The 57366-nt window shown below is 64.7% G+C and carries 52 protein-coding genes (2 of these 52 only partly in view); 40 read left to right on the top strand and 12 right to left on the bottom strand.

Going from position 1 to position 57366, the window contains the following annotated elements; genetic code table 11:
- The 8 genes from ppk2 to ACOCG7_RS02685 all read left to right on the top strand — a co-directional run.
- Positions 1–730 carry the 3' portion of a polyphosphate kinase 2 gene (gene ppk2, locus ACOCG7_RS02650; RefSeq protein WP_073430479.1) on the top strand. It extends 197 nt beyond the left edge of the window, so only the last 730 of its 927 coding nucleotides appear in the window; its start codon lies beyond the left edge, outside the window; the stop codon is at positions 728–730.
- 169 nt (positions 731–899) lie between these two features.
- On the top strand, positions 900–1646 hold the full coding sequence (locus ACOCG7_RS02655; RefSeq protein WP_083082782.1) for a GntR family transcriptional regulator: 747 nt from the start codon (positions 900–902) through the stop codon (positions 1644–1646).
- 127 nt (positions 1647–1773) lie between these two features.
- Positions 1774–3384 (top strand): gamma-glutamyltransferase family protein, encoded by a 1611-nt coding sequence (locus ACOCG7_RS02660; RefSeq protein ID WP_083082780.1) that lies wholly within the window; start codon positions 1774–1776, stop codon positions 3382–3384.
- A gap of 109 nt (positions 3385–3493) precedes the next feature.
- Complete coding sequence (gene oxlT, locus ACOCG7_RS02665) at positions 3494–4789, top strand: oxalate/formate MFS antiporter (RefSeq protein ID WP_083082779.1); 1296 nt, start codon at positions 3494–3496, stop codon at positions 4787–4789.
- Between the two features lie 54 nt (positions 4790–4843).
- Positions 4844–5620, top strand: coding sequence for an ABC transporter ATP-binding protein (locus ACOCG7_RS02670; RefSeq protein ID WP_073430475.1), 777 nt, complete (start codon positions 4844–4846; stop codon positions 5618–5620).
- Positions 5617–6474: an ABC transporter permease gene (locus ACOCG7_RS02675; protein ID WP_073430474.1), complete on the top strand. Its 858-nt coding sequence runs from the start codon at positions 5617–5619 to the stop codon at positions 6472–6474. Before ACOCG7_RS02670 ends, ACOCG7_RS02675 begins: the two co-directional genes overlap by 4 nt.
- 44 nt (positions 6475–6518) lie before the next feature.
- The gene (locus ACOCG7_RS02680; RefSeq protein ID WP_073430473.1) at positions 6519–7499 is read left to right on the top strand and encodes an ABC transporter substrate-binding protein; all 981 of its coding nucleotides are present in this window, start codon (positions 6519–6521) and stop codon (positions 7497–7499) included.
- A 19-nt stretch (positions 7500–7518) separates the two neighbouring features.
- The gene (locus ACOCG7_RS02685) at positions 7519–8856 is read left to right on the top strand and encodes an amidase (protein WP_073430472.1); all 1338 of its coding nucleotides are present in this window, start codon (positions 7519–7521) and stop codon (positions 8854–8856) included.
- Positions 8857–8934: 78 nt separating this feature from the next.
- Here the strand turns inward: ACOCG7_RS02685 and ACOCG7_RS02690 are convergent, their stop codons facing one another.
- On the bottom strand, positions 8935–10521 hold the full coding sequence (locus ACOCG7_RS02690; RefSeq protein ID WP_421376715.1) for an inorganic phosphate transporter: 1587 nt from the start codon (positions 10519–10521) through the stop codon (positions 8935–8937).
- Between the two features lie 106 nt (positions 10522–10627).
- Entirely contained in the window at positions 10628–11227 is a 600-nt protein-coding gene (locus ACOCG7_RS02695; RefSeq protein ID WP_083082772.1) for a short chain dehydrogenase, read from the bottom strand.
- Positions 11228–11434: 207 nt separating this feature from the next.
- On the opposite strand from ACOCG7_RS02695, the gene ACOCG7_RS02700 reads away from it, so the two are divergent.
- A complete protein-coding gene (locus ACOCG7_RS02700) occupies positions 11435–12295 on the top strand; it encodes a CHAD domain-containing protein (RefSeq protein WP_347142849.1) in 861 nt (286 codons plus the stop codon).
- A 111-nt stretch (positions 12296–12406) separates the two neighbouring features.
- Here the strand turns inward: ACOCG7_RS02700 and ACOCG7_RS02705 are convergent, their stop codons facing one another.
- Entirely contained in the window at positions 12407–13450 is a 1044-nt protein-coding gene (locus ACOCG7_RS02705; RefSeq protein WP_347142848.1) for a VTT domain-containing protein, read from the bottom strand.
- A 283-nt stretch (positions 13451–13733) separates the two neighbouring features.
- On the opposite strand from ACOCG7_RS02705, the gene ACOCG7_RS02710 reads away from it, so the two are divergent.
- Complete coding sequence (locus ACOCG7_RS02710; protein WP_421376718.1) at positions 13734–14639, top strand: DMT family transporter; 906 nt, start codon at positions 13734–13736, stop codon at positions 14637–14639.
- Positions 14640–14652: 13 nt separating this feature from the next.
- Here ACOCG7_RS02710 and folE read toward each other — a convergent pair whose 3' ends face one another.
- Both folE and ACOCG7_RS02720 read right to left on the bottom strand, forming a co-directional pair.
- Entirely contained in the window at positions 14653–15291 is a 639-nt protein-coding gene (folE, locus tag ACOCG7_RS02715; RefSeq protein WP_114164675.1) for a GTP cyclohydrolase I FolE, read from the bottom strand.
- Positions 15292–15435: 144 nt separating this feature from the next.
- Positions 15436–16365, bottom strand: coding sequence for a LysR family transcriptional regulator (locus tag ACOCG7_RS02720; protein WP_073430466.1), 930 nt, complete (start codon positions 16363–16365; stop codon positions 15436–15438).
- Between the two features lie 343 nt (positions 16366–16708).
- Here ACOCG7_RS02720 and ACOCG7_RS02725 point away from each other — a divergent pair, with 343 nt between their 5' ends.
- From ACOCG7_RS02725 to ACOCG7_RS02750, 6 genes are all read left to right on the top strand, one after another.
- Positions 16709–17404: a 3-oxoacid CoA-transferase subunit A gene (locus ACOCG7_RS02725; RefSeq protein ID WP_073430465.1), complete on the top strand. Its 696-nt coding sequence runs from the start codon at positions 16709–16711 to the stop codon at positions 17402–17404.
- A 13-nt stretch (positions 17405–17417) separates the two neighbouring features.
- Positions 17418–18077 carry a 3-oxoacid CoA-transferase subunit B gene (locus ACOCG7_RS02730; protein ID WP_114163916.1) on the top strand — a complete coding sequence of 220 codons (660 nt, stop codon included), beginning with the start codon at positions 17418–17420 and terminating at the stop codon, positions 18075–18077.
- A 160-nt stretch (positions 18078–18237) separates the two neighbouring features.
- A complete protein-coding gene (locus ACOCG7_RS02735) occupies positions 18238–19617 on the top strand; it encodes a 3-carboxy-cis,cis-muconate cycloisomerase (protein ID WP_073430463.1) in 1380 nt (459 codons plus the stop codon).
- Between the two features lie 5 nt (positions 19618–19622).
- Positions 19623–20414, top strand: coding sequence for a 3-oxoadipate enol-lactonase (gene pcaD, locus ACOCG7_RS02740; RefSeq protein WP_421376722.1), 792 nt, complete (start codon positions 19623–19625; stop codon positions 20412–20414).
- The gene (gene pcaC, locus ACOCG7_RS02745) at positions 20411–20803 is read left to right on the top strand and encodes a 4-carboxymuconolactone decarboxylase (protein WP_421376724.1); all 393 of its coding nucleotides are present in this window, start codon (positions 20411–20413) and stop codon (positions 20801–20803) included. Before pcaD ends, pcaC begins: the two co-directional genes overlap by 4 nt.
- Positions 20804–21055: 252 nt before the next feature.
- A complete protein-coding gene (locus tag ACOCG7_RS02750) occupies positions 21056–21439 on the top strand; it encodes a DUF3658 domain-containing protein (RefSeq protein WP_083082765.1) in 384 nt (127 codons plus the stop codon).
- A 64-nt stretch (positions 21440–21503) separates the two neighbouring features.
- Here the strand turns inward: ACOCG7_RS02750 and ACOCG7_RS02755 are convergent, their stop codons facing one another.
- The gene (locus ACOCG7_RS02755; RefSeq protein ID WP_083082764.1) at positions 21504–22211 is read right to left on the bottom strand and encodes a TetR family transcriptional regulator; all 708 of its coding nucleotides are present in this window, start codon (positions 22209–22211) and stop codon (positions 21504–21506) included.
- A gap of 371 nt (positions 22212–22582) precedes the next feature.
- On the opposite strand from ACOCG7_RS02755, the gene ACOCG7_RS02760 reads away from it, so the two are divergent.
- The 11 genes from ACOCG7_RS02760 to ACOCG7_RS02810 all read left to right on the top strand — a co-directional run bounded on the left by ACOCG7_RS02760 (position 22583) and on the right by ACOCG7_RS02810 (position 36704).
- The gene (locus ACOCG7_RS02760) at positions 22583–24193 is read left to right on the top strand and encodes a 6-hydroxynicotinate reductase (RefSeq protein WP_421376727.1); all 1611 of its coding nucleotides are present in this window, start codon (positions 22583–22585) and stop codon (positions 24191–24193) included.
- A gap of 48 nt (positions 24194–24241) precedes the next feature.
- Positions 24242–25180: a UPF0280 family protein gene (locus tag ACOCG7_RS02765; RefSeq protein ID WP_083082760.1), complete on the top strand. Its 939-nt coding sequence runs from the start codon at positions 24242–24244 to the stop codon at positions 25178–25180.
- A complete protein-coding gene (locus ACOCG7_RS02770) occupies positions 25156–25746 on the top strand; it encodes an amino acid synthesis family protein (RefSeq protein ID WP_083082758.1) in 591 nt (196 codons plus the stop codon). The genes ACOCG7_RS02765 and ACOCG7_RS02770 overlap by 25 nt, the downstream gene beginning before the upstream one ends.
- A 92-nt stretch (positions 25747–25838) precedes the next feature.
- Positions 25839–26423 carry an amino acid synthesis family protein gene (locus ACOCG7_RS02775; protein WP_083082756.1) on the top strand — a complete coding sequence of 195 codons (585 nt, stop codon included), beginning with the start codon at positions 25839–25841 and terminating at the stop codon, positions 26421–26423.
- 145 nt (positions 26424–26568) lie between these two features.
- A complete protein-coding gene (locus tag ACOCG7_RS02780; RefSeq protein ID WP_421376730.1) occupies positions 26569–28509 on the top strand; it encodes an ABC transporter permease in 1941 nt (646 codons plus the stop codon).
- Positions 28506–29315, top strand: coding sequence for an ABC transporter ATP-binding protein (locus tag ACOCG7_RS02785; RefSeq protein ID WP_073430453.1), 810 nt, complete (start codon positions 28506–28508; stop codon positions 29313–29315). Before ACOCG7_RS02780 ends, ACOCG7_RS02785 begins: the two co-directional genes overlap by 4 nt.
- A complete protein-coding gene (locus ACOCG7_RS02790) occupies positions 29312–30025 on the top strand; it encodes an ABC transporter ATP-binding protein (RefSeq protein ID WP_083082750.1) in 714 nt (237 codons plus the stop codon). Before ACOCG7_RS02785 ends, ACOCG7_RS02790 begins: the two co-directional genes overlap by 4 nt.
- A gap of 37 nt (positions 30026–30062) precedes the next feature.
- On the top strand, positions 30063–31262 hold the full coding sequence (locus ACOCG7_RS02795; protein WP_421376733.1) for an amidohydrolase family protein: 1200 nt from the start codon (positions 30063–30065) through the stop codon (positions 31260–31262).
- A 16-nt stretch (positions 31263–31278) separates the two neighbouring features.
- Positions 31279–31806, top strand: a complete 528-nt coding sequence (locus tag ACOCG7_RS02800) for a (2Fe-2S)-binding protein (RefSeq protein WP_421376735.1) — start codon at positions 31279–31281, stop codon at positions 31804–31806.
- A complete protein-coding gene (locus tag ACOCG7_RS02805; protein WP_421376737.1) occupies positions 31803–35423 on the top strand; it encodes a molybdopterin cofactor-binding domain-containing protein in 3621 nt (1206 codons plus the stop codon). Before ACOCG7_RS02800 ends, ACOCG7_RS02805 begins: the two co-directional genes overlap by 4 nt.
- Positions 35424–35495: 72 nt before the next feature.
- Positions 35496–36704 carry an ABC transporter substrate-binding protein gene (locus ACOCG7_RS02810; protein ID WP_083082743.1) on the top strand — a complete coding sequence of 403 codons (1209 nt, stop codon included), beginning with the start codon at positions 35496–35498 and terminating at the stop codon, positions 36702–36704.
- 111 nt (positions 36705–36815) lie between these two features.
- Here the strand turns inward: ACOCG7_RS02810 and ACOCG7_RS02815 are convergent, their stop codons facing one another.
- Positions 36816–37067: a hypothetical protein gene (locus ACOCG7_RS02815; protein ID WP_073430447.1), complete on the bottom strand. Its 252-nt coding sequence runs from the start codon at positions 37065–37067 to the stop codon at positions 36816–36818.
- Between the two features lie 187 nt (positions 37068–37254).
- On the opposite strand from ACOCG7_RS02815, the gene ACOCG7_RS02820 reads away from it, so the two are divergent.
- Complete coding sequence (locus ACOCG7_RS02820; protein ID WP_114163906.1) at positions 37255–37779, top strand: DUF6496 domain-containing protein; 525 nt, start codon at positions 37255–37257, stop codon at positions 37777–37779.
- A 92-nt stretch (positions 37780–37871) separates the two neighbouring features.
- Here ACOCG7_RS02820 and ACOCG7_RS02825 read toward each other — a convergent pair whose 3' ends face one another.
- Complete coding sequence (locus ACOCG7_RS02825) at positions 37872–39200, bottom strand: aspartate aminotransferase family protein (protein ID WP_114163905.1); 1329 nt, start codon at positions 39198–39200, stop codon at positions 37872–37874.
- 206 nt (positions 39201–39406) lie between these two features.
- On the opposite strand from ACOCG7_RS02825, the gene ACOCG7_RS02830 reads away from it, so the two are divergent.
- Entirely contained in the window at positions 39407–40822 is a 1416-nt protein-coding gene (locus ACOCG7_RS02830) for a PLP-dependent aminotransferase family protein (RefSeq protein ID WP_073430444.1), read from the top strand.
- 14 nt (positions 40823–40836) lie between these two features.
- On the opposite strand, the gene ACOCG7_RS02835 is transcribed toward ACOCG7_RS02830, so the two are convergent.
- Together ACOCG7_RS02835 and fusA are read right to left on the bottom strand one after the other, a co-directional pair.
- On the bottom strand, positions 40837–41460 hold the full coding sequence (locus ACOCG7_RS02835) for a LysE family translocator (RefSeq protein ID WP_073430443.1): 624 nt from the start codon (positions 41458–41460) through the stop codon (positions 40837–40839).
- A gap of 113 nt (positions 41461–41573) precedes the next feature.
- The gene (gene fusA, locus ACOCG7_RS02840; protein ID WP_421376741.1) at positions 41574–43625 is read right to left on the bottom strand and encodes an elongation factor G; all 2052 of its coding nucleotides are present in this window, start codon (positions 43623–43625) and stop codon (positions 41574–41576) included.
- A gap of 185 nt (positions 43626–43810) precedes the next feature.
- On the opposite strand from fusA, the gene ACOCG7_RS02845 reads away from it, so the two are divergent.
- Positions 43811–44296 (top strand): aminoacyl-tRNA deacylase, encoded by a 486-nt coding sequence (locus ACOCG7_RS02845; protein WP_073430441.1) that lies wholly within the window; start codon positions 43811–43813, stop codon positions 44294–44296.
- A gap of 56 nt (positions 44297–44352) precedes the next feature.
- Here ACOCG7_RS02845 and ACOCG7_RS02850 read toward each other — a convergent pair whose 3' ends face one another.
- Positions 44353–44727, bottom strand: a complete 375-nt coding sequence (locus ACOCG7_RS02850; RefSeq protein ID WP_310125242.1) for a DUF2784 domain-containing protein — start codon at positions 44725–44727, stop codon at positions 44353–44355.
- Positions 44728–45086: 359 nt separating this feature from the next.
- Between ACOCG7_RS02850 and ACOCG7_RS02855 the strand changes: the two genes are divergently transcribed.
- The 6 genes from ACOCG7_RS02855 to ACOCG7_RS02880 all read left to right on the top strand — a co-directional run bounded on the left by ACOCG7_RS02855 (position 45087) and on the right by ACOCG7_RS02880 (position 52324).
- Complete coding sequence (locus ACOCG7_RS02855; protein WP_083082733.1) at positions 45087–45848, top strand: enoyl-CoA hydratase/isomerase family protein; 762 nt, start codon at positions 45087–45089, stop codon at positions 45846–45848.
- 45 nt (positions 45849–45893) lie between these two features.
- Positions 45894–46955 (top strand): ABC transporter substrate-binding protein, encoded by a 1062-nt coding sequence (locus ACOCG7_RS02860; protein WP_073430438.1) that lies wholly within the window; start codon positions 45894–45896, stop codon positions 46953–46955.
- 10 nt (positions 46956–46965) lie between these two features.
- Positions 46966–48036, top strand: a complete 1071-nt coding sequence (locus tag ACOCG7_RS02865; protein WP_073430437.1) for an ABC transporter ATP-binding protein — start codon at positions 46966–46968, stop codon at positions 48034–48036.
- 19 nt (positions 48037–48055) lie between these two features.
- The gene (locus ACOCG7_RS02870) at positions 48056–49837 is read left to right on the top strand and encodes an ABC transporter permease subunit (protein WP_154872184.1); all 1782 of its coding nucleotides are present in this window, start codon (positions 48056–48058) and stop codon (positions 49835–49837) included.
- Positions 49838–49862: 25 nt separating this feature from the next.
- The gene (locus tag ACOCG7_RS02875; protein WP_421376745.1) at positions 49863–51404 is read left to right on the top strand and encodes an AMP-binding protein; all 1542 of its coding nucleotides are present in this window, start codon (positions 49863–49865) and stop codon (positions 51402–51404) included.
- 131 nt (positions 51405–51535) lie between these two features.
- A complete protein-coding gene (locus tag ACOCG7_RS02880; RefSeq protein WP_227470627.1) occupies positions 51536–52324 on the top strand; it encodes an IclR family transcriptional regulator in 789 nt (262 codons plus the stop codon).
- 26 nt (positions 52325–52350) lie between these two features.
- Here the strand turns inward: ACOCG7_RS02880 and ACOCG7_RS02885 are convergent, their stop codons facing one another.
- On the bottom strand, positions 52351–53475 hold the full coding sequence (locus tag ACOCG7_RS02885) for a sn-glycerol-3-phosphate ABC transporter ATP-binding protein UgpC (protein ID WP_310312431.1): 1125 nt from the start codon (positions 53473–53475) through the stop codon (positions 52351–52353).
- A gap of 258 nt (positions 53476–53733) precedes the next feature.
- On the opposite strand from ACOCG7_RS02885, the gene ACOCG7_RS02890 reads away from it, so the two are divergent.
- The 4 genes from ACOCG7_RS02890 to ACOCG7_RS02905 form a co-directional block, all read left to right on the top strand.
- Entirely contained in the window at positions 53734–55086 is a 1353-nt protein-coding gene (locus ACOCG7_RS02890) for an ABC transporter substrate-binding protein (protein WP_421376748.1), read from the top strand.
- A gap of 70 nt (positions 55087–55156) precedes the next feature.
- Positions 55157–56095 carry a carbohydrate ABC transporter permease gene (locus tag ACOCG7_RS02895; RefSeq protein WP_073430431.1) on the top strand — a complete coding sequence of 313 codons (939 nt, stop codon included), beginning with the start codon at positions 55157–55159 and terminating at the stop codon, positions 56093–56095.
- The gene (locus ACOCG7_RS02900; RefSeq protein WP_421376750.1) at positions 56092–56982 is read left to right on the top strand and encodes a carbohydrate ABC transporter permease; all 891 of its coding nucleotides are present in this window, start codon (positions 56092–56094) and stop codon (positions 56980–56982) included. Before ACOCG7_RS02895 ends, ACOCG7_RS02900 begins: the two co-directional genes overlap by 4 nt.
- A gap of 70 nt (positions 56983–57052) precedes the next feature.
- Positions 57053–57366, top strand: partial view of a sugar-binding transcriptional regulator gene (locus tag ACOCG7_RS02905; protein ID WP_310312440.1) — the start only. It continues 667 nt past the right edge of the window; 314 of the gene's 981 nt are visible here — the first part of the coding sequence; its start codon is at positions 57053–57055; its stop codon lies beyond the right edge, outside the window.

Genomic DNA, 57366 nt, shown 5'->3' on the forward strand with positions numbered 1-57366 from the left:
AGGCGAACTCGTCAAGCTGCAGGACTGGATCGTGCAGACCGGCCATCGCCTCGTCGTGATTTTCGAGGGACGCGACGCGGCCGGCAAGGGCGGCGCGATCAAGCGCATCACGCAACGGCTCAATCCGCGGGTCTGCCGCGTGGCGGCGCTGCCCGCGCCGAACAACCGTGAACGCACGCAATGGTATTTCCAGCGCTATGTTTCGCATCTGCCGGCGGGCGGCGAAATGGTGCTGTTCGATCGTAGCTGGTACAACCGCGCGGGCGTCGAACGCGTGATGAATTTTTGCAGCGAGGAAGAGTACGAAGAGTTTTTCCGCTCGGTGCCCGAATTCGAAAAGATGCTGGCGCGAAGCGGCGTGCAGATTCTCAAATACTGGTTTTCGATCACCGACGAAGAACAGGAACTGCGTTTCCAGAACCGCATTCGCGATCCGCTGAAGCAGTGGAAGCTGAGTCCGATGGATCTGGAAAGCCGGCGCCGCTGGGAAGCGTACACGCTCGCCAAGGAAGTCATGCTGCAGCGTTCGCACATTCCCGAGGCGCCGTGGTGGGTCGTGCAGGCGGTCGACAAGAAGCGCGCGCGCCTGAACTGCATTCATCATCTGCTGAGCCAGGTGCCGTATCACGAGATCGAGCATCCGCGTGTCGAATTGCCCGACCGGGTCTATCACGACGAATACAGCCGCCAGCCGGTGCCGGAGTCGATGATCGTGCCCGAGGTGTATTGAGCGTTGAGCGCGCACGGCTCGCTTGCCGCCGGAAAGGCGCGCGAAGCGGGCGGGGTTGGCCGACAATGCGATGTCGGCCCGCGGCGGCGGATTTAATTTCCGTTGACGGATGTTTTGGGGCTGACCGATAGTCTTGGCCCGAAAGGTCCGTTAATTCCAGGCTCCGTGCGTGAACAACACAACCCGCTCTTCCTCATCGCGCGCTGACCATGTCTATTTCAGCGTGCGCGACGATATCTTCGACATGCGTCTCTTGCCCGGCGACCGGCTGACGGAAGGCAGCATCGCCGAGCGTTTCGGCGTGTCGCGCACACCCGCGCGCGAGGCGCTGCAGCGCCTGCAAAGCGACGGCCTGATGCGCGGCTACGTGCGCGGCGGCTGGGAAGTCGTGCCGATCGATTTCAAGCGTTTCGAAGACCTGTACGAGATGCGCAAGCTGATCGAAACCTTCGCGGTGGGCCGGCTGGTTGCCGCCGACATGTCGTTATCCGGCAGCGTGCAGCAGATGCTCGACCGGCTCGACGCCGTCTGGAACGTGCCCCGCGCCGAGCGTATCCGCGAGGGCTGCGAGATGGTGGCGCTCGACGAAGCCTTCCACCAGGCGCTCGTCATCGCCGCCGACAACTCGGAACTGAGCGCCGCGATGCAGCGCGTGACCGACCGCATCCGCGTGGTGCGGCGGCTCGATCTCGTCTACGGCGACTGCATCGACGACACCTACGACGAGCACATCGCGATTCTCGACGCGATCCGCCATCGCGAGACGGAGCGCAGCGTCGCCTTGATCGGGCGTCATATAGAAGGCAGCCGCGCCGAAGTGCGCAGCCTGACCGCCGAACGCCTGCAACGCGCCCGCACTGCAATGGAGCCGCACGGCGCTCCGTATGCACCACCCAGGTTGCGGCGCACCACCTAGGGTCATCCCTTAGTCATCCCGATTTGCCCCAAAGCCCTATGTAGCGGACGTTTCAGTCCGCGATGCGGATTGGCATGGTTTTCGCATAACTGCACGCCATGTATACAAGCAAACTTCTGCCGGAAATATGTCAGCCGACTATCTGAATTCGACCCGCGGAACCCGCGGCATGGCGGTCGCGCCGCATGCGCTCGCCGCGCAGAGCGCCCTCGCGATCCTGCGCGACGGCGGCAACGCGGTCGAAGCGATGATCGGCGCCGCCGCGACGATCGCGGTTGTCTATCCGCACATGAACAGCATCGGCGGCGACGGTTTCTGGCTGATCGCGCGCCCCGGCGCCGCGCCCGTGGGCATCGAGGCATGCGGCGCGGCGGCGCTCGCCGCCACGATCGATGAATACCGTTCGCGCGGCCTTGCCGCGATTCCGACGCGCGGTCCGCTCGCGGCGAACACCGTGGCCGGCACCGTGTCGGGCTGGCAGCTCGCGCATCGCTGGTCGACGGACATGCTCGGCGGCAAAGTGCCGGTCAAGCGTTTGCTGGAAGACGCGATCCATTACGCGAGGCACGGTGTGCCGGTCACGCGCAGCCAGTCGCAGTGCGTGGCGAGCCGGCTCGACGAATTGCGTCCGGTTGCGGGCTTCGCCGAAACCTTTCTGCACGACGATCGCGCGCCCGCTACCGGCGAGCGTTTCGTTGCGCCGCGCCTCGCCGCCAGCCTGGAGCGTCTCGCCGACGCCGGTCTCGACGACTTTTATCGCGGCGACCTCGCCCGCGGCATCGCGGTCGATCTGCAATCGGCCGGCTCGCTGCTGACGCTCGCGGATCTCGAACGACACGAGGCGCGGCTGCGCACGCCGCTTGCGCTCAAGCACTCGCTCGGCACGATCTACAACATGCCGCCGCCCACGCAAGGACTCGTCTCGCTGCTAATTCTCGGCACGCTCGACCGCGTGTTGACGCAGGACATGGACCCGCTCGGTCCCGAGTTCGTGCATGCCTGCGTGGAGGCGACCAAGCTGGCCTTCGCCGTGCGCGATACCGGGATCACCGATCCCGACCACATGCGCGCGGATCCGCGCGCGCTGCTCGAACCGGCGGCGCTCGACGCAATGGCCGCGCGCATCTCGCCGACGCAGGCCGCGCCGTGGGGCGCGGGGCGTGGGCCGGGCGACACGGTGTGGCTCGGCGTCACCGATAGCGACGGCGTGTCGGTGAGCTTCATCCAGAGCATTTATCACGAGTTCGGCAGCGGCATCGTGCTGCCGGGGTCGGGCATCAACTGGCAGAACCGCGGCTGCAGTTTCTCGCTCGACGAGCGCGCGCTGAATCCGCTGATGCCGCTGCGCCGACCCTTCCATACGCTGAACCCGGCGCTCGCGCGTTTCGACGACGGCCGCACGATGGTGTACGGAAACATGGGCGGCGACGGTCAGCCGCAATCGCAAAGCGCGGTGTTCTCGCGCATCGCCAACTTCGGCTGGAATCCGCAAGCCGCGATCGACGCGCCGCGCTGGCTGCTCGGCCGCACGTGGGGCCAGTCGACCGACACGCTCAAGCTGGAGGCGCGCTTTGCGCCCGGCACCGTGGCGCGGCTCGAAGCGCTCGGTCACGAGGTCGAGACGATGCAGGCTTACGACGAAGCAATGGGCCATGCCGGCGCAATCGTCCGGTATCCCGATGGACTTATCGAAGCGGGCCACGATCCGCGCAGTGACGGGGTTGCCGCGGGCTGGTAAAAGCACGCGCGCTTTTTTTCAATCGAACCGCAGGTCCGGCCTATCGGCACGGAGGACGCCGCACGTTTGCCGTTTTCCGGCAGGCATGCGCTCGGTAACTGGAGTCATCATGACCACACGCTCTCAACCCATGACATCCGCGGACATCGGGAACGTCTCGACCTCCGCCGCGCACAACCGCTGGCTTCAGCTCGGACTCGGTCTCGTCTGCATGATGGCGATTTCGAGCCCGCAATACGTCTGGACGCTGATGACCAAACCGCTCGCCGCGAAACTGGGCGTCGCGCTGCCGGAACTGCAAGTGACGTTCTCGCTGCTGATCATTCTGCAAACTTTCTTCTCGCCGTTCCAGGGCAAGCTGATCGACCGCTTCGGTCCGCGCATGCTGATCTCGATCGGCACCGTGATGTCGGGCCTGAGCTGGGTGCTGGCCGCGCAGGTGCAAAGCGCGCCGATGCTCTATCTGACTTATGGCGTGGTCGGCGGCTTGGGCACCGGCATCGTCTATGTCGGCGTGGTGGGTTTGATGGTGCGCTGGTTCCCGAAGCAGCGCGGCTTCGCGGCGGGCGCGGTGGCGGCCGGCTACGGCATGGGCGCGATCGTCACGACCTTTCCGATCGCCACGTCGCTGCAGGCGCGCGGCATCGACGCCACGTTGTGGATGTTCGGCATTGCGTTCGCGCTGGTCGGCTTGCTGGCCTCGCAAGGATTGCGCGTGCCGCCTTCGCACGATAGCGTCGCCGCGAGCGCGGCCGGTTCCGGCGCATCGGCCGTGGCGAATCTGCGTCCTTCGCAAACGCTCAAGACGCCCGTGTTCTGGCTGATGTTCGCGATGATGACCATGATGTCCACCTCGGGCCTGATGGTCACCTCGCAAATGGCCACCTTCGCCGCCGACTTCGGCGTGACCAAGGTGCTCGTGTTCGGCATGGCGGCGCTGCCGCTCGCGCTGACCATCGACCGCTTCACCAACGGCCTCACGCGGCCGCTGTTCGGCTGGGTGTCCGACAAGGTCGGCCGTGAAAACACGATGTTCTTCGCGTTCGCGCTCGAAGGCGTGGCAATGGCGCTGTGGCTCCTGACCCGCGAAAACGCGGTGCTGTTCGTGCTGCTGTCGGGCGTGGTGTTCTTCGGCTGGGGCGAGATTTTTTCGCTGTTCCCCTCGACGCTGACCGACACCTTCGGCACCCGTCACGCCACCGAGAACTACGGCTGGCTGTACATCTCGCAAGGCATCGGTTCGATCTTCGGCGGCCCGCTGGCGGCGCTGATGCACCAGCACGCCGGAAGCTGGGTGCCGGTGTTCGCCACCGCGATCACGCTCGATATCGTGACCGCGCTGCTCGCGATTGCCGTGCTCAAGCCGATGCGCCGCCGCTTTCTCGCCACGCCGCGCGGTCTTTGACGGAACGGCGGCGGCTTGTGCCGGCGCACCATGAATCGTGATCGAGGAGCAGGCATGTCAGTTCAGCTCGCATTGCGCAACATCCGCAAATCGTTTTCGAACAAACTGGGTTCGGTCGACGTGCTCGGCGGTCTCACGTTCGACATTCACGAGCGTGATTTCGTCAGCATCATCGGGCCGTCGGGCTGCGGCAAGACGACGGTGTTCAATGTGATCGCGGGGCTGCTCGAAGCCGATAGCGGCGACATCGTCTATCGCGGGCAGGCCGTGAATGGATTGCGCGGCAAGGTCGGCTACATGATGCAGCGCGACCTGTTGCTGCCGTGGCGCACGGTGCTGCAAAACGTGCTGATCGGCCCCGAACTGTCGAACATGCCGGCGGCGCAGGCGCATGAAATGGCGATGGAGTATCTCAACACCTATGGCCTCGCCGGCTTCGAGAACGCTTATCCGCGCATGCTGTCGGGCGGCATGCGCCAGCGTGTGGCGCTGATCCGCACGCTGATCAACGATCCCGACATCATCCTGCTCGACGAGCCGTTCTCGGCGCTCGACTATCAAACGCGCCTCTATCTGGAGGGCGTGCTGATGGAAGCGGTCGAGACGTTCCACAAGACCGTGGTGCTGGTCACGCACGATATCGACGAAGCCGTCGCGTTGTCCAAACGCGTCGTGGTGCTCGGCGGACGTCCCTCGCAGGTGAAGAAGATCTACGACATCGACATTGCCGCGCGTTCGCCGATCGGCGCGCGCAGCGATCCGAACTTCGCGGGCTATTTCCATGCGTTGTGCGGCGAGCTGGATATCCAGACCGAGGTGAGGGCAGCATGACGCAATCCGTTTCCATCGATAAAAGCGCAGCGGCGCGGCGCGCGCCGCACACACGCTCGCGGCGGCTCGTGCTCGACAGCGGCTGGGGCCGCTCGTTGCTGCAACTCGCGGCGGTGCTCGCGTTCTTCGCGCTCTGGGAAGGCGCGGCGCGTCTTGGCTGGGTGTCGAACTTCCTGGTCGGCTCGCCGGCGAAAATTCTCGACGCGCTGATACGCGACATCCGCTCTCATCAGTTATTCGTCGATACCGGCTACACGCTCTTCGAAGCCATTCTCGGCTTCGTGTTCGGCACGGCGGTCGGCTCGGTGTGCGGGCTCGCGCTCTGGTATTCGCCGTTCGTCGCGCGGCTGATCGAGCCGTTCATCGTCGCGATCAATAGCGTGCCGAAGATCGCGTTCGCGCCCATCGTGATCTTATGGTTCGGCACCGGTTTGATATCGAAGGTCGCGCTGGCGATTTCGCTCACCGCCATCGTCGCGCTGATCGCGGCCTACGAGGCGGCGAAAGACGCCGATCCCGATCTGCAGGCGCTGCTCGTCACGCTCGGCGCCGACAAGAACGACGTGTTCATGAAGGTGGTGGTGCCGTTCACGCTGCCCTACGTGATCTCCACGTTCCGCATCAACGTCGGCTTCGGCCTGGTCGGCGCGGTGGTGGGCGAATTCATTTCATCGGAGAAAGGGCTCGGGCACATGATCTTCACCGCATCGAGCCTGTACGACCTCAACACGGTATGGGCGGGACTTTTCGTGCTGATGGCGATCGGCTTCGTGCTGTACTTCCTGATCGATCTCGTCGAGCGCAAATTGCTGCCGTGGCGGCAGGCCTCGAATACGAGCACGCTGAAGGTTTAAACGCATTCCCGGCAGTCCAATCACTTCTCTCCCAGGACAGGACGATGGCATTCACCGCAAAAAAAGCGCTCGCCGCGCTGACCACGGCTTTGGCGCTGACCGTTGCATCCGTTTCATTGCCGGCGTTGGCCGCCGACAAGAAAGTCACCATTTCGCAGGCGTTCCAGTCGATGCTCTATCTGCCGCTCTATGTGGCGATCGACGGCGGCTTCTTCACGAAGGAAGGGCTCGACGTCACGAGGCAGACGGCGGGCAGCCCGAGCGCGGCGCTCTCGGCGGTGTTGTCGGGTAGCGCCGATTTCTCGCTGCACGGACCCGAGTGGACGGCGGTCGCCGCGGAGAAGGGCGCCGATGTCGATATCATCGCCAACGTCGTGAACGGCGCGGCGGTATGGATCGCCGCCGCGCCCGACGTCAAATTCGACAGCATCAAGGACGTGAAGGATCAGGTCGTGGTGTCCGGGCAGATGCCGACCACCAGCACGTCGCTGTTCCTGAAGCTGCTGAAGGAAAACGGCATGTCGCAGAGCGACGTCAAGCTGATTCAGGTGCCGCTCGGCTCGGAGATCGGGCCGCTCGTGGCCGGGCAGTCGAAGATCGCGGTGATGTACGAGCCGGGCCTCGACCAGGCGGTCGCGAAGGGCATGAAAGTCGTGCTCGGTTTTCCGAAGCTCTATGGCGAGTACGCGTTCTCGTCGATTTCGGCGAAGCGCGGCGTCGATCCCGATGCGGCCGCACGCTTCGTGAAGGGTCTGCAAAACGCGCTGCGCTACATGCAGAGCAATCCGGCCGAAACCCAGGCGATCGCGCGCAAGGAATTCCCGACGCTCGACCCGGCGGTGGTGGACGCGGCCGTCAAGCGCATGCTGACCGAAGGCGTGTATCCGAAGAGCGTCGACATCACGCCCAAAGCGCTGGCCGTTGCGATGGATACGCAAATCGCGCTCGGCAATCTGAAGCAGCAGCCGAAGTACGATACGTTCATCGTCCACAGTTATATCCAGCCCGCGCTTGCCGCGAAATGAACGGCTTTCCGACGCTCTCATGACGACCTTCAATCAAGCACCGACCATCGGCGAGATCCGCGCGGCGCTCGCCGCGGGTGACGCCACCGTGGCGCAGTACGTTTCGAGCGCTTACGATGCCGCGCAACATTCGCAGGCGGCGTTGCACGCATTCTGTTATCTGCCCGATACGCCGCCGGCCACCCTCGCCGATGCCGCCGCGCCGCTCGCCGGCGTGCCGGTCGCGGTGAAGGATGTCATCGATACCGCCGACATGCCCACCGAATTCAACTCGGCGGCCTACAAGGGGCGGCGCCCCGAGCGGGATGCGTGGATCGTGGCCCGCTTGCGGGCCGCGGGCGCGGCGATTCTCGGCAAGACGGTGACCACCGAGTTCGCGTGGCGTCATCCGGGGCCGACGGTCAATCCGTGGAACGGCGCGTTCACGCCGGGCGGATCGTCGAGCGGTTCGGCGGCGGCGGTCGCGGCCGGGATCGTGCCGCTCGCGCTCGGCACCCAGACGCAGGGCTCGGTGATCCGCCCCGCGGCTTATTGCGGCATCGTCGGTTTCAAGCCCACCTACGGCACGATCGCGCGAACCGGTGTGTTGCCGCTCGCGTGGTCGCTGGATCACGTCGGGCTGTTCGCGCGGCGCGTCGCGGACGTGGCGTATGTGTTGAAACTCGTCGCGGGCGCCGATGCCGCCGATCCGCACGTTTCGCACGTTTCGCATGTTGACGCGGCGGCGCGCGGCGCGGGCACGCGGCGCATCGGCGTGTTGTCGAAGCAGGCCGGCGGCGCGATCGAGCCGGCCCAGCAAGCCGCGCTCGACCGGCTCGCGGCGCAGCTTGCGCGCGACGGCGCGGAGATCGTCACGGTGGAGTTGCCGCAGGAAATCTTCGCGACGCCGGCGCACGCGCTGCAATTGATGGCGGTGGAAGCGGCGATCACGCACGGCGATCTGGTCGATCGCACGCCCGAACTCGTGAGCCCCGCGATGCGCGGTCTGGTCGACGATGGGCGCAAGCTGCCGGCCACCGCCTACGCGACGATCAAGGCGCTGCAGGTGCCGATGGCGCAGCGCTTTCAGGCGTGGCTCACGCAAGCCTGGGCGCTGGACGCGCTGCTGGTTGCGCCCGCCACGGGTGAGCCGCCGCGCGGCCTCGACTATACGGGCGACGCCGCGTTCTGCGCGCCGTGGACGTTTCTGGGCGTGCCGGCCGTGACGGTGCCGGTCGGCTTCGGGCCGGCGGGTCTGCCGCTCGGCGCGCAACTGGTGGGCGCCGCGCACGGCGACGCCGGGTTGCTGGCGCTGGCGGAGTGGGTCGAGGCGCGCACGGGTTGGGAAGCGGCGGTGGTGCAGCGGCGCGGCGCGTGAGCACGCGGACAGCCTGAGCGGATCACGCCGAAGGGCCGTCGATGCGCCGTCGACCTTTCCTGGCACCTTCGTCGAGTCCTAGAACACCGCGCGGAACACCCAGTACAAGCCCGCCGCCAGCGCGATCGAAGCCGGCAGCGTGAGCACCCACGCGAGGACCAGGCTGCGCACGGTGGCCCATTGCAAGCCCGAGCCGTTGGCCGCCATCGTGCCGGCCACGCCCGACGAAAGCACGTGCGTGGTCGACACCGGCAAGCCGTACACGTCGGCCGCGCCGATTGTCAGCATCGCCACGAGTTCCGCCGAGGCCCCCTGACCATAGGTGAGATGCTGCTTGCCGATCTTCTCGCCGACCGTCACGACAATGCGTTTCCAGCCCACCATCGTGCCCAGCCCCAGGGCAATCGCCACCGCCACCTTGACCCATGTCGGAATGAACTTGGTGGCGTGATCGGTTTGCGCCTTGAAGTTGTCGATCACCTGGGCGTCCTCCGGCGCGAAGGGCGGTTGCTTCGCCTTCTCCATCAGACGGATCGCCTCGGAGGCGACATACATGTTGTTGCGCACGTTATCGACGGCGTTTTGCGGCACGGCGGCCATCGATCCCGATGCGCCCACCTGACGGCCGATCACATCGGTCAATTGCTGGAGGGCCGGCAAGGTGGCGGGCGTCAACTGGCGGGTGCGCACATACGTCTCGACATCGGCGCGCGGATCGGCCGACGGCGCGGCGCCCTGCGTGTATTTCGCGAGCGTCGCCGACGTCTGCTGCGCGACCGCGACGAAGGTCTGCGTCTGTGCCGGCGTGACCGCCTTGTTCAGCGCATACGCCGTCGGCACGGTGCCGATCAGGATCAGCATGATGAGGCCCATGCCTTTCTGTCCGTCGTTCGAACCATGCGCGAACGACACGCCCGTGCAGGTCAGAATCAGCAGGCTGCGGATCCAGAACGGCGGCGGCTCCTTGCCCTTCGGCTCGGCGTACAACGCGGGAATGCGCACCGCGGCCTTCAGGATCAGCAGCAGCAAACTGGCCGCGAGAAAGCCGACCAGCGGCGAGAACAGCAGCGACCTGCCGACGCCGAGCGCCTGATTCCAGTCCACGCCGCTCGTGCCGTTGGTGCCGTGCATCAACTGATTCATCAGGCCGACGCCGATGATCGAGCCGATCAGCGTGTGCGAGCTCGACGAGGGCAAGCCGAGGTACCAGGTGCCGAGGTTCCAGATGATGGCGGCGATCAGCAACGCGAACACCATCGAAAAACCGGCGCTGCTGCCCACTTGCAGGATCAGTTCCACGGGCAGCAATTGCAGAATGCCGAACGCGACCGCGCCGCTCGACGTCAGCACGCCGAGGAAATTCCATGCGCCCGACCACACCACCGCGAGGTTCGGCGCGAGCGAGTGCGTGTAGATCACCGTGGCGACCGCGTTGGCGGTGTCATGGAAACCGTTGACGAATTCGAAGCCGAGCGCGATCAGCAGCGCGGTCCCGAGCAGCAGATAAGGTAGAACCGAGCTTTCGCGGACCGGTTGCAAATCGGCCAATAAATGCGTGGCGCAATAGACGGCGCCGACAACAATCACGGCGACGAAAACGGCAAGGCCGAGATGACGGCCCTTGCCGCTTGCAGCGCCCGATTGTGGGTACGAAAGTTCCGGCATGACGTGTGCCCCAGGAGTTGGTCGCGGAACTTCCGATGCTGCGGGGCTTGCGTGTCGAAATGATGACGAGGGCGTGACGCCGGCGACGCCGCCGTTGCATCCGCGCTTACGGCGACGTAGCGGAAATGACCTCGCCCGTCGCGCTGCCGCCCAGGCTGCGTTTGTACGCCTGCGCGACGGTGGCGGCGGGCACGCCTTGCGACGGATCGCGGCCCATCGACTTCAGCGTTTCGGCGACCCACCCCGGACTCACCACGTTCACACGGGCCTTGCCGCGCAATTCCAGCGCCGCCGAACGCGCGAACGCCTCCACGCCGGCATTCACGATGCTGACCGCCGCGCTGCCTTCCATCGGCTGTTGCGCGAGCACGCCGCTCGTCAGCGTGAAGCAGCCGCCTTGCGACACGTGCGCGGCGCCACAACGCACCAGGTTGACCTGGCCCATCAACTTGTTGGCGAGACTGAACGAGAAATCGTCGTCGGCGAGGCTCGCGAGCGGCGCGAACTTCGCCGTGCCCGCCACGCAGATCACCGCGTCGAGCGTACCGGCCCGCCGGTACATCGACTCGATGCTGGCCTTGTCGGACAGATCCACGTGCAGATCGGAGCCCTTGCGGCTCGCGGTGACGATTTCATGTTCCGCCGCGAGGAGCTTCACCAGTTCTCCACCGAGCAGGCCCGTTGCACCGACAATGAGTATGCGCATACATCCTCCTGATGCATCGACGAAGCGCGCCGACGCGTGTGTTCAAGATAGTCTCTCCGGGACGTCGCGCCATCGACGTAAAGAACCTGCCGCGTTCGCGCGTTATGACTATTCAATCGCAGCGCCTTTGCGCGGTGGGAACTAATTTTGCTACGCTTTCTAAAGGCGTATTCGAAGGACCACCGATCGAGCGGGAGAGCCCCAACGATGAATCGGAAAAACGATAAAGAGCCGGCCGACAGCACGCCGGCCGACGAAGAGCCTTCGGCGCAGACCGCGTTCGCGTCGTATGCGGCGCCGCTCGTCGATCATGCGATCGAATACGCCAATGCGGTGCGTGAGGATCCATCACCGGAAGATTTCCACCAGTTGCGGGTTTCGCTGCGGCGTTTGCGCTCGCTATGGTGGGCCTTTCAACCCTTGCTCGAGGAGGGCGAGAACACGCGCCAACGGGCGCTGTACAAGTATCTCGCCACGGCGGCCGGCAAGACCCGCGACTGGGACATCCTGATCGCGCTGCTGGCACAGGAGAGCGGCATCGCGCGCGGCCTGACGCCGACCCTGGAGAACGCGCGTGGCGACGCGCTGGCGACGAGCCGGGAAACGCTCTCGAACGCCGACGTCAAACATCTGCTGCGCGAGGCCCTGAGCAGCGCCACCCGCGAACTGAACACCGCGCACGAGCGCGTGCCGCTCGGCAAATTCGCCAATCAACGCGTGGCCGCCTCCGAGCGGACGCTCAAGAAGCGCATGAAACGCGCGCGGCATGCAAAGCGCTCGAACTACACCGCCTTTCACGATGTCAGGAAGGCGGGCAAGAAACTGCGCTATCTGCTGGAGTTTTTCGGGCCGGTGCTCAAGGGCGGCCGCAAACGCACGGTCAAGCGCCTGAAGCAGATCCAGAAGCGATTCGGGACGCTGAACGATATCGTCGCCAGCGAAATGCTGTTGCGTGACAACGCCGCTTTGCTTGCCGCTTCCGGCGATACGGACGCCGTGCTGCAATGGCTGAAGAAGGAGCGCAAACGCCGCATGCGCTCGGCGGCCGGATTGCTGCGCACACTGTAATGCGTGCGGAGTCGAAGCCGGCACAGATTGATCGAAGCCGCGCCCTCAAGCTATGCGTAAGCCTCGCGAGCGTTCGCATGTTCGCGGGCGCTTGCGACGCGCATCCGCGAATCAGGCGCTCCGGCTGCGCCGTGGCGCGAAGCCGCGCAGCGTGACCGCCTCGCTGGCGTCGCCGCGCGCTCGCCGTGTGCGCTTGCCGGTGCCGGGCTGGCCTTGGGCTTCCAGCGGCTCGATCGGAAAACCGCGCCTTTGCCACGCATCCAGATCGCCCTTCAACGCACGAATCCGCGTATAGCCGTGGCGGCGCATCCGTTGCTTGATCTCGGCGGCGGTCGCGCTGTCCGGGCAAATGCAGTAAATCACGAGGTCATGAGCGAGCAGCGCGCCGTCGAGCTGTTCCGGCGAGCGCGGATCGAATGCAAGCGCGCCGGGAATGCGGCGCTGTGTATCGAGCGCCAGCGCCTCGGGGCGAGCGTCGAGCACCTTGGGCGGCAAGATTGGGCGCGCTCCACCGGACTCCGTGCGCGACGCCGCGGCGGACGCGGCGCGCGCGAGGCGGCGTTCACGGTATCGCTGAATCAAGCGGTAGACCAGATAGATCAGCGCCGCGCCCAGCAGCACGTCGATCACGGTGCCGCCGCGCGCTCTGACGAATGCCAGCAGCATATGCAACTGCTGTTCCGCCGCCGCCCCGCCGAGCAGCCAGAAGGTGGCCCATGCCGCAGCGCCCGCAAGGTCCCACAGCGCGTAGATGCGGGCATCGACGACGGTCGTGCCCATCAGCGGCGGCGTGATGAACGCGAGCCCCGGCACGAACTTCGAGATCGAGACGAGCGGCACGCCGAAGCGCTCGAATAGCGAGCGCGCCTTGGCGAGCTTCACATCGACGGCCGGGGCGAACCGGACGAGCGCGGCGATCAGCCCGCGCCCGTAGATGCGGCCGGCGCTGAACCAGACGCCGTCGCCGATGAGCGCGCCGAGCACGGCGGCGCACAGAATCGGCCAGAACGACAGATGGCCGGCGGCGATCGCCGTGCCGGCGAACAGCAGCATCGGCACTGCGGGGATCGGCACGCCGAGGCGCGTCAACAGCACGTTGAGAAACACGGCCGCGCCGCCCCACGTGGAAACCGCCGTGGACGGAATCTCTATCAATTGAGGCGCTCCCGTTCCGGCGAATGAGCGCACGCGCGGCGGGGGCCTGGGCGGTCGCTGGACGGCAGGTGTTTTGGAGCGGCCGGCTTGCAGACCCTTGAGTTCGCCCGTTCTTCCATTCGTTCGCGTGTCCGCTGAAGTCGTATGCCGCTCAGGATACTCGATGGATCTCGCGCCCGGCCAGCGCGGGGCGTCTCCTGCCGAAGTGCTGCAATTTCGTTCAAGACCCGGCGTCCGCGCGTGCTTAATCTGCGTGCTCGTTCCATCGAAAAAGGACAGCACCATGAATGCGCGTTACGCCGGATACCTGTTTTGCGCGCTGGCCATGCTCGGCGTCGGCAGCACCGTCGTGGTCAGCAAGTCGATCGCGGCCGGATTGCCGCCCTTCAGCGCGACCGCGTTGCGCTTCGCGATCGCGTTCCCGTTGTTCGTGCTGGCGATGCGCTGGCGCGGCGTGCGCTGGCCGCGTCTCGACCGACGCGACACCTTGCTGGTGATCGCCCAGGCGGGCGCGGGCAGCGTCGGCTATACGGTGTTGCTCATCAGCGGGATGAAGCTCGCCTCGGCCGCCGATGCCGGCGTGATTGCCGGCACCTTGCCCGCCGTGTCCGCGCTGGTGGCGATGCTCGCGCTCGGCGAGCGTCCCGCGCCCGCGTTGATCGGCGCGATCGTTCTCGCCACGGCCGGCGTGCTGGTGTGCACCGTGCGGCTCGACGATTTCACCGCGCCGCATGCGGCCCGATCGCTCGCCGGCAACGCGCTCGTGTTCGCGGCGATCGTCTGCGAGGCGCTGTTCATTCTGCTCAATCGCAAACTGCGCACGCCTGTCGCGCCGCTGCCGCTGTCGGCGTTGATGTGCGGCATCGGCTTCGCGGTGTCGATCGTGCCGGCCTGCTTCGAGCAGCCGTGGAACGTGCCCGTCGACGTGAGCGCGCTGGTCGGCGTGCTGTATTACGCGTTGGTGCCGACGGTGGCGGGCTTCGTGCTCTGGTATGCGGGCGCGGCGCGTATCAGCGGCGCGGAAGCCGGACTGATGACCGCGCTGGTGCCGGTGAGCACCGTGGCGCTGGCCGCGCTCGTGCTGGGCGAGGCGGTCAGCGCGGCGCAGTTGACGGGCGTGGCTTGCGTGCTCGGGGCGGTGTTGCTCGCGACGTTCGGGCAGATGCGTACCGTGCGCGGCGCGGCGTAAGGCTTCAGCTTGCTTACGTATTGGCGACCGCCACCACGCCCGGGTTGCCGACGATTGCCAGAAACTCGCGACGCGTCGACGGATCGGTGCGGAACGTGCCGATCATGCGCGAGGTGACCATCGTGACGCCGGCCTTGTGCACGCCGCGCGTGGACATGCATTGATGCGCGGCTTCGAGAATCACGCCGACGCCTGCCGGTTGCAGCACGTCGTTCAGCGTATCGGCGATCTGCACCGTCATCTTTTCCTGGATCTGCAGACGCTTGGCGAACGCATCGACGAGACGCGCCAGCTTCGAGATGCCGACCACCCGATGCACGGGCAGATACGCGACGTGCGCGCGCCCGATGATCGGCACCATGTGATGTTCGCAATAGCTTTCGAAGCGGATGTCTTTCAGCACGATCATTTCGTCGTAGCCGTCCACCTCGGAGAAGGTGCGCGCGAGAATCTCGCGCGGGTCGACCTGGTAGCCCGCGAAGAACTCCTCATAAGCGCGCACCACGCGCCCCGGCGTGTCGAGCAGGCCTTCGCGTTCGGGATCGTCGCCGGCCCAACGCAGCAGCACACGAACCGCTGCTTCGGCTTCCTCGCGGCTTGGGCGGCCCGTGGCGGCCGCGGGTTTGATTTTCTTTGTCTTGCTGCTGGTCATGCGGCGCTCCTCTGGATCGCGCGTCGACGTCATGCGTAGCGCGCGGGTTCGTCGTGTGCGGTCATTGTTCCATGTTTTGCGACGAATCGTGACGATCTCCCCTGTCGCTGTCGGGGCGCTTGGTTTGGCCCTCAGTTTGGCCCTTTACTTCGGCCACTCGTCCAGAGCGTCGTTGAAGAGTTCCGCGACCACGCCGCGCAGCCAGGTCCCGCGCGGATCGTTATGAAACTTGCGATGCCAGTGCTGGCGCAGATCGAAGCGCGGCAACGGCAGCGGCGGCTCGACCAGCGTGATCGACGCATGCTCGGAGACATACGCGAAGCCGATCGCGTGCGGCACCGTCGCAAGCAGATCGGTGCGCGCGAGGATGAACGGCAAGCTCATGAAATGCGGTGTTTCGAGCACCGCGCGGCGCTTGATGCGTTTCTTCGCCAGGAATTGTTCGAGCACTTCCTGGCTGCGTCCTTCGGCGCGCACGACCGCGTGACCCGAGGCCACATATTGAGGCAGCGTGAGCGGCGCGCCGGAAAGCGGATGGCCGGTGCGCATCAGGCAGATGAAGCGGTGTGTGAAGAGCCGTTGCTGGAAAAAGTTATTGCCCGACAGGTCGGGGAAATAACCGACCGCGAGATCGACGTCGCCCGATTCGAGCCCGCGTTCCACTTGCGACGGCGACAGCGAGACCGAGCGCAGATTCGCGTGAGGCGCGCGTGCGGCGAAGAGTTGCAGCAGGCGCGGCAGAAAGACGATTTCGCCGACATCGGAGAGCGCGATCGAAAAGGTGTGCGTGCTGGTGGCGGGGTGGAACTCCTGCACATCGAGCATGCCTTTCTCGATGCGCAGCAGCGCGTCGCGGGCGGCCGGGAGAATGGCGAGCGCGCGCGGCGTGGGCTCCATGCCTTTCGAGGTGCGCACGAATAGCGGGTCGTCGAAGTATTCGCGCAGGCGTCCCAAGGCGGTGCTCACGCGCGGCTGGCTCACGCCGAGTTGCTCGGCGGCGCGGCTGACGTTGCGCGTGTCTTCCATGGCGACCAGGTAGGGGATCAGGTTCAGATCCAGGGCGGTGTCTGACATGCGAATCGGGGCTATTGAATAGGCGAATAGAGGGTAGCCCAACCATGCGCACTTGCGATAGTGGGAACAACACCACCGCAACGCCGAATACGAGAACCTATGATTAAGGGAAAGCCCCCGCCTTGACAACGCGCCCACGGCGCAACCATAATCGCCAGAGCGTTCGCTAAACGAATCGGCGTTCATATAACGAACAAATCGGCAGCGAATAAACCGAAGGCGCGCGCCGTATCTTCAACCGGCGATGCCGCCGCGAGCCCAGGCCGGAGACCGTTGCCGCGAGAAGCGCTGTCCGCGAGGACAGCAAGCCCGACGGCACGCAGCGCCCCAACAGGAATTCGACATGATCAACAAGATTTTCGAGTCACTTCAAGCGGCGGTCGCCGATGTCCACGACGGCGCCACCGTCATGATCGGCGGCTTCGGCACGGCCGGCATGCCGTCGGAGCTGATCGACGCGCTCATCGAGCAAGGCGCGCGCGAACTCACCATCGTCAACAACAACGCGGGCAACGGCGACATCGGCCTCGCGGCGCTGCTCAAGGCGAAGCGCGTGCGCAAGATCATCTGCTCGTTTCCGCGCCAAACCGATTCGTATGTATTCGACGCGCTCTATCGCGCCGGCGAAATCGAACTCGAACTGGTGCCGCAAGGCAATCTCGCGGAGCGCATCCGCGCGGCGGGCGCGGGCATCGGCGGGTTCTTCACGCCCACCGGTTACGGCACGAAGCTCGCCGAAGGCAAGGAAACCCGTTTGATCGACGGCAAGCACTACGTGCTGGAAGCGCCGCTGCATGCGGACTTCGCGTTGATCAAGGCGTATAAGGGCGACCGCTGGGGCAACCTCGTCTATCGCAAGACGGCGCGCAATTTCGGGCCGATCATGGCAAGCGCGGCTAAAACCGCGATCGCGCAGGTGACGGAAGTGGTGCCGCTCGGCGCGCTCGATCCCGAAGCGATCGTCACGCCCGGCATTTTCGTGCAGCGCGTGATCGAAGTGCCGCAAGCGGCGCATCAATCCGCAGCCACCGCCGCCTGACCCGGAGACCGACATGAAAAAACTGACCCGCGATGAAATGGCCAGGCGCGTTGCGCTGGATATCCCCGAAGGCGCCTACGTGAACCTCGGCATCGGCGTGCCGACGCTGGTGGCGAACCACCTCGCCGCCGACAAGGAAATCTTCCTGCACAGCGAAAACGGCTTGCTCGGCATGGGCCCCGCGCCCGCGAAAGGCGAGGAAGACGACGAACTGATCAACGCCGGCAAGCAGCACGTCACGCTGCTCACGGGCGGCGCTTACTTCCACCACGCGGATTCGTTCGCGATGATGCGCGGCGGTCATCTGGACTTCTGCGTGCTCGGTGCGTTCCAGGTCTCCGCGAAGGGCGATCTGGCGAACTGGCATACCGGCGCGCCCGATGCGATTCCGGCTGTCGGCGGCGCGATGGATCTGGCGATCGGCGCGAAGCAGGTCTACGTGATGATGGAACACCTGACCAAGCAGGGCGAAAGCAAGATCGCCGCCGAATGCACGTACCCGGTGACGGGCGTGGGCTGCGTCAACCGCATTTATACCGACCTCGCGATGATCGACGTCACCGCGCAAGGCCTCGTGGTGCGCGAGATTTTCTCGGACATCGACTTCGATGCGCTGCACAAGCTCACCGGCGTGCCGCTGATCGACGGCACGCAGACGGCTCGCGCGGCTTAACCCGCCGCGAGGCGCACAATACGCCGCAACGCAGCGTGCGTTACGCTGTTCGCTGTCTGTACGATAGGAAGCGGCGGGCAGCGTCAGGCGCTTATCGTCAGAAGCGCCGCGCACGCCGCGGCGCAAACCTCACTTTCGATCCTCGATCATCGACGCCATCATGCTCGACTCCAGCGCCCGTCTGACCGGCCTTCTTTGCGGCACCCAGCCGATGAACGATGTCTGGTCGCCGCGCGCCACGCTGCAACGGATGCTCGACGTGGAAGCGGCGCTCGCGCGCGCTTCGGCGGCGCATCAGGTGATCCCTCATCGCGCGGTCGCGGCGATCGAAGCCGCCTGCCACGCCGACCAGCTCGACGCCGAAACCCTTGCGCGCGACGCCGCGCTCGGCGGCAACCTCGCGATTCCGCTCGTCAAGCAACTCACCGCGCGCGTGAAGGCGGCCGACGCCGAAGCGTCGAAGTACGTCCATTGGGGCGCGACGAGCCAGGACATCATCGACACGGCAACGGTGCTGCAACTGCGCGACACCTTCGATCTGCTCGACGCCGGCCTGCAAGCCACCTGCGACGCCGTGGCGAAACTCGCGGCCACGCATCGCGCGACGCCGATGATCGGCCGCACCTGGTTACAGCAAGCGCTGCCGATCACGCTCGGCCTGAAATTCGCGCAATGGCTCGACGCGCTGTTGCGTCACCGCGAACGGCTCGATGCGTTGCGCGAGCGCGTGCTGGTGCTGCAATTCGGCGGCGCCGCGGGCACGCTCGCGAGTCTGCGCGATGCCGCGCCGCAGGTCACGCAGTCGCTGGCGCGAGAACTCGACCTCGCGGTGCCGGCCTTGCCGTGGCATACGCAACGCGATCGCATGGCGGACACGGCGTCGCTATTCGGCATGCTGATCGGCACGCTCGGCAAGATCGCGCGCGATATTTCCTTGCAGATGCAAACCGAAGTCGACGAATTGGCCGAGCCCGCCGCGGCCGGCAAGGGCGGTTCGTCGACCATGCCGCACAAGCGCAATCCGGTCGGCTGCGCCGCCGTGCTGACCGCCGCCACGCGCGCGCCGGGGCTGGTCGCCACGGTGTTCGCCGGCATGGTGCAGGAGCACGAGCGCGCGCTCGGCGGCTGGCAAGCCGAATGGGACGCGCTGCCCGATTTGGCGCGGCTGGCTGGCGGCGCGCTCGCCAACATCGAACAGATCGCCGCGGGCCTGAACGTGAACGTGCCGCGCCTTGCCGCGAATCTCGACGTCACGCACGGCCTGATTCTCGGCGAGGCGGTGATGCTCGCGCTCGGCGACAGCATCGGCCGGCTCGACGCGCATCGTCTGGTCGAGCGCGCGTCGAAGACGGCCATCGCCGAAGGCAAGACGCTCTTCGACGTGCTTTCGTCCGAGACCGCCGTCACCGAACATCTTTCGATCGAGCGCTTGCGGCAACTGCTCGACCCCGCTCAATACGTCGGCCAGGCCCACGCTTACGTGGATGCCGCGCTGGCGCTTCATACCGCGCGCGCGACACGCGCCACTTCCAGGGAGTAACCGGCATGCCTTACGCCGCAGTCAACGGAACCGAGCTTCATTATCGAATCGACGGCGACCGTCACGGCAACGCGCCGTGGATCATCTTGTCGAATTCGCTCGGCAGCGATCTGTCGATGTGGACGCCGCAAGTCGAGCCGCTGTCGAAACACTTTCGCGTGCTGCGCTACGACACGCGCGGCCACGGTCATTCGGAAGCGCCGAAAGGTCCGTACACGATCGACCTGCTGGCCGGCGATGTGCTCGGCCTGATGGATACGCTGAAGATCGCCCGCGCGAATTTCTGCGGCATATCGATGGGCGGCCTGACCGGCGTCGCGTTGGCCGCGCGTCACGCGGACCGGCTCGAGCGCGTGGTGCTGTCCAACACGGCCGCGCGCATCGGCTCGCCGGAAGTGTGGGTGCCGCGCGCCGCGAGGGCTCGCGGCGAAGGCATGGTCGCGCTGGCCGAGGCCGTCTTGCCGCGCTGGTTCACCGCCGAGTTCATCGAACGGGAACCGGTGGTGTTCGCGATGATCCGCGACGTGTTCGTGCATATCGACAAGGAAGGCTACGCATTGAATTGCGAGGCCATCGACGCCACCGATCTACGCCCTGAAGTGCCCGGCATCAAGGTGCCGGCGCTGGTGATCAGCGGCACGCACGACGTGGCCACGTTGCCGGAGCAAGGGCGCGAACTGGCGCAGGCGTTGCCCGGCGCGCGCTACGTTGAACTGGACGCCGCGCATATTTCCAACATCGAAAAATCCGAGTCTTTCACGAAGACCGTGCTCGACTTCCTGACGGAGCCGAAATGAACGATGAAGATCGTTACGAAGCGGGCATGGGGGTGCGCCGCGCGGTGCTCGGCAACGCGCACGTCGATCGCTCGCTCGCGAACCGCACTGAATTGACGGAAGAATTCCAGAACCTGATTACCCGCTATGCGTGGGGCGAAATCTGGACGCGTGATGGTTTGCCGCGTCATACGCGCAGCCTGGTGACCATCGCGATGATGGTTGCGCTCAATCGCAGCGAGGAGCTTGCGTTGCATTTGCGCGCCGCGAAAAACAACGGCGTGACGCGCGAGCAGATCAAGGAAGTACTGCTGCAAACGGCGATTTATTGCGGCGTGCCGGCGGCCAATTCGGCGTTTCATCTTGCGGACAAGCTGTTTCGGGAAGAGGATGCGGCGGCGAATCCTTGACGCTTTGGCGGTTTTTCGATGAGCGCGATAAGTACGCGCGCGCCGGCAACCCGGCGCGTTTAATGATGGTCACCTCACCCTACACGCGGTTAGCGCGGTAGGGTGTTTTCTTTTGGAAGTCCATCATGCAAGCCAAACATATGGTATCGAAGGTTTATAGGTGTTTCGCTGGCTGTTACCCCGCCCAATGTGGCGGTAATCCGTATCGGGGTTTCACCGGCTCATGAAAACAAATTTGCAAAAGGTAACTAAGTGAACGAGCAAACCGACGAATACGAAGACGATTTCGATGACGAGGCGGACGACCCACCACTGACAGCCACACAGCAAGCGGCGGCAGATCGTCTGACCGCAGCCGATCTGCGTACGATCGATGGCGCGCTTTTCCGAAATTTGACTGGCAATTACCGCAAAGTCGCCATGATCGTTTCTCTTGCCATGGGTTCAGATAAGAGTTTTTATCCCGATGTCATTGACGTGTTCTATGCACAGCGTCTTAAGCTGATGGTCGAGAGAGGCTTGGTCGAGTCGGTCGGAGACCTGAACCGGATGCGTTATAGCGAAGTCCGTTTGCCCCAAACGGCCGGCGACGAGCTCCTTCCCGGGTTGCAACGGAGTCCAGTAAAGAATGAATGAAAAATCGGGACCGTCTCGCATGGTCCCGATCATGTCCACGCCATTCCGCTCCGCGCGAGCGTTTTTACGCGGCGCGGGGCCCGTTTTCCCTGTCGTCCGCCACCTCACTCGGCAACTGCAAACGCACCGCGCGCAACACCGTGTCCTTCATCACCTCGCGCCAATGCGCGAGCGCCGCTTTATCCATTAGCGGCTCACCGAGAAACGCGCCCAGCGTGTACTGATTGGCGTTATAGAAATAGCCGAGCGATGCAATCGTCAGATAAACATCGCGAGCCTTCACGTCGGCGCGAAATACGTTTTGCGCCTTGCCCGCATCCAATACCTTTTGCACCACCGAAATCGCATAGCCGGAAATCTCCTTGAGCTTCGACGATTTCCTCGCATGCTTGCCTTGATGCAGATTTTCGCTGGAAAGCAGCGTGACGAACTCGGGATGATCGAGGTAGTACTGCCAGACGAATTCGACCATCTGCTCAAGACCATGCACGGGGTCGTCAAGATCGAGATCGAGCTTGCTTTCGGCCTCGTTGAACTGGGTGTAGATCGTTTCCAGTACTTCGACGAACAACTGTTCCTTGCTGCCGAAGTAGTAGTAGATCATCCGGTCGTGCGAACGCGCGGCCTTCGAGATACTTTCCACGCGGCCGCTTGCATACCCCTGTTTCGCGAAGACCTTGATCGCCGCTTTCAGAATCTTGGCGCGGGTGTCCTGCGCCTGTTTCGCGCGGATGCCGGTAGCGCCCGGCTTGCGGACGGCAATGGGACTCATGGCGGTCTTGAATCTCTTTGTTAGCGTCGGTTGAACGACCTGCGCCGCAACGGCTGACGCCTGGGCGCGCCTTCATCATACAGCCCGCATCACGCGTTGCGGAATGCACTGCGCAATCGTGTGCTTCGGCGCGGATTGAATCGTGCCGCAGCCCAGGATGCCGCGTCGCACCATTGCCGCGACCGCCGGGAAACTCATTGCGCAGTCTATTTTGATCGAGTAGATTTCAAGCAAGTTTGGTGTAGCGGATACTACACGAACGGTGAGTGACCGCAACACGGAAATAGGCGGATCACGCGAAAGTGCCTTGAAACAAGGGCTATTCGTCAGCCGGAGCGGGACCGATTGTAATGTCGTATGGGAACCCCACCATGACAGAACATGCGAAGGTCGATTTCGGTGCGGAACGCGTCGACGGCGAAACCGCTTCGACGCCGGGTCCGACCGTGCTCGAGAAGGCGGCGCCGCGCAGCGAGCGAATGGCGTCGAACAAGATCGAATGCAATGCCTGCCCGGTGCTGTGTCAGATATCGGAGGGCCGCACCGGTGCATGCGACCGCTATGCGAATGCGCAGGGGCGGCTGATTCGCGTCGACCCAGTGGTGTTTCTGTCGCGTGCCGCCGCTTCGTCCGACACGGGCGAAAGTAGTACGAATGCCACCGTCGCGTTCGGCGCATCGTCCGAAGCCCACGATTCCGCCCAGGCGGAACAGGCGCTGTTCGTGACAGGCGTCGGCGCGTCATCAACCTATCCCGACTACAAGCCCGCGCCGTTCATCGTGGCCTCGAAGCTCGACGACGTCGACATGATCACCGTCGTCACCGAAGGCATTTTCAGCTATTGCAGCTTCAAGGTGAAAATCGACACCGACCGCTTTCTCGGGCCGGAGCAATCGAACGTGCGTTGCCAGGGCGAAATCGTCGGCCATGTCACGACCGCCGAATACGGCTCGCAAATGCTGAGCTTGGGCGGCGTCCATCATCTGACCGGCGGCAGCAAGAAGGAAGGCCGCGTGACTTGCGACATGATGCTCGCGCTCGGCAACAAGCAAGCCGTGGCGTTGAGCATCGACGGCGGCGCGAATCTCGTGATTCGCGCGGGCGCCGCGCCGATCGTCGACGGCGTCGAAGAGCAGCGCATGCGCGTGGGTTGCGGTTCGGCCACGATTGGCATCTTCGCGAAGCAATGGTTCGGCCATGCGGACGAAGTCGTCGTGGTCGACGATCACATCACGGGCGTGCTGACCGAACACCAGGCGGGACGCTGCCTCGGCATGACGCGCTCAGGTGTGAAGATTCGCGGACGCAAATCCACGCCGGGCCGCTATTTCCAGGTCGCGAATCCCGGCACCGGTTGGGGCGGCACCGACATCCAGGACCCGCTGGCGATTGTCGAAGGCTTCGATCCCGCCGTCGCTAAACCGGGCATGCGTCTGCTGATGGTGTCCACCACCGGCGAGCACGCTCAATGGTATGAACTCGATCAGCGCCTCGTGCCGCGTATCGCGGCCATGCCCGACGCGGTGCGCCGCACGGTCGAACGGATCGGCGAGAACTGCGAGCCGTCGCTCGCCACCGTGCTGTTTCTCGGCGGCGCGGGCGGCAGTCTGCGGGCGGGCGCCACCGAGAATCCGGTGCTGCTCACGCGCGCCATCAAGCAGAAGCTGGTGAACGTCACGTGCGGCGGCGCGCCGGCCTATGTGTGGCCGGGCGGCGGCATCACCGTGATGGTCGACGTCTCGCGCATGCCCGACCGCTCGTTCGGCACGGTGCCGACGCCCGCGATCGTCGCGCCGATCGAATTCACCATGACGTACGACGCGTATCGCGATCTCGGCGGTCATCTCGACGCCGTGCGTTCGCTCGAAAGCGTGCTGGCGAACGGGCCGGAACACACGGAGGGCGCGCCGCTCGCACGGCGAACCTTGGCGCGCCATGCCGACAACCCGTGGCCGCCGGCGATGCCGCCGATGCTCGGCTAAGGCCATCAAGACAACCTCGGCAACCACGGCAACCATCATGGCGACACAATGAACGCAACCCGCACCCGACTCGACGCGACCCGCTGGCATTGGCAGCACGGCCCGATCGATCTGATCCTCAGCGCGGACGGCGAGCCCGCCGCGGTGCGCGCCGCGTATGAAGCGTGCTGGATACGCTTTGTCGAAGTGTTGCCGGAGTTGGTCGGAGAATTGAAGCTGCTTCGGCAACCGGTGCCCGCCGACGCCGCGTTCGACGAATGCCCGCTCAACGGCACGGTCGCGCGCCGCATGTGGTCGGCGTGCCATCGTCACCGCGCGCGCTTCATCACCCCCATGGCGGCCGTGGCGGGCAGCGTCGCAGACGAACTGATCGCGGCGTTCGCGCGCGCGGGCATCGCGCGCGCGTTCATCAACAACGGCGGCGACATCACACTATATTTAACCGAGGGGCAGCAGTACCGCATCGGCGTATTCGCGGACCTCGCGCAATATTCGGGCGCGCGGTTGCCGGATGAACCGCCGCTCGACGCCAACCTCACGCTCGACGCCGCCATGCCGGTTCGCGGCATCGCGACGAGCGGCTGGCGTGGCCGCAGCTTCAGCCTCGGTATCGCCGACAGCGTGACCGTGCTCGCCCGCGACGCAGCGAGCGCCGATGCCGCCGCGACGATGATCGCCAACGCCGTGAACGTGGATCACCCAGGCATCGTGCGCCGTCCGGCTTCGTCGTTGAAAGACGAGAGCGATCTCGGCGACAGGCTGGTCACCGTCGACGTCCCGCCTTTACCGCAGCCGCTGATCGATTTCGCGCTGGCGCGTGGCGTCGAAGCCGCGCGGCGTTTGCAGGCGGACGATTCGATCGAAGGCGCCGCACTGTTCCTGCAAGGGCGCGTGCGTGTGGCCGGCATTCAGCAAAGCGGCGCGCGGATCACGCAGCGCGCGTCGATAACAAAGGAGGCGCCGTGTTCGAAATACGCCGCGTGCTGACGCACGTCGAAGACATCTTTCACGAGTTCGGCCCCGCGCCCGCGCAGCCGCTCAGGCGCGGTGCGATTGCCGTGGTGCTGACGAATCCGTTCGCCGGCCGCTATGAAGCGAACATCGAACACGCGATGGAAGCGCTCAAGCCGATCGGCCTCGACATGGCGCAGCGGCTCCTTGCGGCGATGAAGGTGCCGCATGCGTCGATAGAGGGTTACGGCAAGGGCGCGATTGTCGGCTCGCGCGGAGAACTGGAGCACGGTGCGTTGTGGCACGTCCCCGGCGGCTATGCGATGCGCGAATTGCTGGAGAAGAACGGCGTGCCGACCAACGCGATCGTGCCGTCGACCAAGAAGGTCGGCGTGCCTTCCACCGCGCTCGACGTGCCGCTCACGCACGTCAACGCGAGCTATGTGCGCAGCCACTTCGATGCGATCGAGGTGCGTGTGCCCGGCGCGCCCGCAGCGGATGAACTGGTCTATATCCTCGTGATGAGCACCGGGCAGCGCGTGCATGCACGCGTGGGCGGTCTCGCGAAAGAGGCGGTCGTCGGCAAGGACGGCTTGCGCTGAGCGGCGCTTGATTCGAACCGAACCTTCGAACCGAACCGCCGCGGCGCGCTGAAACATACCCGCGGAACAACGCATCGAAACCGGAGAGCGACATGGCAATCAAGCTTCGCAAGCTGATCGTGCAGGTGGACGAAACGCGCATTGAAATGGGGCAGGCCATCGAGCCGCCGACGCGCCGCGCGGTCGCCATCGCGGTGATCGATAATCCCTATGCGGGCCGCTACGAGCCGAAGCTCGACGCGCTGATCGAAGCCGGCGAGGAACTGGGCGGCCTGCTCGGCAACAAGTGCGTCGAGGCGCTGGGCATCGAGCCGGGTGACGCGCAAAGCTACGGCAAGGCGGCGATCGTCGGCGAGGCGGGCGAACTGGAACATGCGGCGGCGATCTTGCATCCCAAGCTCGGCGCGCCGCTGCGGGTGGCGGTCGAAAAGGGCGCGGCGTTGGTGCCGTCCGCGAAAAAGATGGGCACGCTCGGCACCGCGATCGACGTGCCGCTCGGCCACAAGGACGCGGCCTACGTGCGCAGTCATTTCGATGCGATCGAAGCGCGTGTTGCGGATGCGCCGCGCGCCAACGAAATCGTCGTCGCGGTCGCGGTGACGGCTTCCGGCCGGCCGCTGCCGCGCATCGGCGGCCTGCAGGTGAGCGAGATCAAGGGCGAAGACGGTTTGCGCTGAGTCGTTGCGCTGGCCCCCAAGGGGACTTCCGGCGTATTGTCCTGCCGTCGACGCGTGCGCGCATGGTGCCGCACGCTATAACGTCTGCTGTTCGTGCGTGGCGGGCCAATCGCGACGATCGAACCGCAAGCTGCCGAGGGGCACGATGCTTTCGAATTTGCTGGTACAACTGGTCAACGGACTCGCCGATGCGTCGACGCTGTTTCTCGTCGCCGCCGGTTTGTCGCTGATCTTCGGCGTGACGCGCATCGTCAACTTTGCGCACGGCTCGTTCTATATGTTCGGCATCTACGTCGCGTATAGCATCGCGAGCCGCTTCGGACAGACGGCCGGCGGCTTCTGGCTGTCGGTGCTGGCAGCCGCGCTGGTGGTCGCGGTGCTCGGCGCGCTGGTCGAGATGATCGTGTTGCGGCGCATCTATCAGGCGCCCGAGTTGTTTCATCTGCTCGCCACGTTCGCGCTGGTGCTGATCTTTCGCGACGCCGCGTTGTGGCTGTGGGGCCCGCAAGACCTGTTCGGACCGCGTGCGCCGCATCTTGCCGGCGCGGTCGATTTCCTTGGCCATCCGCTGCCCACCTACGATATCGCGTTGATCGTGATCGGGCCGGTGGTGTTGCTGCTGCTCTGGTATGCATTGACGCGCACGCGCTGGGGCACGCTGGTGCGCGCCGCGACCCAGGATCGCGAGATGCTCGGCGCGCTCGGCATCAATCAGGCGTGGCTGTTTACCGGCGTGTTTTTCGTCGGCGCGTTTCTCGCGGGTTTGGGCGGCGCGCTGCAAGGGCCGCGCATGTCGGCGAATCTGTCGCTCGATCTGGAGACCATCGGCAACGCGTTCGTGGTGGTGGTGGTCGGCGGCATGGGTTCGATTCCGGGCGCGTTCGTCGCCGCGCTGATCATCGCGGAGATCAAGGCGCTGTGCATCGGCATCGGACACGTGACGATCTTCGGCGTCGGCCTTTCGTTGAGCCGCTTTACGCTGGTCGCCGAGTTCGTCGTGATGGCTGTCGTGCTGGTGGTGCGGCCTTGGGGTTTGCTAGGCAAGGCGAGCGCCGCGGTGCGCGGCATGGCCGCGCCGGAAACGCCTTTGCGCCCCGCGGGCAAGCGCCTGAAATGGCTCGCCGCGGTCGCGCTGCTGGTGCTCGTGCTCGCGCCGCTCGCGGCCAATGCGTTTCCCTATATGCCCGTGCTGCTGGTGGAAATCCTGATCGCCGTGCTGTTCGCGACGAGTCTGCACTTCATCATTGGACCGGGCGGCATGCATTCGTTCGGCCACGCCGCTTACTTCGGACTGGGTGCCTACGGCGCGGCGCTATTCATCAAGGTTCTGAATCTGCCGATGGAAGCCGCGTTGCTGCTCGGGCCGCTGCTGGCGGTAGCCGGCGCGCTGGTGTTCGGCTGGTTCTGCGTGCGCCTCTCGGGCGTCTATCTCGCGATGCTGACGCTCGCGTTCGCACAGATCGTGTGGTCGGTGGTGTTCCAGTGGGACGACGTGACGGGCGGCAGCAACGGCATTCTCGGTTTGTGGCCGTCGAACTGGTTGTCCTCGCCGGTGGCTTATTACTATCTGACGCTCGCGTGCGCGGTGCTCGGCGTGTGGCTGCTGCGCAAGATGCTGTTCTCGCCGCTGGGTTACGCGATGCGGGCGTCGCGCGATTCGGTGTTGCGCGCGGAGGCGATCGGCATCGACGTGAAGCGCGTGCAGTGGGCGGCCTTCGTGATCGCGTCGCTGTTTTGCGGGCTGGCCGGGTCGCTCTATGCGTTCTCCAAGGGGACGATTTCACCGGAGGTGATCAGCGTGAGCCGTTCCGTGGACGGCCTCGTGATGGTGCTGCTCGGCGGCTTGCAGACGCTGACCGGGCCGATCGTCGGCGCGGCGGTGTTCACGTGGCTGCAAGACACGGTCGCGCGGCAAACCGACTATTGGCAGGCGCTGCTGGGCTTGACGATCCTGCTGCTGGTGATCTCGTTTCCGCAAGGCATCGTCGGTTTCATTCGCGAGCGTTTCGGCGACGACAACCTCGACCAGGCCGAAGCGAACGCCGCGCCGCCTTCGCGGCGCGCGGCGATCAAGGAGGGGCTATGAGCTTGCTGCGTGTCTCCGGCCTCTCCAGGTCGTTCGGCGGCCTGAAAGCGGTCGACGACGTGTCCTTCGATCTCGAAGCCGGTCAACTGCTGGCGCTGCTCGGCCCGAACGGCGCGGGCAAGTCGACCTGCTTCAACATGGTCAACGGCCAGTTGCAACCGTCGTCCGGCTCGATTCGCCTGAACGATCATGAACTGGTCGGCATGCGGCCGCGCGATATCTGGCGGCTGGGCGTCGGCCGCACGTTCCAGATCGCCGCGACCTTCAATTCGATGACCGTGCTTGAAAACGTGCAGATGGCGCTGGTGTCGCGCGAACGCAAGACGTTCGGCTTGTGGAAACCCGCGGGCTCGCGCTACGCCGATGAAGCGCTCGCGCTGCTCGAACAGGTCGGCATGGCCGCCGACGCGAACCGCGCGTGCGGCGTGCTCGCGTACGGCGACGTGAAACGCGTCGAACTCGCCATTGCGCTCGCCAACCGTCCCAAGCTGTTGCTGATGGACGAACCCACCGCCGGCATGGCGCCGAAGGAACGCAACGAGTTGATGGCGCTCACCAAGCGTCTCGTCACCGAGCACAAGATCGGCGTGCTCTTCACCGAGCACAGCATGGACGTAGTGTTCGCCTACGCCGATCGCATGATCGTGCTCGCGCGCGGCAAGCTGATCGCCGAGGGCGACGCCGAGACGATCCGCAACGATGCACGCGTGCAGGAAGTGTATTTCGGCACCGGCAAGACCTTCCAGCCGCATGCGCCGCTGCACGAAGCGGCGGCGGGCGAGCAAGGACGAGGAGCGCTGCAATGAGCGAGCCGATGCTGAAAGTCGCCGGCCTCAACGCGTTCTATGGCCGCGCGCACATTCTGTTCGACGTCGGGCTCGAAGTCGGGCGCGGCGAAGTGGTGGCGCTGATGGGCCGCAACGGTGCGGGCAAATCCACGACGATGAAAGCCGTGATGGGTTTGCTGCCGCGCCGTCAGGGCGAGGTGCATTTCCGCGGACAGAACATCGCGGCGCTGCCGTCGTACAAGATCGCCCGCATGGGCATGGGCTTCGTTCCCGAAGACCGCCGCGTGTTCGCGGACTTGACGGTGATGGAGAACCTCGACACCGGCCGTCAGCCGCCGCGCGAAGGCGCGCCGCAATGGACGCCGGAAAAACTCTTCCGCCTCTTTCCGAATCTGGGCGAAATGCCGAAACGCCCCGGCGGCCAGATGAGCGGCGGCGAGCAGCAGATGCTCACCGTGTCGCGCACGCTGATGGGCAATCCGTATCTGGTGTTGCTCGACGAACCGTCGGAGGGCGTCGCGCCCGTGATCGTCGAACAGATGGCGAACATGATTCTCGAACTCAAGCGCGAAGGACTGTCGATTCTGTTGTCGGAACAGAACCTGCATTTCGCGGAACTGGTGAGCGACCGCGCGTATGTGCTCGAAAAAGGGCAGATCCGTTTCAGCGGCACGATCGCCGAACTCACGAAGAACGAAACCGTCAGGCGCGCTTATCTGAGCGTGTGATTGCGTCGGCACGCGGAAATTGCGAAAGGAGAAGCAGATGGCAGCAGAGACGTTGACAGGCTTGTCGGGCAAGGTCGCGATAACGAACATCGGGCTGCTGTTATCCGGCGACATCGATCAGCCGATTCTCGACGCGAATACGCTCGTGATCGACGACGGCGTGATCGTCGCGATCGGCATGGAAAAGGACTGCGATCTGGAAGGCGCGCGCACCACGGTCGATTGCAAGGGCACGACTGTCGCCCCCGGTCTGATCGACTCGCACGTGCATCCGGTATTCGGCGACTGGACGCCGCGCCAGAATCAGATGGGCTGGATCGAATCGAATCTGAACGGCGGCGTCACCACGATGATCTCCGCCGGCGAGGTTCATCTGCCCGGGCGTCCCAAGGACGTGCTCGGCGTGAAGGCGCTGGCGATCACCGCGCAACGCTCGTTCGAGGGAATGCGCGGCGCGGGCGTCGGCGGCGGCGTGAAGGTGATGGCCGGCGCGCCGGTGATCGAGAAAGGCATGGTCGAGGAGGACTTCAAGGAACTCTCGGAAGCGGGCGTGACGCTGCTCGGCGAAGTCGGCCTCGGCAGCGTAAAGGGCGGCGAGGAAGCCGCGCAAATGGTGGCGTGGGCGCGCAAATACGGCATTCAAAGCACGATTCACACGGGCGGTCCGTCGATTCCCGGCTCCGGGCTGATCGACCGCGACGTGGTGCTTGCCGCCGACGCCGACGTGATCGGCCATATCAACGGCGGCCACACGTCGCTTTCCTATCGGCACGTGTGCGACTTGTGCGAGCAATCGAGCCGCGCGCTGGAGATCGTCCACAACGGCAACGAGCGGATCGCGTTGCTCACCGCGCGTCACGCGATCGAACTGAAATGCCCGCACCGGATCATTCTCGGCACCGACAGCCCCGCGGGTTCCGGCGTGCAACCGCTCGGCATTCTGCGGATGATCGCGTTGATTTCGAGCCTCGCCGATATTCCCGCTGAAATCGCCTTCTGCTTCGCAACCGGCAACACCGCGCGGCAACGCAATCTGCGCCAGGGTTTGATCGAAGTGGGCCGTCCCGCCGACCTCGTGTTCATGGATCGCGCGCAGCACACCGCGGCGGATACGCTGCTCGAAAGCGTGCAACTCGGCGATATTCCAGGCGTGGGCATGGTGATGATCGACGGTCTGATCCGTTGCCGGCGCAGCCGCAATACGCCACCGGCGACCGAAGTGCCGGTCGTGCTTTGAACGCGCGCCGCGCTTCATGAACCGCCCGGCACCGCTTACGCTGACGGTGAACGGCGCGACGCATCTCGTCAGTGCCGCCGCCGACACGCCGTTGCTTTATCTGCTGCGTAACGATCTCGCGCTCAATGGTCCGAAATTCGGTTGCGGTCTCGGCGAATGCGGCGCATGCACAGTCTTGCTCGACGGCGTGCCGACGCGTTCCTGCGTGACGACCGCGAAGGTCGCGCTAGGCCGCGAAATCACCACGCTCGAAGGACTCGGCACGCGCGCCGCGCCGCATCCGGTGCAGCAGGCGTTCATCGAGGAACAGGCCGCGCAGTGCGGCTATTGCCTGAACGGCATGATCATGACGGCCAAGGCGCTGCTCGATCGCGATCCACATCCGGGTGTCGAGACGATTCGGCGCGAGTTGTCGCGCAATCTGTGCCGTTGCGGCACGCATGTCGAGATCGTGCGCGCGGTGCAGCGCGCCGCTGAACTGCTCGCCGCGCAACCGGCGGCGACGGCCGCACAGCAGGGAACGCATGAGGGAGCGCGCGCATGACGGGGCCGGACTTCAGCGTCGATCGACGCGCCGCGCCGCCGTCGCGCCGGCAGCTTTACGACGCGCGGAACGTGCTGATCGTCACGCGGCCCGCGCAAGCGCCGGTAAAGCCCGCGATCGGTCAGCCGGGTTCGCGCTCGTCGTTCGTGCCGACCGAGGCGGACATGTTTCTCGTGGTGCGCGACGACGGCAGCGTGGTTGCGTTCAACGGTCACGTGGATCTCGGCACCGGCATCGGCACGGCGCTCGCGCAGATCGTTGCGGAAGAACTGGATGTGCCCTTGACGCGCGTTTCGATCGTGCTCGGCCATACCGGCGAAGCGCCGAATCAGGGGCCGACGATTGCCAGCGCGACGATTCAGATTTCAGCGGTGCCGTTGCGGCACGCGGCGGCCCAGGCGCGGCAGTATCTCCTGGCGGAAGCGGCGGCGCGTCTGCATGTCACGGCGGAGCAACTCGACGTGCGCGACGGCGTGGTCCTTCCGCGCGGCGGCGATGCGGCAGCAGGCATCGGCTACGGCGAACTGATCGCCGGGCGGCGCGTGGAATTGAAGCTCGCCACCGATGCGCCGTTGAAATCGCCGGATGCGTACAAGATCGTCGGCAAGAGCGCGCCGCGTGTCGATATTCCCGCCAAGGCAACCGGCGAATTGAGCTTCGTGCATGACGTGCGCGTGCCCGGCATGCTGCACGGCCGTGTGGTGAGGCCGCCCTATGCGGGCATCGCGCAGGGCGAGTTGATCGGCAATAGCCTGCTGCATGTCGATGAAAACTCGGTCAGCGATTTGCCGGGCATCGTCAAGGTGGTGGTGATTCGCGATTTCGTCGGCGTCGTGGCGGAGCGCGAGGAAGTCGCCCAGCAGGCAGCGAAGCGGCTCGACGTGCGGTGGAAAACGGTGCAGGCTTTGCCGCCGCTCGAAACCAGCGCGGAAGTGGAAGCCGCGTTGCGCGCCAATCCGGCGAAACGCCGCGATCTGGTGATCGAGGGCGAGGTGGACGCGGCGCTGGCGCGAGACCCCGCGCGCACGCTCGAAAGCACGTACGTATGGCCGTTTCAGATGCATGCGTCGATTGGACCGTCGTGCGCGGTCGCCGATTACCGCGAGGGCAAGCTGAAGGTCTGGTCGGGCACGCAGAATCCGCATTCGCTGCGCGCCGATCTCGCGTTGCTGATGTCGATGGACGAAGCACGGATCGACATCGTGCGCATGGACGCGGCGGGCTGCTACGGCCGCAATTGCGCGGACGATGTCGCCGCCGACGCCGCGCTGCTTTCACGCGCGACCGGTAGCCCGGTGCGCGTGCAACTGTCGCGCGAGGACGAGCATGCGTGGGAACCGAAGGGCGCCGCGCAACTCATGGACGTGCGCGGCGCTTTAGGCGCGGAAGGCGAATTGGCGGCTTACGACTTCGCGACGCGTTATCCGTCGAACGATGCGCCCACGTTGGCGCTGCTGCTCACCGGCGCGATCTCGGCGGAACCGCAGGTGTTCGAAATGGGCGACCGCACGGCGGTGCCGCCGTATGACTATCGCGCGATGCGCATCGTTTGCGACGACACCCCGCCGATCGTGCGGGCGTCGTGGCTAAGAGGCGTGTCGGCGGTGCCGAACACTTTCGCGCATGAATCGTTCATCGACGAACTCGCGGCGCAGGCGGGCGTCGATCCGATCGAGTTTCGTCTGAGGCATCTGAGCGATCCGCGCGCGATCGATCTGGTCAAGGCGGTGGCCGAAAAAGCCGGCTGGGAACCGCGCAACGTCGCGTTGAAAGAGGCGCGGGAACAAGGCGACATCGCGCGCGGCCGGGGCTTCGCTTACGCCCGTTATATACACAGCAAGTTTCCGGGCTTCGGCGCGGCGTGGTCCGCGTGGGTCGCGGACGTCGAAGTGAATCGCAAGAGCGGCGAACTCGCCGTGACGCGCGTGGTGGTCGGCCAGGACACCGGCACGATGATCAATCCGGACGGCGTGCGCCATCAGATACACGGCAACGTGATTCAGGCGACCAGCCGCGCGTTGAAGGAGCGCGTGACCTTCGGCGAAAACGCGGTGACGAGCCAGGAGTGGGGCGCGTATCCGATTCTGACGTTCCGTGAAGTGCCGGTCATCGACGTGGTGATGATGCCGCGCCACGGCGAGCCGCCGATGGGCACCGGCGAATCGGCGTCGCTGCCCGGCGCGGCGGCGATCGCCAATGCGCTCTACGACGCGACAGGTGTGCGCTTTCGCCGGCCGCCGTTCACGCCGGAAACGATCCGTGCCGCGCTCGCCGATGCGCAAGCCGAGGAAGCGGCGGCGCGCAAGAAAAAGCGCTGGCGTCTGGGTTTTCTCGGCGCATTCGCGGCGGGCGTGGCCGGTTGGCTCGGCGCATTGACGCTCGCGCCGCAAGCCATTGCGCCGATCACGCCGCCGCTCGCGAGCGCCTTTTCGCCGGAACGGGTGGCGCGCGGCAAACTGCTGGCGTCGCTCGGCAATTGCGCCGTTTGCCATACCGCGCGCAACGGCGTGCCGAACGCGGGCGGCAAGCCGCTCGATACGCCGTTCGGCACCGTCTACAGCACCAACATCACGCCCGATGCGCAAACCGGCATCGGCACATGGTCGCTCGACGCATTCATGCGGGCGATGCGGCAAGGCATCAGCCGCGATGGGCATCACTTGTATCCCGCGTTCCCGTACACGTCGTTCAGGAACACCTCCGACGACGATCTCAAAGCGCTCTACGCGTACCTGATGGCGCAAACGCCGGTGCGGTCGCGTCCGCCGGAAACCAGGCTCGCGTTTCCGTTCAGCGTGCGTCCGCTGATGGCCGCATGGAACGGGCTCTTTCTCGAGCGCACGGCGTTCACCGCCGACGCGACGCAAAGCGCGCAATGGAATCGCGGCGCGTATCTGGTGAACGGGCTCGGCCATTGCGGCGCGTGCCACACGCCGCGCAACGCATTCGGCGCCGAGAAGACCGGCGCGGCTTTCATGGGCGGCGGCCTGGCGGAAGGGTGGGAAGCGCCTGCCTTGTCGACGCTTTCCAACGCGCCCGTGCCCTGGAGCGAGGACGAATTGTTCAGCTATTTGCGGCAGGGTCACGCGCCGCTGCACGGCGTCGCGGCCGGGCCGATGGCGCCCGTCGTCAGCGAACTCGCGGCGTTGCCGGATAGCGATATTCGCGCGATGGCCGCGTACCTCGCGTCGCTCAGTCCATTGCAAGCGAATGCCGATCCGGCGACGCTCGCGCGTCAGTACGAACAGGCGAGCGCGATCACGGGCACACCGTCGGGCCTCGGCGCGCGGCTTTTCGACGGCGCGTGCGCGGCCTGTCATCACACTGGCAGCGGGCCGCAATTGTTCGGCGCGCATCCCTCGCTCGCGCTCAACACGAACCTGCACAGCGCGACGCCTGACAACCTGATTCGCGTGATTCTCGACGGCATCGGCTCGCCTGCGCGTCCTGAACTCGGTACGATGCCGGCTTACCGCGACAGTTTCAACGACGCCCAGATCGCCGAACTCGTCACGTATCTGCGTCAGCAGTTCGCCGGCGGCAAGCCCGCCTGGCAGAACGTGACGGCGAGCGTCGCCCGGATTCGCGCGACGCCGCGGGCAGAGCGAACCGAGTGAAGCATTGGCCGCATCGAGCGCCTGATAACAACGACCCGCATTCCCGCATTCCCTTTGATCACGGAGAAACGCATGACCACGCGCGCAGGATGGATGTCCCGCCTCACGATATCGACGGTGTTGTCGCTCGCCGCGTTGGGCGCGAGCGCCCAGCAGACCATCAAGATCGGCGAGATCAACAGTTACAAGGCGCAGCCCGCCTTTCTCGGGCCTTACAAGAACGGCTGGAATCTCGCGCTGGAACAGGTGAATGCGGCGGGCGGCGTGCTCGGCAAGCAGCTCGAAGTGGTCTCGCGCGACGACAACGGCAACCCCGGCGACACGATCCGCGTCGCGCAGGAGTTGATTGCACGCGAGCAGGTGCAATTGCTGTTCGGCGGTTTCCTGTCGAACACCGGCCTCGCGCTTACCGACTTCGCGAAGCAGAAGAAGATTTTCTTCCTCGCCGCCGAGCCGCTGACCGACAAGATCGTTTGGGCCGATGGCAATAAATACACGTACCGTTTGCGTCCTTCCACGTATATGCAGGTGGCGATGCTGGTGCCGGAGGCGGTCAAGCTGAAGAAGAAGCGCTGGGCGCTGGTGTATCCGAACTACGAGTACGGGCAATCGGCGGTGGCGACGTTCAAGAAGCTGCTGACGGCAGCGCAGCCGGACGTGCAGTTCGTCGCGGAACAGGCCACGCCGCTCGGCAGCGTCGACGCGGGCGCGGTGAGCCAGGCGATCGCCGATGCGAAGCCCGATGCGATCTTCAACGTGCTGTTCGGCGCCGATCTCGGCAAGTTCGTGCGCGAAGGCAATACGCGCGGTTTGTTCAAGGACCGCAGCGTGGTGTCGCTGCTGACCGGCGAACCCGATTACCTCGACCCGTTGGGTGCGGAAGCGCCGAGCGGCTGGATCGTGACCGGCTACCCGTGGTATTCGATCGATACGCCGGCCAACAAGAAGTTCGTCGATGCGTATCAGGCCAGGTATCACGATTATCCGCGGCTCGGCTCGGTCGTCGGTTATTCGGCGCTGATGTCGCTCGCGGCCGGCATCAGGAAGGCGGGTTCGGTCGATTCGGACAAGCTCGCGGCCGCATTCAAGGGACTCGGCGTGGAGACGCCGTTCGGGCCGGTCACGTTTCGCGCGCAGGACAATCAGTCGACGATGGGCGCTTATGTCGGCGTGACGGGTTTGAAGGACGGCAAGGGGGTGATGACTTCGTATCGTTATATCGACGGCGCGAGCGTTCAGCCGTCGGATGCCGAGGTGAAGAAGCTGCGCGCCGCGGAGTAGGGTGGGTTGTGCGTAGGCCCGCCGCGGCGGCCAGCGAGCGCCGCGGGCCTACGGAAAAATGCGGCGCGGACCAAAAGGCCAAAAGACCAAAAGGCAAACAGGCCAGCAAGCCTACTCCTCCGCGTCGTGCTCGATCACGAACCGCCTCAGATAAGCCAGCACGGCGGCCTCGACGGCGCGATGATCCGCGGTGCTCTTCGAGCCCGCGTTCTCCTCGTCGCCGAACAGCGAGGAGGGCGCGTCATGCACGTCCACTTCCTGGCCTTCGCGAAACACGCGAATCTCGTGAACGTCTTCGGCGTATTCGGCGATCCAGTGCACGCCTTCGATATGCACGCCTGCGCGAACGGTGGGTATCTTCATGGGCGTCTCCAGACGGGTCGGACCACGGCGCCAACCCTCGCCATTACCATACGCCGTCCACGTGAGCGGCGCGAGTCCCGCAGCCGATTTCGTGACGTTTCGTGCGGTTCGGTTGCCGGCTCGGTTGTCGACCCCCGGCACGGGTGTTGCTGCATGACAGAGGCCCACAGCCAACTGGAGGACTGTCATGCCCGAAAAGAAAACCATCAAGCGTGCCGAAGCCGATAAACGCGCCGGCAAGGCACCCAGCACTCAGGCCGGTGAGTTCGTCAAGGAACAGGTCGACAAGGTGCGCGCCGGCAAGCACGGCGTCAAATCGGCCAAGCAGGCCATTGCGATTGGTTTGTCGGAAGCGCGCCGCGCGGGTGTCGCGCTGAAGCCGCCGAAGAAGGGCACCACGAGCGAGGCCACCCGCAAGAAAGCGGAGAAGGACAGCGCCGCCGGCCAGCACAAGAGCACGGCGAAAAAGAGCGCCAGCACCGAAACGAGGGCCAAGCGCTCACGCGTCTCGGAGAGTGTGCTCAAGCGTGAAAGCGGCGCGGGCGCGTCGCACGCGGCGATGTCGAAACAGGCCAAATCGGCTGCGGCCAAACGCCCGGCGGCCAGCCGTTCGGCCGCGGCAAAAAAGGCCGCTGCCACGAAGGGTGCCGCGGGACGCTCCGCAGCCGCCAAGAAAGCCGCGCGGACAAGGGCTGCACGCGCGCATCACTAACTCACGGCGTAGCGCCCGGCGAGCGTGTGCTTCACAAACGGCGCGGCGGCGCGCAGCGCATGGAGCCGCGCCGCCGCCGCCGTTCAAGCGATTTACTGCACCGTCGCCAGCACGTCGCCCACGGTCTTGAAGAGGTGGGCGATCTGTTCTTCATCGATGATGAGCGGCGGCGAGAACGCGAGAATGTCGCCGGTAAAGCGCACCAGCACACCCGCCTCGAAGCACTTGACGAACGCCTCGTAAGCGCGCGCGCCCGGCGCGCCGTCGCGCGGTTCGAGTTCGACGCCCGCGATCATGCCGAGGTTGCGAATGTCCTTCACGTGCTTCGCGCCGCGCAGCGAGTGCGCGGCGGCTTCGAACGTCGGCGCGAGCGATGCGGCGCGCTCGAACAGACCTTCACGGCGATACAGGTCGAGCGTGGCGACCGCGGCGGCAGCCGCTGCCGGATGCGCCGAATACGTGTAGCCGTGGAACAGTTCGATCGCGCCTTGCGCGCCGCTGTTGACGATCGTGTCGTGGATCGTGCGGCTTGCCGCGACCGCGCCCATCGGAATCGCGGCGTTGTTGATGGCCTTCGCCATCGTGATCAGGTCGGGCGTCACGCCGAAATATTCGCTCGCCGTCGCTTTGCCGACGCGGCCGAAACCGGTGATCACTTCGTCGAAAATCAGCAGGATGCCGTGCTTCGTGCAGATCTCGCGCAGCTTCTGCAGATAGCCTTGCGGCGGAATCAGCACGCCCGTGGAGCCGGCCACCGGTTCCACGATCACGGCCGCGATCGTCGACGCATCGTGCAGCGTGACGATGCGCTCCAGGTCCTCGGCCAGATGCGCGCCCCAGGCGGGCTGGCCCTTCGAGAACGCGTTGTGTTCGAGGTTGTGCGTGTGCGGCAGATGATCGACCGCCGGCAGCAGCGCGCCGGAAAAGGTCTTGCGGTTCGGCGCGATGCCGCCGACCGAAATGCCGCCGAAGCCCACGCCGTGATAGCCGCGCTCGCGGCCGATCAGACGCGTGCGCTGGCCTTCGCCGCGCGAACGGTGGTATGCGAGCGCGATTTTCAGCGCGGTGTCGACCGATTCGGAACCCGAGTTCGTGAAGAAGATGCGGTCGAGGCCTTGCGGCATCAGTTCGGCGACTTTCGTGGCGGCTTCGAACGCGAGCGGGTGGCCCATCTGGAATGTCGGCGCGAAGTCCATGGTGGACAGTTGCCGCGTGATCGCGGCGACGATCTCGTCGCGGCCGTGGCCGGCGTTCACGCACCATAGACCCGCGCAGCCGTCGAGCACCTCGCGCCCGTCGGTGCTGCGGTAGTACATGCCCTTGGCCGATTCCAGCAGGCGCGGCGCGGCCTTGAACTGGCGGTTCGCCGTGAAGGGCATCCAGAAAGACGACAGGTCGTCGATGACGGGGCGCGAAGTCATGGGTTTCTCCTCGAAGTGGTCCCCCAAGGCGACTTCCTTTGGGGCGTTGCGAAACTGTAGCGTCCGCGGTTTAATGGCGGCATAAACAGTTGACGCAGTGTGACGCTAACTGTGTTGGTGGATCTGTGCGAACTGTGTCGATGAATCGCCTTCGTCTCGCGCCCTGTCACGCTGAATCGGCCGCCGCCAGGCTCCTGATCCCGACCATGATCGAACTACAACTTGAACGCGACCGGCGCGCCGCTCCCACGCTCGTCGAGCAGGTCGTGCAGGGTTTCGCGAGCGCGATCGAGGCGCAATCGCTGCGCGCGGGCGCGTTGCTGCCGTCGGTGCGTCAGTTGGCGCACAGCCACGAACTGAGCACCTTCACCGTCACCGAGGCTTACAACCGTCTCGTTTCGATGGGTTTGGTGGTCGCGCGGCGCGGCTCCGGCTATCGCGTGGCGGCGCGCTCGCAATCCACGCGGGTGGCCGCCACCGACTGGCAGCCGCCGAGCCTCACCGCGACCTGGCTGCTCTCGGACGTATTCGCCGACCATTCGGTGCCGATCAAGGCGGGCGGCGGCTGGCTGCCGAACGAATGGATCAACGAGACCGGTTTGCAGCACGCGCTGCGCGCCATGAGCCGGGTGCCGGCGGCGCGTCTGGGCGATTACGGGCATCCCTACGGCTTCGCGCCGTTGCGCGAGCGGATCGCCGAACAGCTCGACCGCCGCGGCCTGCCCGTCGATGTTTCCAACGTGCTGCTCACGCAAGGCGCGACACAAGGGCTCGACCTGATCGTCCGCACGTTGCTGCGCGCGGGCGACGCGGTGATCGTCGAAGATCCCGGCTATTGCAATCTGCTGCAGATTCTCAAGCTGGCGGGGCTGGTCGTGCATGGCGTGCCGCGCACGCCGGCCGGCGTCGATACGGACGTGCTCGAAGCGCTGGTCGCGCAGCACAAGCCGAAGGCGATCTTCGTCAACACCACCTTGCAGAATCCGACGGGCGCGACGTTCGGCATGTCGGCGGCGTTCCGCCTGCTGCAAATCGCCGAGCGTCAGCGCATGTGGGTGATCGAGGACGACGTGAGCCGCGAGCTTGCGCCCTCCGGCGCGCCCTTGTTCGCCGCGATGGAAGGCTTGCAGCGCGTGCTGTACGTGGGCGGCTTTTCGAAGACGGTGACGCCGGGGCTGCGCTGCGGCTACGTGGTCGCCGAGCGCGCGGTGCTGCGCGAACTGGCGCGCACGAAGATGGCGGTGGGCTTGACGTCGTCGGAGGCGATCGAGCGGATCGTCGACAAGGTGCTGCTGGAAGGGCGCTACGCGCGTCACGTGGAAGCGGTGAACGAGCGGCTCAAGCTGGCGCACGCGACGGTGGAGGAGCGGCTCGATTCGCTCGGGCTCGACGTGTTTCACCGGCCGCGCGCCGGCCTGTTCCTGTGGGCGCGCCTGCCGATCGACGCCGGGCGCGCCGGCGAAGTGGCGACCGCCGCGCTCGCGCATGGCATCTGGCTCGCGCCCGGTTCCTATTTCCGTCCCGACGACGCCCCGAGCGCCTGGTTCCGCTTCAACGCGCCGTACTCGACCGACGACGCGCTGTGGCGGTTCATCGAACGAGTCGGGCAGGGCACGCTCTAGCCGCGCTCAGGCGCTCACGCGTCCAGCCCGACGAGCTTCAGCGCGATCGGATACAGCGAGAACACCAGCAGCAGCGCCATCGCCACATTGAAGACGCGCAGGCGCTTCGGGTCCGACAGCACGCGCCGCATCGCGGTGCCGAAGCCCGCCCACAGGCAGATGCACGGAAAGCCGATCACATAGAAGACCGCCGCCATGGCGACGGCGTTCATGCTGGTGCTCGCGCTGAGGTGGATCGTCGTGGCGGCGGTCAGCACCATCATCCATGCCTTCGGGTTGACCCACTGGAAGGCGATGGCTTCATGGAATTTCATCGGCCGGCGTTCGCCGTTCTTCACCTTCAGTTCGCCCGACGTGCCGATTTTCCACGCCAGGTACAGCAGATAGACGACGCTCGCGACTTCCAGCACCGTGTACAGCACCGGGAAATGAACGAAGGCTTCGCCGAGGCCGATTCCGACCGACAGCATCAACAGCACGACGCCCACGCTAATGCCGGACACATGCGGCAGCGTGCGGCGAAAACCGAAGTTGACGCCCGAGGCCAGCAACATGGTGTTGTTCGGGCCGGGCGTGATGCTGGTGACGAGCGCGAACAGAATGCCGGCGGGCAGCGCGCTGAAGCTAAGGTACGACATGGACGTCTCCGAATCGGTCGATGAGGCTTTCGAGCATTCTAGCGAGACAGCCCGGTACAGTACCTATACGGTTTGTGAGATGGTGTCCGGTACGATGAAGCGGGGCAGGCGGCTCATGGCGCCGTGCCGTCGCCCTGTTTTTTATGCTGCGACGCCATCCGCTCCTGCTGCGCGGGCGGCACCGGGTCATAGTGGCTGAACTGGATGCTATAGCTGCCGTGCCCGCCGGCAATGGCGTTCAGGCGCGACTGATAGTCGTTGAGTTCGGACAAGGGCACCTGCCCCGATACCACCACCGCGTTGCCGGCGGCCGCGCGCGTGCCATGCACCTGCCCGCGCTTGGCGGACAGGTCGCCGATGATGTCGCCCATCGCGGCTTCCGGCGTCGTCACCTCGATGCCCACGATCGGCTCCAGCAGAATGGGCTGGGCCTTCAGCACCGCATCGACGAAGGCCTTGCGCCCGGCGGCGACGAAGGCCACTTCCTTGGAGTCGACGGAATGGCTCTTGCCGTCGAACACGGTGACGCGCACGTCCTGCATCGGAAAGCCGGCGAGCGGTCCGCTCTCGATAACCTGCTGGATGCCTTTTTCCACGGCGGGCATGAATTGCCCGGGAATGGCGCCGCCCTTGACGGCGTCGACGAACTCGAACCCCGCGCCGCGCGGCAACGGCTCGACGCGCAGCATCACTTCGCCGAATTGCCCGGCGCCGCCGGTTTGCTTCTTGTGGCGATGATGCCCCTCGGCCCCGCCGCCGATGGTTTCCCGATAGGCGATCTTCGGCGGCCGCGTGACGACGTCAAGCTTGTATTGGTCGGATAGCCGCTCCAGCATGAGGCGCAGGTGCAGTTCGCCCAGACCTCGCACCACCGTTTCGTTGGTGCCGACCGGGTGCTCGATGCGCAGGCATGGGTCTTCCGCGCTGAGCTTTTGCAGAACCTCCCAGAGGCGCTGCTCGTTGCCGCGCCGCGCGGGCTCGATCGCCAAACCGTAGATGGACGTGGGAAAGTCGAGCGGAGTCAGGTGGATGTTGCCGTCCTCGGGGGCGTCGTGCAGCACGGCGTCGAAGCCGATTTCGTCGACCTTGGCCGTCGCGCAGATATCGCCGGGGCCGGCCTGCGTGACCTCCACGTGCTCCTTGCCTTGCAGCAGCATCAGATGGGCGACCTTGAACGGCTGGCGTCCATCGCCGATATAGAGTTGGCTGTCGCGCCTGACCGTGCCCTGATGGATGCGAAACACGGCCATCTTGCCGATATAGGGGTCCATCACGATCTTGAAGGCGTGCGCCAGGACATGCTTGTCGGCGACCGGTTCCGCGCGCACGACTTGCCGGCGTTCACCGGCGTCGCGGTAGAAGAGCGGCGGGTTGCCTTCCAGCGGATTGGGCAGCAACCGGACGAACAGGTCGAGCAATTCCGCGACGCCCGCGCCGTTGGCCGCCGACGTGAAGCAGATCGGCACCAGATGTCCTTCGCGCAGCGCCCGCTCGAAGGGCTCGTGCAACTGTTCGGGGCTGATCGCCTCGCCTTGTTCGAGGTAAAGCTCCATCAGGGCGGGGTCGATCTCGATCACCTGATCGATCAGCGCATTGTGCGAAGCCGCAACCGACAGAAAATCGGCGTCGCCGGCCGGGTTGAAAAAGCAGTCCACCACCTGGCGACCGTTCTGCGCCGGCAGGTTGATGGGCAGGCAACCCGTGCCGAACGTCTGCTGGATTTGCGCGAGGAGCGCCGGAAGGTCGACCTTTTCTCCGTCAATGCCGTTCACGATGAGCATCCGGCACAGCTTGCGTTCCTGTGCCCACGCCATCATGCGCAGGGTGGTCATTTCAATGCCGGTCTGCGCATTGATGACGACGGCGGCCGTTTCCACGGCGGGCAGCGCGCTGATCGACAGACCGCAGAAATCCGGATAGCCGGGGGTGTCCAGCAGATAGACGCGCGTATCGCGGTAGTCGAGGTGGACGACGGCGGAGTTCAGCGAGTGCTGATATTTGCGTTCGAGCGGGTCGAAATCGCAGACCGTGGTGCCGCGCTCCACGCTGCCGGGCGCATGGATCGCGCCGCCCTGGTGGAGCAGGGCTTCGACAAGCGAGGTCTTGCCGCATCCGGCATGCCCGACCAGGGCGATCGTGCGAATGGCGTCGGGGCTGTAATGCATGGCCGCCCTCGTCCGGTAGTGGATGTCGGGCCATTATTGGCGAAAACCGGCCCGCATGCCATACGGGATAATCGCGCACGATCGTTTCCGTCCGCATGTTTTTCACATGCGCGCGAAAGCGACCTATCCTTTAGAAGTCTCGCGCAATCATCTTCCGTTCCCTTCGTTTTCAAAGGAGGTGCGTCATGTCCATGTCCGCGACTCTCCAGGACTGTCTGCGCAACAAGGGTTCCCGGTACGAAATCGTGCACCATCCGTACAGCCATTCCAGCGTTGAAACCGCGGCGGCGGCGCATATTCCCGGCGACCGTCTCGTCAAGACCGTGCTGCTCGAAGACGAGCACGGCTATGTGGCGGCGGTGCTGCCATCGACCTACGCCGTGCGGCTCTCCGAACTGTGGGCGCAGACCGGACGCCGTCTCGTGTTGGCGAAAGAGGTCGATCTGCGGGAGCTATTCAAGGATTGCGACGCGGGTGCGCTCCCGCCGGTATGCGCGGCCTATGGCATGCCGACCTTTCTCGACGAGAGCCTCGCGCGGCAGCCGGACGTCTATTTCGAAGCCGGCGATCATGAAGAGCTGATTCACATGGACACGGATCAGTTTCTGGATTTGATGGATCAGGCCGAACGGGCGCGTTTCGCGCGTCGCATGCAAGGCATGCCGATGTGAACTGTGGGTGCGGGATGCCGAGAGACTTACACAGTGCGGGCTTTGCGCTACGTGCGCTACCTGCGTTGGCGGGGTGGAACTGCGCGCCAGCTCAGCAGCACTGCCAGCGCGAACACCACGTATAAGAGCGTCAGCATCCAGACCGGCACGTCGTAGTAGAGCAGGCGGCTCACCCAGCGCTGGATGAAGCCTTGCGTGCCGACCGAGCCGCCGCGCAGCCAGTCTTCCAGCGCGGTCAACGGACAGACCACACCGACTAGCGACAAGATCGCCACCAGGCCGATCGCGAACAGATGCGCGAGCCGGAACAGCCGGTGGCGCACCCATTCCCAATCGAGGAGCGAGCCGACCCAGATCGCCGCGAGTCCGCCCACGATAAAAAGCGCAATTAGCGCATGCATCACGAGTACCGCATCGGCGAGCCAGATCATGATGTCCTCGCATCATCCACGGTCAACTGTAGACTGAAATTCGCACTGTATCGACGTTGCCGCATCGACCCGGCCGAGTTCGATGCACGGTGGCATCCCCCTTCCCACAAGCGCCTGCGCCGCACCTTCCGGCGACCCGGCGACGAGTCCATTGCGTCCCGCGCTATCGCTCCTGCCCCGTCTCGACCGGCGCGAAGTACCTGTGCCGGACATTGAGCCCTCTCCCACGAGCCTGCCTCTGGTTGCGAACTCACGCCTGAGTTGCCGCTGCGCGTAAACCCCCAGCCCATTCACCTTGCATGTGTATTTTGGCAAACGTATATTTCTATACACCATCAACTATCGCTATGAGATAACAAATGAACGAAGACATTCTTGTTTCGAGCCACGGGCGCGTCGCCGTCATCACGTTGAACCGTCCCGCCAGCCTCAATGCCTGGACTACCGCGATGCGCGAAATGATCATCGACGCATTGCAGCGTTTCGACGCGGACAGCGACGTGGCCGCGATCGTCATGACCGGCGCCGGCGACCGCGCGTTTTCGGCGGGACAGGATCTGTCGGAGGCGCACGACTTCGACGGCGAGCGCGCGGTGGCGTGGGTCAAGGAGTGGGAGCGCTACTACGCGGTGCTGCGCGGCTTGAAGAAGCCGCTCGTCATGGCGTTGAACGGTACGGCCGCCGGCTCGGCCTTTCAGGTTGCGTTGCTCGGCGATATTCGCGTCGGCCATCCGGGCGTGCGCATGGGTCAGCCCGAGATCAACGCGGGCATTGCGAGCACTACCGGGCCGTGGATCATGAGCGAAATGCTCGGCATGTCGCGCACGATCGAATTGACGCTGACGGGCCGCCTGATGGATGCCGACGAATGTCACCGCATCGGGCTGATTCATCACATCGTGCCGGCAGACCAGGTGTTCGCGAAGGCGCTTGAAATCGCCACTGAGCTCGCCGCGAAGCCGCCCGTCGCAATGCGTCTGGACAAGCAGCGTTTTCGCGAGATGACCGAGCCGGGCTTTCGCGACGCCATCGCAGCCGGCGCACGCATCCAGCGTGAAGCCTACGACTCCGGCGAGCCGGCGCGAATGATGGAAGCGTTCTTTCGCGAACGCGCGAAGTAGCCACGCAGCGTCCGTTCCTTTTCATCCTGTGCGGGAGACCCGAGCATGACGCAAGACCTCAACCTGAACCGGCGCCGCTTTCTGCAGGGCGTCGGCGGCGCAGCACTCGCGGGCGCCATGCCGGTACTGGCCGGCGCGCAGTCCAAACAGATCGTCGTATCGGATCCCGGCGGTCCCTACACCACCGCCTATCGCGACGCGTTTTACGCTCCGTTCGAAAAAGCCACCGGCATCAAGGTGGTGAGTGTCGCGCGCGAATCGCAACCCGTCGCGCAACTCGCGGCGATGGTGCAGACGAAGAACTTTGTCTGGGACGTCACCACGCTCACGCTTTCCGCCGATATCCCGTACCTCGAATCAAAAGGCTTTCTCGAACCGATCGGCCTGAAGGCGAGCGATTTTCCCGATCTGATGACCGATGCCGTGACGCCGAACTGGCTCGGCGTCGATGTCTACGCCACCGTGCTCGCGTACCGCCAGGACAAGTTCGGGCAGAACGGTCCCAAGTCGTGGGCGGACTTCTGGGACGTCAAGCGCTTTCCGGGCCGCCGCTGCCTGCGCCGCAGTCCGCTGGACACGCTCGAACAGGCGCTGCTCGCCGACGGCGTGCCGCTCGACAAGCTGTATCCGCTCGACGTCGATCGCGCGTTCCGCAGTCTCGACCGGATCAAGCCGCACGTGAACATCTGGTGGACGTCCGGCGCGCAAGCCATGCAGGCGATCCAGAGCGGCGACGTCGACATGATCTCGACGTGGAACGGCCGTGCTCAGGCCGCCCGCGACGGCGGTGCGCCGGTCACGATCGTGTGGAATCAGGGCCTCTATTCAATCGAGGGATGGGGCATTCCGAAAGGCACGCCGCGCGCCGAATTCGCGAGGCAGTTCGTGCGCTTTTGCGCCGATGCGAAACGCCAGGCGACGCTGACGGCCACGCTTGCCTACGGTCCGACCAATCGCAAATCGTTCGAATCGATCCCGGCCGCTCGCGCGGCGATCCTGCCCACCGCCCCGGACAATCTGCGCGAAATGCGCCTGCCGAGTCCGCAATGGTGGGCGGACAACCGTCAGAAGGTGACCGAGCGCTTCAATACCTGGATCATTTCCTGAAGAGGTCGCGATGAGTGCCAAACTCGAAACCATCGGCATCGCTAAAAGCTACGGTGAAACGGTTGCGTTGCAGCCCACCGATCTGACCGTGCAGGCCGGCGAATTTCTCACGCTGCTCGGCCCGTCCGGCTCGGGCAAGACCACGCTGTTGCAGATGATTTCCGGACTGGTCGCGCCGAGCGCGGGGCGCATCGAAATCGCCGGCCGCGACGTCACGCATGTGGAACCCGGCAAGCGCGGCATCGGCATGGTGTTCCAGAGCTATGCGCTGTTTCCGCACATGAGCGTGTGGGACAACGTGGCGTACGGTTTGCGCATGCGCCGCCAGTCGCGCGAGGAAGTCAAACGCGCGGTGGACGATGCGCTGACGATGGTGCGCATGAACGACTACGCGAAGCGTTATCCGCGGGAACTGTCGGGCGGCCAGCAGCAGCGCATCGCGCTGGCGCGCTGCTTCGCTTACCGGCCTTCGGTGATTCTGCTCGACGAACCGCTCGGTGCGCTCGACAAGAAATTGCGCGAGCACATGCAGTCGGAGATTCGCCGCTTGCATAAGGAGCTCGGCGCGACCTTCGTGTACGTGACGCACGATCAGGACGAAGCGCTGACGCTGTCGGATCGCATCTGCCTGATGAATCAGGCGCGCATCGAACAGGTGGGCACGCCGGTCGATCTGTATGACCGGCCGGCCACGCGCTTCGCGGCGGGTTTCATCGGTCATTCGAATCTGCTCGAAGGCGCTGTCGATCACGAGCGCGGCCCGGCGGGCGAACCGATTCTGCTGACCGCGGGTGGCCGCGTCCCGCTGCCGCAACGTGGCGCCGCCATGCCCGGCTCGCCAGGCGCGAGGCACTGCCTGCTGTTGCGCCCTGAAGCGCCGCGTCTCGTCGAGCCGAAGAGCGGCTTCCTCGACGGCACGATCTCCGACATCGTGTTCTTCGGCAGCGATACGCGTGTTCAACTCACCCTGTCCGACGGCAGTCACCTGAGCGTGCGGTGCGAGCGCGGCCTGTCGCCGTGCATCGGCGATACGGTCGGGCTGGTGTGGGATCCGCATCGCACTACGCTGCTCTCCGCATGACGAGCGCCAAGGAACGACCATGACCATTGCCCTCCAGGCTCAGCCTCCGCGCGACGCCGCGCGTGCGCGCCGTTTCCGCTGGGTTGCGCACTCGATGCGTCTGCTGCCGATCGTCCCGGCGCTGCTGTTCCTGCTGCTGTTTTTCATCGTGCCGGTCGGCGAGATTCTGCAGGGCGGTCTCTTCAGCGCGGACGGCACGTTCGGGCTCGCGCAATTCGAGCGGATCGCGCGCACGCCGGTCTACGCCAAAGTGCTGTGGATTACGTTTTCCATCTCGTTCCTGACCGCCGCGATTTCCGTGTTGCTCGGCTATCCCGTGGCGTATTTGCTGAGCCGTCTGTCGGCGCGCTCGCGCGAGCGGTGGCTGCTGTGGATCATGCTGCCGTTCTGGACCAGCTACCTCGTGAAAACCTATGCGTGGATGCTGCTGCTGTCGAAGACCGGTGTGCTTTCGACGGTCGCGCTCGCCCTCGGTCTCGTTAGCCGGACCAACGGCACGATTCCGTCGCTGACGGGTGTGCTGATCGGCATGGTGCACGCAATGCTGCCGCTCGCCGTCATGACGATGTTGCCGGTCATGCGCGGCATCGACGATCGTCTCGCGCAGGCCGCCGAGACGCTGGGTGCGGAGCGCGGCACGAGTTTCTTCACGGTGTTTCTGCCGCTCTCCTCGCCCGGCGTCGCGGCGGCCGGCCTGCTCGTGTTCATTTCGAGCCTCGGTTTCTTCATCGTGCCCGCGCTGCTCGGTTCGCCGAAGGAAACGATGATCGCGCAACTGGTGATCTCGTCGGTGCTCGAATTGTTCGATATGCGCTTCGCCGGTGCGTTGTCCACGGTCTTGCTGGTGTGCTCGATCGTGATCTTTCTCGTCTACGACCGGCTAGTGGGCCTCTCGTCGTTGACGGGGGAAGTGCGGGACAAGCGCCGCGGCTCGCGCGCGCACGGCGTGAAGCTGGCCTTGCTGATAGCGGCGGGCCGCTTGACGGCGCCGCTCGTCAAACGCCGCATGACGGGCGCGGCGCCTGCCGAGCGAGGCTTCGGGCCGCTGCGTCTCTACACGTTCGCGGTCCTTGCGGTGCTGGTGGCGCCGGTGTTGTCGGTCATTCCGTATGCCTTCACGCGCAGCGACTTCATTGCATTTCCGCCCAAGCTGTTCAGCTTCAAATGGTTCGGCACGTTTTTGCAATCGCCGGTATGGCAGAGCGCATTGATTCGCTCCTTTGAAGTCGGGCTTGGCACCGCGGTGCTGTCGCTGGCACTCGGTCTCGGCGCGACGCTTGCGCTGACCCGCATGTCGCAGCGCGCGAGCAAGCCGCTCTTTGCGTTGCTCGTCGCGCCGCTGATCGTGCCGCGCATCGTGATCGCGGTCGGCCTGCTGTATCTGTTCGCGCGCTTTGGGCTGACCGGCACCAACGCCGGCCTCGTGATCGGCCACACCGTGCTGGCGATTCCCTATGTGGTGGTCACGCTCGCGGCCGGCTTTCGCCAGTTCGACTGGCGCCTCGACGACGCGGCGCGGGTGATGGGCGCGTCGCCCGTCCGACGCATTGCGACGATCGTGCTGCCGTTGTTGATGGCGAGCGTCACCGCGGCTTTCCTGTTCGCCTTCATCGTTTCGTTCGACGATCTGACGATCGCGATCTTCGTGAGCGGCGGCATCAACACCACGCTGCCCAAGCAGATGTGGGACGACATCCAGCTTGCCGTTACGCCGACGCTCGCCGCGGTCTCGACGACGCTCGTCGTTCTGATCGCACTGGTCGTTTTCATTTCCTCACGGCTTCGGCGCACGACGCGCTAACGTACCGTTTCCACGCTATCGACCCATGCACAGCTATTCCCAGTATTTCGCCCAACGTCACCCGCAAGACGCGCTGGACTGCGCGCCGCTGATCGTCGCCGGACTGCGCGATGGTGCGTCGAACGCCGTACTGCATTTCGACGGGCACGCGGTCCCGCGTGCCGAATCCGCGCAACGCATCGCGCAATTGCAACGCTGGTTCGCGCAGCAGAAGCTGACGGCGGGCGACCGCGTCGCGGTAATGCTCGGCAACAGCGCCGAGCATATCCATCTCATCCATGCGCTGATCGTCAGTGGTCTCGTGTGGGTGCCGGTGAATACGAAGCTGCGCCGTGCCGGGCTCGAATATCTGCTCGAGCATGCGGAGCCGAAGCTCTTCGTCTCCGAGCCGATGTTCGACGAAGCGATCGACGGTGTGGCGTGCGGGCCGACCCGCCTCGTTCGAATGCCGGCGTTCGACGCGGGCGATAGCGGCGCCGCGCTGTCCGTGCCGCGCATCGATCCGTTCGATCCGCTGTGCGTGATCTATACGTCGGGCACGACGGGCGCGCCCAAGGGCGTGGTGTTCACGCACCGGATGATGCGAATCGCGAGCGAGGCGGCGTTGCAGGTGGCGGACGTGCGCGCCGGCGACAGGCTGTTTCTTTGGGAGCCGCTTTGCCACATCGGCGGCGCGCAGATGCTGTTGCTGCCCTTTCTCGAAGCGGTCGAGTTGCACGTCGTGCCGCGCTTTTCGGCCACGCAGTTCTGGGCGCAGATTGCCCGCTCAAGGGCGACGCAACTGCATTACCTGGGCGGCGTGCTCGATATCCTGATGCAGCTTCCCGCCGACGCGCAACCGCACGCGCACACGCTTCGCGTCGCGTGGGGCGCGGGTGTGAGCGCGTCCGCGTGGGCGGCCATCGAGTCGCGTTTGCGGGTTCGACTGCGCGAGTGCTATGGCATGACCGAGTGTTCGAGCTTCGCGACACTGAATGCGAGCGGCAAGCCCGGTTCGATCGGCAAGGCGTTGCCGTGGATCGACGTCGAATTGCTCGACGAGAACGGCGAGCCGGTCGCGGACGGGGAGGCGGGCGAAATCGTCCTGTCGAGCCGCGTGGAAGGCACGTTCTTGCCGGCCTATCTGAACAATGACGACGCGACGCGGGCGGCGCTTCGCAATGGCAAACTGCACACCGGCGATAGCGCGCGCCGGGACGCCGATGGCGACCTGTACTTCGTCGGCAGGCGCACCGACAGCATGCGTGTGCGCGGCGAGAACGTCTCGGCGTGGGAGATCGAGCGCGTGTTCGCGCAGCATCCGGCGATCAGGGCGAGCGCCGCGATCGGGGTGGCCTCGGCGATCGGCGAGCAGGACATTCTGCTGAACGTGCAGTTCAAGGACGCCGCGCCCGACTGGGAATCGGTGCATGCGTGGGCGGCGGAGCGTCTCGCGAGCTTCCAGTTGCCGCGTTACTATCGCGCGGTGACACACTTCGAACTGACGCCCAGCGAGCGCATTAAAAAGCACCTGCTGGCACGCGATGTCAGCGATGCATGGGACCGATTGAACAGCGTGGCGGCGTGAGATGCTCTATCGCATATAGATAGTCAATATCTGTATGCGATAATTCAGGCTTGTTAGCACAACGGGTTTCCATCGTGACCACTGCGCCGCCCAAAACTCCGCGTAAGAAAAAGAGCGACCCCACTGCGCTTGTGGAAGCCGCGGCCGATCCAACGGCGTCTTCGTTGTACGTCCAATCGGTTGAGAAAGCGATGACCGTGCTCACCGCTTTTGACGGCAGCAAGCGGCAGTTGTCGCTCTCGGAGATCGCCGCGCTCACCGGCTTCGACATGAGTTCGACGCAGCGCTTCACGTTCACGCTTGCGGCACTCGGCTATCTGTTCAAGGACCCCGAAAGCCGCAAATATGAACTGTCGCCCAAGCTGCTCGATTTCACTTACCACTATCTGACCTCGAACGACCTGGTGAGCCGCGCCACGCCGTATTTGCAGCAACTCGGTTCGGAGACCGAGGAGGCCACGAATCTCACGGTTCTGGACGGCACGGACATTATCTTCGTGCTGCGCGTGGTGAGCCGCAACGTCTTCAATGCGCACGTGATCACGGGCTCGCGCCTGCCGGCCTATTGCACGGCGCCGGGGCTGGCGATTCTCGCGACTTTCGACGACGGTGAGATCGACGACATTCTTCAGCGCACGAATCTTGTCGCGTACACGTCGGCCACGGTCTATCAGCCTCGCAAGATCAAGGAGCGCATTGCGCAGATTCGCAAGCAGGGCTACGCGCACACGGAAGACGAGTACTTCGTCAGCGATATTTCCACGGCCGCGGCTGTGACGAATTCGCGCGGGCGCGGCATTGGCGCGGTCAATATCGCTGTTGCGCGGCCGCGCTGGCAAGCGGATCGCGACGAGCGTCGCTTTGCCGATCTGGTCATATCGACGGCGTCGGCGATTTCATCGCGGCGGCGGGCCGACTGAGCAGCGTAGGGCGATGGGCTCGCGGGTCAAGCCGTTGCGGCGGTCCGCGCCACTGTCTGAAAGCGCTTCAACGCCTCGCCGTTTTCGCGGAACAGGTGCACGTGACGAAGCCCGAAACCGGCCTCGATGGATTGGCCGTCGGTGGTGGTGGATTCGCCCGAGCCCTTTACCTGAATCAGTACGTCGCCTTCCAGATTGACGTGCAACAAGGTCTCGCCGCCGAGATGCTCGACGACGATGACCTTGCCGGACAGCTTGCCCTCCATGCCGCCCGCCGCGCTCTCCGTCAGATGCTCGGGACGAATGCCGAAGGTCAGGACGTCGCCCGCTTTTACGTCCTCCGCGATAAACGGCAGCGTGACCGGCGTGTCGCCGGGCAGCCCGACCGTCACGCCCGCTGCATCCGCGCGCAGTACCTTCACCGGCAGGAAATTCATCTTCGGCGAGCCGATAAACCCCGCGACAAAGCGGTTCACAGGTGTTCTGTACAGGTCGAGCGGCGAGCCGACCTGTTCGACCTTGCCATGATTCAACACGACGATACGGTCAGCCATGGTCATGGCTTCGGTTTGATCGTGCGTGACGTAGATCATCGTTGCCTCGAGCTGCTTGTGCAGCTTGATCAACTCGAGCCGCATCTGCACGCGCAATGCGGCGTCCAGATTCGACAAAGGTTCGTCGAACAGAAACACCTTGGGTTCGCGCACAATCGAGCGCCCAATGGCGACGCGCTGACGTTGCCCGCCCGAAAGCGCACGAGGTTTGCGCTCCAGCAATTGCTCGATCTGCAGGATCTGTGCCGCGCGCTGCACGCGTTGCCTGATTTGCGCTTCGGGGAGCTTGATCATCCGCAGCCCGAACGCAATGTTCTCGTAGACCGACATATGCGGATAGAGCGCATACGATTGGAACACCATCGCCACGCCGCGTTGCGACGGCTCCAGTTCAGTCACGTCTTCTCCGCCGATCAGAACCTGCCCCGAGTCGCAGCGCTCCAGTCCGGCAATCGTGCGAAGCAACGTGGATTTACCGCAGCCGGAAGGGCCGACAAACACCATGAATTCACGATCTGCCACGGCGATGTCGACGCTCTTCAACACTTCCGTTCCGGCAAACGTCTTGCGGATCTGATGCAATTGAACTGCGCTCATGCGTGTCTCCTGCTGATGCGCGCGCCGTGAATCGGCGTGCGCAAGGTAACGGACTCGTGCGCGCCTGTGCCGTGCAACGCAGCATGAACCCCTTATCGAATTTGTTCTTGACAACCGGATCGCGTCCAAATATACAATTGTAAAACTGAAATTACAAGTGAAACGAAGTCGGTAAGAACCTGTGAGACATGCTTCGAACGGCTCAGCCGGCCTTGACCGCTTTGGGCCCTTTTAAAAAGAACTACCCAGGAGACAGGCATGAAAAAGCACAGCACGCAGGTTGCGGCGTTCGCGCTCGCGGGCGTTACCGCATCCTTGCTGTCGGTATCCAACGCGTCCGCCTGGACGCTGAAGGAGGCAGCCGAGCCCTATTCGGGCACCACCATCAAAGCCATATTTCTCGACCGGCCGGGTTACAAGGCCGCGTCGAAACTGATTCCGCAGTTTGAGAAGGAAACCGGCATCAAGGTTCGTACCGAAGTGGTCCCTTATGAGAGCACCCGCGAAAAAGAGGTGCTCAACTTCGTGGGCGGCGGCGATCAGGACGTGGTGCTGGTGGACGTGGTGTGGATCGGCGAGTTCGCGAGCAACAAGTGGCTGGTTCCCATCAAGACGTTCACCGACAACCCCAAACTGGCCGACCCCAAACTCAATCTGCCGGGCTTCTTTCCGATCCTGCTCGATTCGTTCGGCACATGGGACAAGATCACCTACGGTCTGCCGTTCGATAATTACTCGGGCCTGATGTTCTACAACAAATGCATGTTGAAGGACGCGGGTTTCAACGAGCCGCCGAAAACCTGGGACGAGCTACTCAACGTCTATGCGCCGAAGCTCACGAAGCCCGAGAAAAACCAGTTTGCGTTCGCACTGCAATCGCGCCGTGGCGAAACACAATCGGCCGATAGCTTCATGCGCGTGCTGTGGCCGAACGGCGGCTCATTGCTCGATGCGAAGTTCAAATCGAATCTCATGTCGCCGCAATCGCAGGCGGGACTCGATTATCGGCAGAAGCTGATGAAATACATGCCGCCGGGCATTGTCGATTTCGACCATGCGGAAGCGGTGAACGCGCTCGCGCAAGGACAGGTCGCCATGATCACCGAGTGGTCCGCGTTTTATCCGACGCTAACCGATCCGAGCAAGTCGAAGATCGGCAACTGTCTCGCGATCACGGCTGAGCCGAAGGGAGCCGCCGGACTCAAACCCGCGCTCGGCGGTTTCTCGCTCGCGGTGAATGCCAAGTCGAATGCAAAGAAACAGGCGGCGTCGTGGCTCTTCATTCAGTGGATCACCTCCGAGGAAATGGCGAAACCGTATCTCGATGCGGGCGGCGTCAGCGGCCGCACGGCGGTCTATAAAGACCCGGCGGTGCAGAGCAAGTATCCGTTCGTCAAACCGATGGTGGAGTCGTGGCAGGGCGGCGTGCCCGACTATCGGCCGCGCTTCCCGGAATGGCCGGCGGTGTCCGAGGTGATCGGCGAGTGGGGCAGCAAGATCATGCTCGGGCAGGTTTCGGTCAAGGACGGTGCGCAGACCATCGGCGCCAAGACGGAAGAAATCCTGAAGAAAGCGGGTTATTACGACGGCAAGAAGGCCTTGTTGAAGTAACACCGCGGCGAGCGAGGCCGCGTGTGCAATGCCTCGCTCGCTGACGCAAGCCAACTTGCGGAGACGATTCATGCTGAAGTCCACGGTTCCACCAGCGAGCGGCGCAGCGCGAGCGCCGCGGCGTGCGCGCTTTCGCTTCATGCCGCGCTCGCCTGCGTTCTGGTTTCTGTTCCCCGCGGTGGCGGCGCTGGCGATCATCGGCATCTATCCGCTGCTGCTCGCGCTTTACAACTCGTTTCATCGGTACAAGCTCGCGGATCTCGCCGGGGGCACGCCCTTCGTCGGACTCGACAACTACACGGCCACGTTGGCCGATCCATCGTTCTGGGGCGCGCTCGGCCGTACGGTGCTGTTTCTCTGCATGACCTTGCCGATCGAGATCGCGCTCGGTCTGTTCGCGGCGTTGATGCTGCACCGCACGGCGTTGCCGTGGTTGCGCGTGGCGGCCCGCGTGGGCCTCGTGATTCCGATGGCAACCACGTATGCGGTAGTCGGACTGATCGGCCGGCTGATCTTCAATCGCCAGTTCGGCGTGGTCAATTATTTGCTGAGCTTCTTCGGTATTCCGCCGCTCGACTGGCTCGCCGATCCCACGCTCGCGGTGATCTCCGTGATGATCATGGACATCTGGCAATGGACGCCGTTTTGCGCACTGATCCTGCTCGCGGGCCTTGCAATGGTCCCGAAGGAAGCGGAAGAAGCCGCGCGGCTCGAAACCCCGAAGTGGAGCAAGATTTTGTGGCACCTGCAGCGTCCCTATCTGTTGCCGGGGCTCACCGCGATCCTGATTCTGCGCTCCGCCGACATGCTCAAGATGTTCGACGCCGTGTTCACCATGACGCGCGGCGGGCCGGGCACGGCCACCGAATTCATCAGCATCTACATTCAGCGCGTTGCGTTCCGGCTGTTCGATCAGGGCATGGCGTCGGCCCAGGCAATCTTGCTGTTGATCCTCACGATCATGCTATCGCGGCTTTATATTCGCTTTGTTTATCGGGAGGCTGTGTGAGCACATCGACGGATACCAGCACCAGTGCGTTGCCGTTGCCGTTGTCGCTGCGCGCCCGCCGCGCGAGAAATGCGCGTCGCCGTGCGACGCTCTGGCATGCGATCGGCTTGCTGATCGTATTCCTCTCGTCGGTATTCCCGTTCTACTGGATGGTCACGACCAGCTTGAAGAGCCAGGCCGATGCGCTCGCGGTGCCGCCCGTCTGGTTCTTCACGCCGACAATCGCGCACTACACCGACGCGCTCTTTGAACACGACGTGGCCCAGAGCCTGTTGAACTCGCTGATCGTGGCGAGCAGCGCGACGTTTCTCTCCATCCTGCTCGGCACGCCGGCAGCCTACGCGCTCGCCCGCTTCGAGTTTCGCGGCAAGGAAGACCTGTGGTTCTGGTTTATCTCGAACCGGATGGTGAGCCCCGTGGTGCTCGCGGTGCCGTTTTTCCTGATCGCGACCAAGCTCGACCTCGTCGATACGCACATCGTTCTGATCCTGCTGTACCTGACGTTCTCGCTGCCTATCGTCGTATGGATCTGCACCGACCAGTTCCGCAACATACCGGTCGAACTCGATGAAGCCGCGCGGCTGGACGGTGCGTCGCCGTGGCGTGTGTTCTGGCGCATCAACCTGCCTCTCGCGATGCCGGGCATCGTGGTGTCCGCGATCTTCGCGTTCATCTTTTCGTGGAACGACCTGCTCTATGCACTGGTGCTGACACGCACCGACGCGATCACGTCGCCGGTTGCCGCCACCAGTTACATGAGCGGCTACGAGTTGCCGTGGGGCGAAATCATGGCGACAGGTACGCTGATTGTGTTGCCGATGGTCGTTTTTGCGCTGGCGGTATCGGGCCGGCTGGTGCAAGGGCTTACGATGGGCGCGGTGAAATGAACGCTGACGCGGTCGACGGTGAATTACCATCGCGCTATTTACATCGAAAGCATCGAAAGCGAACCTATCCATGACCAGATCCGCGCCATCCGCTGTTGCGTCGCTGCCCGAATTCCCTGTCGATACCGAGGAGGAATTGCAGGCGCGCGTCGCATGGCATTACTACGTGGGCAACCTCACGCAACAGGAGATTGCACACCTGATCGGCAGCAATCGCGTGCGCGTGAACCGGCTGCTCGCCGCGAGCCGCGAATCGGGAATGGTGCAGATCACCATCAACAGCCGGCTCGCACCGTGCGTGGCGCTGGAAGAGTCGCTTGCCAAACGCTTCGGCCTGGAGGCCGCGGTGGTGGTGCCCAGCGGCGGCGATGCCGAAGGCAACAT

The sequence above is a fragment of the Paraburkholderia sp. DD10 genome (genome assembly GCF_049177125.1).
GTDB classification, from domain to species: Bacteria; Pseudomonadota; Gammaproteobacteria; order Burkholderiales; family Burkholderiaceae; genus Paraburkholderia; species Paraburkholderia terricola.

Excerpts from the sequence above, each read along its gene's own strand:
- ACOCG7_RS02670 (WP_073430475.1), top strand. The coding sequence starts at position 4,844 with ATGTCAGTTCAGCTCGCATTGCGCAACATCCGCAAATCGTTTTCGAAC.
- ACOCG7_RS02890 (WP_421376748.1), top strand. The coding sequence starts at position 53,734 with ATGAAAAAGCACAGCACGCAGGTTGCGGCGTTCGCGCTCGCGGGCGTT.
- ACOCG7_RS02695 (WP_083082772.1), bottom strand. The coding sequence starts at position 11,227 with ATGCGCATACTCATTGTCGGTGCAACGGGCCTGCTCGGTGGAGAACTG.
- ACOCG7_RS02755 (WP_083082764.1), bottom strand. The coding sequence starts at position 22,211 with ATGAGTCCCATTGCCGTCCGCAAGCCGGGCGCTACCGGCATCCGCGCG.
- ACOCG7_RS02870 (WP_154872184.1), top strand. The coding sequence starts at position 48,056 with ATGACCATTGCCCTCCAGGCTCAGCCTCCGCGCGACGCCGCGCGTGCG.
- ACOCG7_RS02885 (WP_310312431.1), bottom strand. The coding sequence starts at position 53,475 with ATGAGCGCAGTTCAATTGCATCAGATCCGCAAGACGTTTGCCGGAACG.
- ACOCG7_RS02895 (WP_073430431.1), top strand. The coding sequence starts at position 55,157 with ATGCTGAAGTCCACGGTTCCACCAGCGAGCGGCGCAGCGCGAGCGCCG.
- oxlT (WP_083082779.1), top strand. The coding sequence starts at position 3,494 with ATGACCACACGCTCTCAACCCATGACATCCGCGGACATCGGGAACGTC.
- ACOCG7_RS02805 (WP_421376737.1), top strand. The coding sequence starts at position 31,803 with ATGACGGGGCCGGACTTCAGCGTCGATCGACGCGCCGCGCCGCCGTCG.
- ACOCG7_RS02825 (WP_114163905.1), bottom strand. The coding sequence starts at position 39,200 with ATGACTTCGCGCCCCGTCATCGACGACCTGTCGTCTTTCTGGATGCCC.
- fusA (WP_421376741.1), bottom strand. The coding sequence starts at position 43,625 with ATGCATTACAGCCCCGACGCCATTCGCACGATCGCCCTGGTCGGGCAT.
- ACOCG7_RS02800 (WP_421376735.1), top strand. The coding sequence starts at position 31,279 with ATGAACCGCCCGGCACCGCTTACGCTGACGGTGAACGGCGCGACGCAT.
- ACOCG7_RS02675 (WP_073430474.1), top strand. The coding sequence starts at position 5,617 with ATGACGCAATCCGTTTCCATCGATAAAAGCGCAGCGGCGCGGCGCGCG.
- ACOCG7_RS02785 (WP_073430453.1), top strand. The coding sequence starts at position 28,506 with ATGAGCTTGCTGCGTGTCTCCGGCCTCTCCAGGTCGTTCGGCGGCCTG.
- ACOCG7_RS02775 (WP_083082756.1), top strand. The coding sequence starts at position 25,839 with ATGGCAATCAAGCTTCGCAAGCTGATCGTGCAGGTGGACGAAACGCGC.
- pcaD (WP_421376722.1), top strand. The coding sequence starts at position 19,623 with ATGCCTTACGCCGCAGTCAACGGAACCGAGCTTCATTATCGAATCGAC.
- ACOCG7_RS02765 (WP_083082760.1), top strand. The coding sequence starts at position 24,242 with ATGAACGCAACCCGCACCCGACTCGACGCGACCCGCTGGCATTGGCAG.
- ACOCG7_RS02760 (WP_421376727.1), top strand. The coding sequence starts at position 22,583 with ATGACAGAACATGCGAAGGTCGATTTCGGTGCGGAACGCGTCGACGGC.
- ACOCG7_RS02855 (WP_083082733.1), top strand. The coding sequence starts at position 45,087 with ATGAACGAAGACATTCTTGTTTCGAGCCACGGGCGCGTCGCCGTCATC.
- ACOCG7_RS02725 (WP_073430465.1), top strand. The coding sequence starts at position 16,709 with ATGATCAACAAGATTTTCGAGTCACTTCAAGCGGCGGTCGCCGATGTC.
- ACOCG7_RS02845 (WP_073430441.1), top strand. The coding sequence starts at position 43,811 with ATGTCCATGTCCGCGACTCTCCAGGACTGTCTGCGCAACAAGGGTTCC.
- folE (WP_114164675.1), bottom strand. The coding sequence starts at position 15,291 with ATGACCAGCAGCAAGACAAAGAAAATCAAACCCGCGGCCGCCACGGGC.
- ACOCG7_RS02690 (WP_421376715.1), bottom strand. The coding sequence starts at position 10,521 with ATGCCGGAACTTTCGTACCCACAATCGGGCGCTGCAAGCGGCAAGGGC.
- ACOCG7_RS02700 (WP_347142849.1), top strand. The coding sequence starts at position 11,435 with ATGAATCGGAAAAACGATAAAGAGCCGGCCGACAGCACGCCGGCCGAC.
- ACOCG7_RS02835 (WP_073430443.1), bottom strand. The coding sequence starts at position 41,460 with ATGTCGTACCTTAGCTTCAGCGCGCTGCCCGCCGGCATTCTGTTCGCG.
- ACOCG7_RS02830 (WP_073430444.1), top strand. The coding sequence starts at position 39,407 with ATGATCGAACTACAACTTGAACGCGACCGGCGCGCCGCTCCCACGCTC.
- ACOCG7_RS02685 (WP_073430472.1), top strand. The coding sequence starts at position 7,519 with ATGACGACCTTCAATCAAGCACCGACCATCGGCGAGATCCGCGCGGCG.
- ACOCG7_RS02730 (WP_114163916.1), top strand. The coding sequence starts at position 17,418 with ATGAAAAAACTGACCCGCGATGAAATGGCCAGGCGCGTTGCGCTGGAT.
- ACOCG7_RS02815 (WP_073430447.1), bottom strand. The coding sequence starts at position 37,067 with ATGAAGATACCCACCGTTCGCGCAGGCGTGCATATCGAAGGCGTGCAC.
- ACOCG7_RS02865 (WP_073430437.1), top strand. The coding sequence starts at position 46,966 with ATGAGTGCCAAACTCGAAACCATCGGCATCGCTAAAAGCTACGGTGAA.
- ACOCG7_RS02860 (WP_073430438.1), top strand. The coding sequence starts at position 45,894 with ATGACGCAAGACCTCAACCTGAACCGGCGCCGCTTTCTGCAGGGCGTC.
- ACOCG7_RS02735 (WP_073430463.1), top strand. The coding sequence starts at position 18,238 with ATGCTCGACTCCAGCGCCCGTCTGACCGGCCTTCTTTGCGGCACCCAG.
- pcaC (WP_421376724.1), top strand. The coding sequence starts at position 20,411 with ATGAACGATGAAGATCGTTACGAAGCGGGCATGGGGGTGCGCCGCGCG.
- ACOCG7_RS02820 (WP_114163906.1), top strand. The coding sequence starts at position 37,255 with ATGCCCGAAAAGAAAACCATCAAGCGTGCCGAAGCCGATAAACGCGCC.
- ACOCG7_RS02660 (WP_083082780.1), top strand. The coding sequence starts at position 1,774 with ATGTCAGCCGACTATCTGAATTCGACCCGCGGAACCCGCGGCATGGCG.
- ACOCG7_RS02680 (WP_073430473.1), top strand. The coding sequence starts at position 6,519 with ATGGCATTCACCGCAAAAAAAGCGCTCGCCGCGCTGACCACGGCTTTG.
- ACOCG7_RS02850 (WP_310125242.1), bottom strand. The coding sequence starts at position 44,727 with ATGATCTGGCTCGCCGATGCGGTACTCGTGATGCATGCGCTAATTGCG.
- ACOCG7_RS02875 (WP_421376745.1), top strand. The coding sequence starts at position 49,863 with ATGCACAGCTATTCCCAGTATTTCGCCCAACGTCACCCGCAAGACGCG.
- ACOCG7_RS02720 (WP_073430466.1), bottom strand. The coding sequence starts at position 16,365 with ATGTCAGACACCGCCCTGGATCTGAACCTGATCCCCTACCTGGTCGCC.
- ACOCG7_RS02710 (WP_421376718.1), top strand. The coding sequence starts at position 13,734 with ATGAATGCGCGTTACGCCGGATACCTGTTTTGCGCGCTGGCCATGCTC.
- ACOCG7_RS02795 (WP_421376733.1), top strand. The coding sequence starts at position 30,063 with ATGGCAGCAGAGACGTTGACAGGCTTGTCGGGCAAGGTCGCGATAACG.
- ACOCG7_RS02780 (WP_421376730.1), top strand. The coding sequence starts at position 26,569 with ATGCTTTCGAATTTGCTGGTACAACTGGTCAACGGACTCGCCGATGCG.
- ACOCG7_RS02810 (WP_083082743.1), top strand. The coding sequence starts at position 35,496 with ATGACCACGCGCGCAGGATGGATGTCCCGCCTCACGATATCGACGGTG.
- ACOCG7_RS02790 (WP_083082750.1), top strand. The coding sequence starts at position 29,312 with ATGAGCGAGCCGATGCTGAAAGTCGCCGGCCTCAACGCGTTCTATGGC.